The 57,671-nt window shown below is 49.2% G+C and carries 49 protein-coding genes and 3 pseudogenes (2 of these 52 cut by a window edge); 32 read left to right on the top strand and 20 right to left on the bottom strand.

The genetic code is table 11. The features are described from left to right. The 5 genes and pseudogenes from JNC77_RS10395 to JNC77_RS10375 all read left to right on the top strand — a co-directional run. Positions 1 to 115, top strand: the end of a protein-coding gene (locus tag JNC77_RS10395; protein WP_374832147.1) for an acyl-CoA dehydrogenase family protein. The gene continues 1,082 nt to the left of window position 1, outside the view; the window shows 115 of its 1,197 coding nt (coding positions 1,083–1,197); its start codon lies beyond the left edge, outside the window; it ends in the stop codon at positions 113 to 115. Between the two features lie 16 nt (positions 116 to 131). Continuing rightward, positions 132 to 575 carry a thioesterase family protein gene (locus JNC77_RS10390; protein ID WP_374832145.1) on the top strand — a complete coding sequence of 148 codons (444 nt, stop codon included), beginning with the start codon at positions 132 to 134 and terminating at the stop codon, positions 573 to 575. 29 nt (positions 576 to 604) lie between these two features. Further along, complete coding sequence (locus JNC77_RS10385) at positions 605 to 1,519, top strand: DMT family transporter (RefSeq protein ID WP_374832143.1); 915 nt, start codon at positions 605 to 607, stop codon at positions 1,517 to 1,519. A gap of 303 nt (positions 1,520 to 1,822) precedes the next feature. Next, positions 1,823 to 2,023, top strand: coding sequence for a hypothetical protein (locus tag JNC77_RS10380; RefSeq protein ID WP_374832141.1), 201 nt, complete (start codon positions 1,823 to 1,825; stop codon positions 2,021 to 2,023). A 108-nt stretch (positions 2,024 to 2,131) separates the two neighbouring features. Beyond that, a pseudogene (locus tag JNC77_RS10375) lies at positions 2,132 to 2,818 on the top strand (IS6 family transposase). Between the two features lie 82 nt (positions 2,819 to 2,900). Here JNC77_RS10375 and JNC77_RS10370 read toward each other — a convergent pair. Continuing rightward, positions 2,901 to 3,721: pseudogene (locus JNC77_RS10370) on the bottom strand (ABC transporter ATP-binding protein); the annotation flags it as partial. A 171-nt stretch (positions 3,722 to 3,892) separates the two neighbouring features. On the opposite strand from JNC77_RS10370, the gene JNC77_RS10365 reads away from it, so the two are divergent. The 3 genes from JNC77_RS10365 to JNC77_RS10355 are packed head-to-tail and all read left to right on the top strand — an operon-like array spanning position 3,893 to position 6,451. Beyond that, on the top strand, positions 3,893 to 4,426 hold the full coding sequence (locus JNC77_RS10365) for a putative pterin-binding protein (RefSeq protein ID WP_374832139.1): 534 nt from the start codon (positions 3,893 to 3,895) through the stop codon (positions 4,424 to 4,426). Beyond that, on the top strand, positions 4,423 to 5,805 hold the full coding sequence (locus JNC77_RS10360) for a sensor histidine kinase (protein ID WP_374832137.1): 1,383 nt from the start codon (positions 4,423 to 4,425) through the stop codon (positions 5,803 to 5,805). The genes JNC77_RS10365 and JNC77_RS10360 overlap by 4 nt, the downstream gene beginning before the upstream one ends. A 1-nt stretch (position 5,806) precedes the next feature. Next, positions 5,807 to 6,451: a response regulator transcription factor gene (locus tag JNC77_RS10355; protein ID WP_374832179.1), complete on the top strand. Its 645-nt coding sequence runs from the start codon at positions 5,807 to 5,809 to the stop codon at positions 6,449 to 6,451. A gap of 663 nt (positions 6,452 to 7,114) precedes the next feature. On the opposite strand, the gene JNC77_RS10350 is transcribed toward JNC77_RS10355, so the two are convergent. Both JNC77_RS10350 and JNC77_RS10345 read right to left on the bottom strand, forming a co-directional pair. Then, entirely contained in the window at positions 7,115 to 7,858 is a 744-nt protein-coding gene (locus JNC77_RS10350) for an ABC transporter ATP-binding protein (protein ID WP_374832135.1), read from the bottom strand. A 10-nt stretch (positions 7,859 to 7,868) separates the two neighbouring features. Then, complete coding sequence (locus JNC77_RS10345) at positions 7,869 to 8,669, bottom strand: ABC transporter permease (RefSeq protein WP_374832133.1); 801 nt, start codon at positions 8,667 to 8,669, stop codon at positions 7,869 to 7,871. A gap of 357 nt (positions 8,670 to 9,026) precedes the next feature. Between JNC77_RS10345 and JNC77_RS10340 the strand changes: the two genes are divergently transcribed. The 7 genes and pseudogenes from JNC77_RS10340 (at position 9,027) to JNC77_RS10310 (ending at position 14,926) form a co-directional block, all read left to right on the top strand. Beyond that, complete coding sequence (locus JNC77_RS10340) at positions 9,027 to 9,953, top strand: DMT family transporter (RefSeq protein ID WP_374832131.1); 927 nt, start codon at positions 9,027 to 9,029, stop codon at positions 9,951 to 9,953. 231 nt (positions 9,954 to 10,184) lie between these two features. Beyond that, positions 10,185 to 10,556 carry a ribosome silencing factor gene (gene rsfS, locus JNC77_RS10335; RefSeq protein ID WP_374832177.1) on the top strand — a complete coding sequence of 124 codons (372 nt, stop codon included), beginning with the start codon at positions 10,185 to 10,187 and terminating at the stop codon, positions 10,554 to 10,556. A 53-nt stretch (positions 10,557 to 10,609) separates the two neighbouring features. After that, positions 10,610 to 11,092: a 23S rRNA (pseudouridine(1915)-N(3))-methyltransferase RlmH gene (rlmH, locus tag JNC77_RS10330; protein ID WP_374832129.1), complete on the top strand. Its 483-nt coding sequence runs from the start codon at positions 10,610 to 10,612 to the stop codon at positions 11,090 to 11,092. A gap of 177 nt (positions 11,093 to 11,269) precedes the next feature. Beyond that, positions 11,270 to 12,599: pseudogene (locus tag JNC77_RS10325) on the top strand (murein hydrolase activator EnvC family protein). Further along, on the top strand, positions 12,589 to 13,923 hold the full coding sequence (locus tag JNC77_RS10320) for a S41 family peptidase (protein WP_374832127.1): 1,335 nt from the start codon (positions 12,589 to 12,591) through the stop codon (positions 13,921 to 13,923). Before JNC77_RS10325 ends, JNC77_RS10320 begins: the two are co-directional and overlap by 11 nt. A gap of 124 nt (positions 13,924 to 14,047) precedes the next feature. Beyond that, on the top strand, positions 14,048 to 14,572 hold the full coding sequence (locus JNC77_RS10315) for an RNA pyrophosphohydrolase (protein WP_374832125.1): 525 nt from the start codon (positions 14,048 to 14,050) through the stop codon (positions 14,570 to 14,572). 99 nt (positions 14,573 to 14,671) lie between these two features. Then, a complete protein-coding gene (locus JNC77_RS10310; RefSeq protein WP_374832123.1) occupies positions 14,672 to 14,926 on the top strand; it encodes a GlsB/YeaQ/YmgE family stress response membrane protein in 255 nt (84 codons plus the stop codon). Here JNC77_RS10310 and pbpC read toward each other — a convergent pair whose 3' ends face one another. Both pbpC and JNC77_RS10300 read right to left on the bottom strand, forming a co-directional pair. Next, positions 14,927 to 17,014 (bottom strand): penicillin-binding protein 1C, encoded by a 2,088-nt coding sequence (gene pbpC / locus JNC77_RS10305; RefSeq protein WP_374832121.1) that lies wholly within the window; start codon positions 17,012 to 17,014, stop codon positions 14,927 to 14,929. A gap of 1 nt (position 17,015) precedes the next feature. Continuing rightward, positions 17,016 to 22,490: an alpha-2-macroglobulin family protein gene (locus tag JNC77_RS10300; protein WP_374832119.1), complete on the bottom strand. Its 5,475-nt coding sequence runs from the start codon at positions 22,488 to 22,490 to the stop codon at positions 17,016 to 17,018. A 236-nt stretch (positions 22,491 to 22,726) separates the two neighbouring features. On the opposite strand from JNC77_RS10300, the gene JNC77_RS10295 reads away from it, so the two are divergent. After that, complete coding sequence (locus tag JNC77_RS10295; RefSeq protein ID WP_374832117.1) at positions 22,727 to 23,380, top strand: YoaK family protein; 654 nt, start codon at positions 22,727 to 22,729, stop codon at positions 23,378 to 23,380. Here the strand turns inward: JNC77_RS10295 and JNC77_RS10290 are convergent. Continuing rightward, complete coding sequence (locus tag JNC77_RS10290) at positions 23,377 to 24,258, bottom strand: LysR family transcriptional regulator (protein ID WP_374832115.1); 882 nt, start codon at positions 24,256 to 24,258, stop codon at positions 23,377 to 23,379. The genes JNC77_RS10295 and JNC77_RS10290 overlap by 4 nt on opposite strands. Before the next feature lie 148 nt (positions 24,259 to 24,406). On the opposite strand from JNC77_RS10290, the gene JNC77_RS10285 reads away from it, so the two are divergent. The 4 genes from JNC77_RS10285 to JNC77_RS10270 all read left to right on the top strand — a co-directional run bounded on the left by JNC77_RS10285 (position 24,407) and on the right by JNC77_RS10270 (position 28,063). After that, positions 24,407 to 25,903 (top strand): CoA-acylating methylmalonate-semialdehyde dehydrogenase, encoded by a 1,497-nt coding sequence (locus JNC77_RS10285; protein ID WP_374832113.1) that lies wholly within the window; start codon positions 24,407 to 24,409, stop codon positions 25,901 to 25,903. 187 nt (positions 25,904 to 26,090) lie between these two features. Then, on the top strand, positions 26,091 to 26,390 hold the full coding sequence (locus JNC77_RS10280; RefSeq protein ID WP_374832111.1) for a hypothetical protein: 300 nt from the start codon (positions 26,091 to 26,093) through the stop codon (positions 26,388 to 26,390). A 13-nt stretch (positions 26,391 to 26,403) separates the two neighbouring features. Further along, entirely contained in the window at positions 26,404 to 27,288 is an 885-nt protein-coding gene (gene pdxY / locus JNC77_RS10275) for a pyridoxal kinase PdxY (protein ID WP_374832109.1), read from the top strand. 85 nt (positions 27,289 to 27,373) lie between these two features. Continuing rightward, positions 27,374 to 28,063, top strand: a complete 690-nt coding sequence (locus JNC77_RS10270; RefSeq protein ID WP_374832107.1) for a carbonic anhydrase — start codon at positions 27,374 to 27,376, stop codon at positions 28,061 to 28,063. Positions 28,064 to 28,136: 73 nt separating this feature from the next. Here JNC77_RS10270 and JNC77_RS10265 read toward each other — a convergent pair whose 3' ends face one another. Further along, positions 28,137 to 28,964 carry a lytic murein transglycosylase gene (locus JNC77_RS10265; RefSeq protein ID WP_374832105.1) on the bottom strand — a complete coding sequence of 276 codons (828 nt, stop codon included), beginning with the start codon at positions 28,962 to 28,964 and terminating at the stop codon, positions 28,137 to 28,139. 492 nt (positions 28,965 to 29,456) lie between these two features. On the opposite strand from JNC77_RS10265, the gene ffh reads away from it, so the two are divergent. The 7 genes from ffh (at position 29,457) to JNC77_RS10230 (ending at position 35,643) form a co-directional block, all read left to right on the top strand. Further along, complete coding sequence (ffh, locus tag JNC77_RS10260) at positions 29,457 to 31,028, top strand: signal recognition particle protein (protein WP_374832103.1); 1,572 nt, start codon at positions 29,457 to 29,459, stop codon at positions 31,026 to 31,028. A gap of 2 nt (positions 31,029 to 31,030) precedes the next feature. Continuing rightward, positions 31,031 to 31,357, top strand: a complete 327-nt coding sequence (locus tag JNC77_RS10255) for a chorismate mutase (RefSeq protein WP_374832101.1) — start codon at positions 31,031 to 31,033, stop codon at positions 31,355 to 31,357. Positions 31,358 to 31,418: 61 nt separating this feature from the next. Beyond that, entirely contained in the window at positions 31,419 to 31,823 is a 405-nt protein-coding gene (gene rpsP / locus JNC77_RS10250; RefSeq protein WP_374832099.1) for a 30S ribosomal protein S16, read from the top strand. A 211-nt stretch (positions 31,824 to 32,034) separates the two neighbouring features. Next, positions 32,035 to 32,655: a LemA family protein gene (locus JNC77_RS10245; RefSeq protein ID WP_374832097.1), complete on the top strand. Its 621-nt coding sequence runs from the start codon at positions 32,035 to 32,037 to the stop codon at positions 32,653 to 32,655. A gap of 17 nt (positions 32,656 to 32,672) precedes the next feature. Next, entirely contained in the window at positions 32,673 to 33,545 is an 873-nt protein-coding gene (locus tag JNC77_RS10240) for a TPM domain-containing protein (RefSeq protein WP_374832095.1), read from the top strand. A gap of 13 nt (positions 33,546 to 33,558) precedes the next feature. Then, positions 33,559 to 34,206, top strand: a complete 648-nt coding sequence (locus tag JNC77_RS10235; RefSeq protein ID WP_374832093.1) for a TPM domain-containing protein — start codon at positions 33,559 to 33,561, stop codon at positions 34,204 to 34,206. Positions 34,207 to 34,326: 120 nt separating this feature from the next. Then, positions 34,327 to 35,643: an MFS transporter gene (locus JNC77_RS10230; RefSeq protein WP_374832175.1), complete on the top strand. Its 1,317-nt coding sequence runs from the start codon at positions 34,327 to 34,329 to the stop codon at positions 35,641 to 35,643. 66 nt (positions 35,644 to 35,709) lie between these two features. Here JNC77_RS10230 and purH read toward each other — a convergent pair whose 3' ends face one another. From purH to htpX, 4 genes are all read right to left on the bottom strand, one after another. Further along, positions 35,710 to 37,326, bottom strand: a complete 1,617-nt coding sequence (gene purH, locus JNC77_RS10225) for a bifunctional phosphoribosylaminoimidazolecarboxamide formyltransferase/IMP cyclohydrolase (protein WP_374832091.1) — start codon at positions 37,324 to 37,326, stop codon at positions 35,710 to 35,712. 140 nt (positions 37,327 to 37,466) lie between these two features. Beyond that, complete coding sequence (locus JNC77_RS10220) at positions 37,467 to 39,182, bottom strand: heparinase II/III family protein (protein WP_374832089.1); 1,716 nt, start codon at positions 39,180 to 39,182, stop codon at positions 37,467 to 37,469. 187 nt (positions 39,183 to 39,369) lie between these two features. Next, positions 39,370 to 40,704 (bottom strand): RsmB/NOP family class I SAM-dependent RNA methyltransferase, encoded by a 1,335-nt coding sequence (locus JNC77_RS10215; protein ID WP_374832173.1) that lies wholly within the window; start codon positions 40,702 to 40,704, stop codon positions 39,370 to 39,372. A gap of 56 nt (positions 40,705 to 40,760) precedes the next feature. Then, complete coding sequence (gene htpX / locus JNC77_RS10210) at positions 40,761 to 41,717, bottom strand: zinc metalloprotease HtpX (protein WP_374832087.1); 957 nt, start codon at positions 41,715 to 41,717, stop codon at positions 40,761 to 40,763. A gap of 247 nt (positions 41,718 to 41,964) precedes the next feature. Here htpX and JNC77_RS10205 point away from each other — a divergent pair, with 247 nt between their 5' ends. Together JNC77_RS10205 and JNC77_RS10200 are read left to right on the top strand one after the other, a co-directional pair. Next, the gene (locus tag JNC77_RS10205) at positions 41,965 to 42,186 is read left to right on the top strand and encodes a DUF1674 domain-containing protein (RefSeq protein WP_374832085.1); all 222 of its coding nucleotides are present in this window, start codon (positions 41,965 to 41,967) and stop codon (positions 42,184 to 42,186) included. A 23-nt stretch (positions 42,187 to 42,209) separates the two neighbouring features. Next, positions 42,210 to 42,584, top strand: a complete 375-nt coding sequence (locus JNC77_RS10200; RefSeq protein WP_374832083.1) for an ASCH domain-containing protein — start codon at positions 42,210 to 42,212, stop codon at positions 42,582 to 42,584. A 29-nt stretch (positions 42,585 to 42,613) separates the two neighbouring features. On the opposite strand, the gene acs is transcribed toward JNC77_RS10200, so the two are convergent. After that, positions 42,614 to 44,569: an acetate--CoA ligase gene (acs, locus tag JNC77_RS10195; protein WP_374832081.1), complete on the bottom strand. Its 1,956-nt coding sequence runs from the start codon at positions 44,567 to 44,569 to the stop codon at positions 42,614 to 42,616. Between the two features lie 211 nt (positions 44,570 to 44,780). After that, positions 44,781 to 45,473 (bottom strand): YggS family pyridoxal phosphate-dependent enzyme, encoded by a 693-nt coding sequence (locus JNC77_RS10190; protein WP_374832079.1) that lies wholly within the window; start codon positions 45,471 to 45,473, stop codon positions 44,781 to 44,783. 152 nt (positions 45,474 to 45,625) lie between these two features. Here JNC77_RS10190 and leuS point away from each other — a divergent pair, with 152 nt between their 5' ends. Next, positions 45,626 to 48,253: a leucine--tRNA ligase gene (leuS, locus tag JNC77_RS10185; RefSeq protein WP_374832078.1), complete on the top strand. Its 2,628-nt coding sequence runs from the start codon at positions 45,626 to 45,628 to the stop codon at positions 48,251 to 48,253. Then, positions 48,240 to 48,815 (top strand): LPS assembly lipoprotein LptE, encoded by a 576-nt coding sequence (gene lptE / locus JNC77_RS10180; RefSeq protein ID WP_374832076.1) that lies wholly within the window; start codon positions 48,240 to 48,242, stop codon positions 48,813 to 48,815. The genes leuS and lptE overlap by 14 nt, the downstream gene beginning before the upstream one ends. A 70-nt stretch (positions 48,816 to 48,885) precedes the next feature. On the opposite strand, the gene JNC77_RS10175 is transcribed toward lptE, so the two are convergent. The 3 genes from JNC77_RS10175 to JNC77_RS10165 form a co-directional block, all read right to left on the bottom strand. Beyond that, positions 48,886 to 49,941 (bottom strand): P1 family peptidase, encoded by a 1,056-nt coding sequence (locus JNC77_RS10175; protein WP_374832171.1) that lies wholly within the window; start codon positions 49,939 to 49,941, stop codon positions 48,886 to 48,888. 462 nt (positions 49,942 to 50,403) lie between these two features. Next, positions 50,404 to 52,227, bottom strand: a complete 1,824-nt coding sequence (locus JNC77_RS10170) for an ABC transporter ATP-binding protein (protein ID WP_374832074.1) — start codon at positions 52,225 to 52,227, stop codon at positions 50,404 to 50,406. A gap of 57 nt (positions 52,228 to 52,284) precedes the next feature. Beyond that, positions 52,285 to 53,484 (bottom strand): aminotransferase class V-fold PLP-dependent enzyme, encoded by a 1,200-nt coding sequence (locus JNC77_RS10165; protein WP_374832072.1) that lies wholly within the window; start codon positions 53,482 to 53,484, stop codon positions 52,285 to 52,287. Positions 53,485 to 53,652: 168 nt separating this feature from the next. Here JNC77_RS10165 and JNC77_RS10160 point away from each other — a divergent pair, with 168 nt between their 5' ends. Then, positions 53,653 to 54,489 carry an IclR family transcriptional regulator gene (locus JNC77_RS10160; RefSeq protein ID WP_374832070.1) on the top strand — a complete coding sequence of 279 codons (837 nt, stop codon included), beginning with the start codon at positions 53,653 to 53,655 and terminating at the stop codon, positions 54,487 to 54,489. A gap of 12 nt (positions 54,490 to 54,501) precedes the next feature. Here the strand turns inward: JNC77_RS10160 and JNC77_RS10155 are convergent, their stop codons facing one another. The 4 genes from JNC77_RS10155 to JNC77_RS10140 all read right to left on the bottom strand — a co-directional run. After that, positions 54,502 to 55,002 (bottom strand): RidA family protein, encoded by a 501-nt coding sequence (locus JNC77_RS10155; protein ID WP_374832068.1) that lies wholly within the window; start codon positions 55,000 to 55,002, stop codon positions 54,502 to 54,504. A 101-nt stretch (positions 55,003 to 55,103) separates the two neighbouring features. Further along, on the bottom strand, positions 55,104 to 56,315 hold the full coding sequence (locus tag JNC77_RS10150) for an amidohydrolase/deacetylase family metallohydrolase (protein WP_374832066.1): 1,212 nt from the start codon (positions 56,313 to 56,315) through the stop codon (positions 55,104 to 55,106). A gap of 4 nt (positions 56,316 to 56,319) precedes the next feature. Beyond that, positions 56,320 to 57,195, bottom strand: coding sequence for an ABC transporter permease (locus JNC77_RS10145; RefSeq protein WP_374832064.1), 876 nt, complete (start codon positions 57,193 to 57,195; stop codon positions 56,320 to 56,322). After that, positions 57,195 to 57,671 carry the 3' portion of an ABC transporter permease gene (locus tag JNC77_RS10140; protein ID WP_374832062.1) on the bottom strand. 465 nt of this gene lie beyond the right edge of the window, so the window shows 477 of its 942 coding nt (coding positions 466–942); the start codon falls outside the window, past its right edge; the stop codon is at positions 57,195 to 57,197. Before JNC77_RS10140 ends, JNC77_RS10145 begins: the two co-directional genes overlap by 1 nt.

The following is a 57,671-nucleotide window of genomic DNA, read 5'->3' as shown; positions in this document are numbered from 1 at the left end:
GACCCTTGACGCTATGATGACCCGTCCGCCTTCGGGAACCGGTGACGTTCAAAAAATGCGCATTATGGACGATTTTTTCAATATGTCTGGAAGAGACCCAAAGACCTCAGCTTAAACTTGCAAGGAATGATATGATGCACTCCACCCTTAAAGTTGGTGATACCTTCTCCTTCGAGTACACGGTTGCCGCAAATAAGACAGTACCCCATCTTTACCCTGAATCCGCAGAATATCAAATAATGCCAGAGGTATTTGCCACTGGATTCATGGTTGGCCTTCTTGAATGGTGCTGTATTGAAGCATTACGACCACATCTTGAGCCTGGCGAGGGTAGCCTTGGCACATATATATGCACAACCCACTGCGCTCCCACTCCACCCGGGATGCGCGTAATCGTTAACGCCGTATGCGATGAGATTCGTAATAACAACAACGTGTTATGGAAAGTCATGGCACATGACGAGCATGAGCTGATAGCTCAAGGGACACACGGGCGGCATGTCATTGACATTGAACGCTTTGCTACACGGGTCGAACTAAAAAAAGCCGCTATGATGGCTAAGTCTACGGCATGAAATCGCGTCGTTTCGCTTGGGGTGCCGTCATGGCGGGGCTAGCATTTGCTACTATTTGGAGCCTATCATTCGTTTTTACCAAGTCAGCACTCACTAGTATCGCGCCGCTCTGGTTGGCCGCATTCCGCCTACAAATAGCAGGCGGGATTCTTTTGTTGCTCCAAGGTGTTCCCATCATACGCTTCCTGTATGGCAATATATCCTTTTCTAATCTCTTACGAGTTATCGCCAGTGGGGTTCTTTCGCAGGCTGTATATCTCAGTGCAAGCTACTGGGCACTTGTACATCTGCCGAGCTCAATTATTAATATTGTGGTATCCTCGCTTCCGCTCGTGACACTACCGCTTTCTTATCTGTTATTGAACGAGCGGATCGGAACAAGTGGCATTATAGCATTCATGCTTAGTATCGTTGGAGTGATGATCTCACTCGACTTCGGTTTTCTAGCCGGCGGAGCAGGCCGACATTATGATGCTTTGGCGATAGTGCTCCTACTAGCTTCGGTCTTGGCTCTGGCGACCGGAAACGTACTGGTCAAGCCGGTGATCACACACTTTACTTTTATCCCATTCTACGCACTACAATTCATCGCAGGCAGTGTCGCTGCAACCATTGCGGCTTTGGTATTCGAACCGACAGCAGCCCCTTCTTTAGATGTTATTATTGGAATTACACCGCAACTCGCTTTCCTTGCTATCATTGGTTCCATATTGGGGATGTTTCTCTGGTTTCGAGTGCTTAGTGCTATGTCGGCTAACGCGGCGAGCTCTTTCTTTTTACTCACTCCTGTAACGGGTATATTATTCGGTGCCCTCGCTTTCGGAGAATCTATCACGATATCCAAGATTGCTGGTATTCTGGTGATCTCTTTTGCAATCATTTTGCGACTTAAGGGGATACTGTTTTTTGTAAGATCAGCTCACTTAGTAAATCGAAGTGATTAGATGGACCATAACGGGTCAACCAACAAAGGTACCCAAGCCGTCACAAGTATTCACTGAAGGCAAACGTGATATTTTTGGTTCCGTTGCAAAGGTTTGAATTCCTTATGTAGGTTTTCTGTTCTGTTGCTACTCAGACCCCGTATTTTAGTGCCGCGACAACAAGCGGATACTAATAAATTGGCAGTGAAACAGGGCATTTCTCCCCGTAGAATATCAACAACGACGTTAAATATTCCACGCGGACAATGAGTGAGACTGGTCATTATAAAAGCAGCGAGTGAAAAGGTCAGACGGAAACGTTTCATGGGAAACCGCGGCGTAATCCCTTGGAAATATGTGCATCTTTTTACAGAGGGCCAACGTGCCGCGCTTACCAGCATTTTCTATGCAAGGCGCAAAGGTCTTGTGTGCACGTATCAACAACTTGGTGAGGCGGCCGGTGTGAGCGAAACAACCGTGCGCCTTGCAATTCGGAAAGCGAGAGAATTCGGCATGGTGTGGTAAGGTAAAACTGCCGGTTTGAACGGGCTCCGTTGCAAAGATTTGAGGTATTCTGGTTTTCAAATTATTAGTCTATTGTTTTTGGATCGAAACATTGTGGATTTCAGGTTTATGACGATCAGCTTCAAAGGCAGCCAATACCCCAAATCTGTTATTCTGCACGCTGTGTTTTTCTATGTGCGCTATGCGGTTTCATATTGAGATCTACAAGAGATCCTATTGGAGCGTGGCATTGATGTTAATCACACTACCCTCAATCGGTGGGTTGTTAAATATTCATCTCTTATCGCAGCGCGAGCGCGCCAACGTAAAGCGTCGACCAGCCAGTTCTGGCGTGTTGATGAGACCTATGTGAGAGTGAAAGGACGGTGGCTTTATCAATATCGCGCCATTGATAAATTTGGCAAAACCCTTGATTTCATGCTGTCTGAGCGACGTGACGCGGCTGCCGCCACCGCTTTCTTTAAAAGAACCATTGAAACCAACGGTATTCCGGACAAGGTTGTGATTGATAAGAGCGGCGCTAATTACGCCGGATTGCGGAATATGAATATTCTGTTTTGGCTTGTCGGGTTTTACCCTTTCATTGATATCCTGCAGGTCAAATATCTCAATAACATCATTGAGCAGGATCATCGTTTCATCAAAAAAATCATCAATCCGATGCGGGACTTTCAATCCTTTGCCACGGCATCAGCAACAATGGATGGAATTGAAACAGCGCATATGATCCATAAGGGACAGTTTGGAATGGGAGCAAAATCGCCATTCGAGCAGTTTGCGGAACTCGCAGGATAACTGTGTCAAAGCAATAAATAAAGCTGCCAGTCGCGGCGGATATCGTGATCAATATCTTTCAGACGTTCTTGAAAATCCGGTTTCATGATGGCAGCCTGTTTCTGTTTTTTAGAGTGTGTCCGGTCGCGGCATCGAAAACATGAATGCGGGGCACATCGACTGCAATTTGTGTAATGCCTTTTAAATCGGGATCGCCATAAAGCGTATCTGCTTTGGCAATAAACGCTTGGCCGTTTATTTTCCCATGTAATAAAGCCTCGGCCCCTAATGGTTCGACGAGGTCTATTTGACAGTCAAGTATTTCGCGCTTAGCGCCCGGCTCGACACACATAATTTCCGGACGCAAACCCAGTTTAACCGGCTGGCCTTCATGGGCATTGCTTGTAAAAACATCCGGAATGCTAATGCATAGATCTGTTAGCCCGGTAATGCGGACTTTGGTTTGCCCATTCCGGTTTTCAATGATGCCGTCAAGAAGGTTCATTGGAGGTGAACCAATAAAACTGGCAACAAAGGTATTTGCAGGCTCCAAAAATACATCCATCGGTGCGTCGACCTGTTCGATACGCCCTTCATTCATAATAACAATGCGATCAGCAAGCGTCATCGCTTCGACCTGATCATGGGTCACATATATGCTGGTGGACTGCATACGTTGATGCAGATGTTTTATTTCTGTCCGCATATGGGTGCGTAATTTGGCATCCAGATTGGAAAGTGGTTCATCAAAGAGGAAGATTTTGGGCGGCGTACAATCGCTCGTCCCATGGCCACACGTTGGCGCTGGCCACCAGATAAATCGGCTGGTTTACGAGCCAGATATTCGCTTAAGCCTAAAATATGGGCAGCTTCCGCTACCGCCTTGTCAATGACAGCGCGTTTTCCGCCACGCACCCGTAAGCCAAGGCAATTTTATCAACGACGTTTGCTTTAATATTGACGGCAGCAATAACGATGGAAAGCAAAGCATACACAGATAAGTTCGGCATTCCGCACTTGTTTTTGGCTTTTCTCTATGAATAAAATCTCTATGTTGATACGGTTTTTACTTAATTTTTAAGGGGAGACTGGACCATGAGAAAGAACTGCCGTTTTATATGTTCTGCTTTTTTAAGCTTGAGCATTCTCGGTGGTGGTTTGAATATCAGCCAGATCTTGGTGATGAATTTCACAGTATCTGCTCGGGCAGCCAACCTATCAACGCTGATCGTTAAAACGGCGTCCGGTTCTGAATATCAATTGGTTGCAGGGCAAACGAAACTGTCTCGTGAGACGATTAAAACCCACACAGCATGGACAGAAGGTTTACAGGAGTTTTCAGGGGTACCTTTGAAATCATTGCTTCAAACTATAGGTATTAAGGAAGAAAAAGCCGGCCAAATAGTGATTAAAGCACGGGCACTAAATGATTATGAAGTCGAAATCCCCGGTCAGGATGCTTATGATTTTAATGTCCTTGTGGCAGATAAAATGAATGGCGAACCCATGCCTGTTACGCAATTTGGTCCATTCTGGATCGTGTATCCGCGTGATGAGAAACCTGAACTGCAGGATTCTCGGTTTGATCATCGATGGGCATGGCAACTCTCTGAATTGCTGGTTGAATGAAAATTACCCGTGTTTATTTTGTGGCAGGTATCGCCATGCTGGGGTTTTGCCTCATGCTGGCTTACGCTTTTTATCAGCTATTGAAGGTTGAACGTTCGCTTGAAAGTTTTGTCGGCGAAAATATGCTCTGGGCCGTTAATCAAGCAGACCGCGAGAGTCGGCGTTTTAGTGATGCACTTTTGTTGGACGGCGATAATGAAGAGCTGATTGAGCTGCGTTTCGAAATATTGAAAAGCCGCATCAATCTTTTAAGCATCGGCCCCCAACTTGAATATTTTCAAAATATTGGTGCGGCAAAGCAGCTTGAAAATATCATCGCAACAATGAAGCAGATTGAAGAGCGCTATGAGATTGAAGAACATCTCGAGCAGGCAGAAATTTTATCAATTTACCGGGATATACTGCCGGTGTTCAATGATTTTGGTCGTATCGCCAATCTTTCCATGATTCATGAACGCGATGCCGGAGGGGATGCGCGTGATCGCCAGCTGAACATCATTTATCTGACCATGGTAGCTGTACTTGGTCTGATGACCGCCGGTGCTGTTTTATCCTATTTGCTCATTATGAATATAAAATCAGCCAATCGTGCGAATACTGAATTAAGACATTATCAGGAAGAGTTGGAAGCAATCGTTGATCAGCGTACTCAAGCATTAAAAGTGGCGCTGAAGAATGAAAAAAAAGCCAATGAAATTTATAAAGGGTTTTTAACTACTGTTTCGCACCAATTTAAAACGCCGGTTGCCATTATCGATTTGATTGCACAACGTTTTATAAGGCACCCGGAAGATATTACCAGTGAAGCAGTAACAGAAGCCGTTGGCAGAATTCGTGAAGCTGTAAGCCGTTTGACACGCATTATTGAAAGCACAATCAGCGGTGATGTCATTAATGGTAAAGGGGTGAAATTAAAAGCAGAACAGTTTGATTTATTGGAAATAATAGGCCAATCGATTGCTTATCATCAAGATATTTATCCTTTGCGTTCGGTTCATTTTGATCACCACATTACCGAAGTACCTTATTATGGTGATAAAACTCTACTGGAGCAGATTGTAGTGAACTTGCTTGCTAATGCTGACATGTATTCTCCGGATAACACCGCTATAGATGTTACAGCCTTGCTCTCGGATAATGTATTTATATGCAGAGTTAAGGATTATGGTGTCGGTATTCCTGCTCATGAAGCGGAGATGATTTTCGATCGTTTCTATCGCGCTACGAATGTCGCTCACCTTTCAGGCAGTGGGGTGGGCCTAAGTTTTTCACGTCAAATCGCTCAAATGCACGGCGGTGACTTAAAATTGGTGGCGACAGGCAGCGGGATTACAGAGTTTGAACTAAGATTGCCTGTCTCCGGAGTAGAATGTGATTAATATGATAACTGACGAATCCACTCGCGCTTTGGTGCTCTGCGTAGAAGATGAAAAATATATTCGTGAGGAATTGGTGCGAGAACTCATGCGTTCCGGACATGATGTTATTGAAGCTGATAATGGGGTGGCAGCATTAGAGTTACTAAAGAAGCATCCCCTTAACGTCCCTGATCTTATTGTTTCTGATATTCTTATGCCGCATATGGACGGATTGGAGTTGCTGAAGAAAGTTCGTACATCTTCGGAGCCATTGAGTGCTATTCCGTTTTTGTTTCTCTCGGCCCTCTCAGATCGCGACCGTATTTTGGAAGCATATCGTGCAGGCGTTGACGAATATCTGGTCAAACCGATTGATTTGCGTGTTTTTATTTCACAGGTTGAAGCTAAGCTGCGCTTGATAAAACGTATTGAAAATAAACGTCAATCAGCCTCCTTGGGTATGAATTCTAAAAAATTATCGCCACGTGAACTGGATGTTCTTGTGCAATTAATAGATGGCAAGAAAAATGCCGATATTGCGATAGCTTTGCAGCTTTCAGAGCATACGATAAATGATTATATCAAGAATATTTTTAAAAAACTAAAGGTTCATTCAAGGGCTGAGGCTGTGAAAGAAGCAATGAAAAATAACATAGTAAATCTATAAAAAGTCTATGTTTTAAAATGGATAGAGGCCTGTTAATTTCTTAAGCGTATTGATTGTTTGGCAGGTTTTATATTTGCGTTATTTTGATGATTTCCTTGTTTACGTGAATTGTTACCCTGGGAAATTTCAATGAACATCTGCAATTTTAAGTGATTGTGCCGATCATGCGGCTCGCATGATCTGATTGACGGTCAAGGCACAACAGCTGGCGAACAGCAAGCTTATTTCACCGATACCAAAGGTTCTATCGGAGCAATTGCTTTGCCGAACAATTAATTTTTCAAGGAAACTTTCATTTGAAAGCTTTCATAGAAATCTTTTATTGAACTGCACTTTTATTATGGTGCAGCACAATTATGCATTAGAGCGTGTCGCACTTAATCGTATCCACTGTGCTCGCTCTAACGTTTTGTTTTTACGCATGTCTTTATCCCAAAACCGGTGCCCACTTTTGGGAGACATGCTCTAGCGAATCTTGCTTCCAAGACTGCTGAAATAATGCATCAGCAGGTTTTACAGGCAATGCCGTTTGTTGACCGGCGGGCATTTGGCGCAACGTGCAATTAAATCTGCATTATGGTTTGTTTGAAGTCGCAGATGTATCTATCAGTGCGTGGATATGATCTGGATGTCGTTGGTCATTATGCACGATCTGATATTTATTTAGCTGCCAAAATAAAGCGGCAGAATGTCTTCCGGCCCGCCATCCATTTTCAATCGGCCGTGTTCAAGCCAGAATACACGGTTGCAACTGCGCTCGACCAATTTACGTGAATGGGTTGCCAGCACTAAAATATTGGTAGCCTGCACCAACTCATTCAGTCTGTGTTCTGCTTTTTTTTGAAAAGCTTCATCGCCGACAGACAACCACTCATCCATCAGCAAAATTTCCGGCCGCATAATGGTTGAAACCGCAAAAGCCAGTCGCAAATGCATACCGGTGGAATAGGTGCGAAGCGGCATGTCTATAAAGTCACCAAGTTCGGTAAAGGTAATGATTTCATCTATTTGGCGGTTCATCTTTTGTTTGTCTATTCCAAGCAAAGCACCGCGAATATAGATATTTTGCCGTCCCGTTGCCTCCGGATCAATGCCAAGGGAAATATCGATCAAAGAACCGGTCTGTCCTTGCAAAACAGCAGATCCTGCCGTCGGATAATAAACACCGCTAAGAAGACGCAGCATCGTGCTTTTGCCTGCACCATTATGCCCAAGGAGCGCCACTCGATCTCCGTCTTTCAGCTCGAAGCTGATATTGTCCAGCACACGAACACTGACGCGGCCTTGCACATCCTGTGAAATTTTCCCGCCTGTCGCTGCTTGTATCAGACGATTTTTCAATGAACGGCTGCCCGCATTAAAAATCGGAATATCAATCGATACGTCTTTGACTGAAATATGAGCCATGAAATTGCCCTTATAACCAATAAGCGATGCGGTAGCGGAATTTGCCATAAAAAACGATCGCTACAGACCAACCGGCCATTGCCATGACTATGGCGGTTATCCAGTTTAAAGAATTTGGCAATTGCCCCAGCAATGGTGCGCGAACGATTTCCAGAAGGTGATAGACAGGGTTAGGCGTTAATAGATATTTAGCGATATGGTCTGGCAAACGCTGCGGCATCCACATGACCGGTGAGATATAAAACAAGACCTGTAAGATGCTGGCGACAATCTGGATCAGGTCTCGGTAACGGGTGCAGACCACTGCCAATATCAACATCACCCAAGCCAGATTGATACAAACCAAAATAAAGCCTGGAATTGCCAATAGTGCATTCCAATGCCAGGAAGCGCCGACAATCAGAAATACGAAAGGCGCGATGATAATATTATGCGCAAAAATGATCATATTGCGCCAAAGTGAGCGGATAATATGCGTAAAAAGTGGTATGGGCAGTTGCTTGACGATGCCGTCGGCCATAATAAAACTTGTGCAAGCTTCAGAAAGGCTGGTCAGCATAAAGCTCCATAAAATGATCCCGATAGTGAGAAACGGTAGAAATTCTTTTAACGGCGTTTGAAAAAGCTGGCTGAAAACAATGCCGATTGCGCCAATCATAATCGCCATACTGAGTGTGAGCCAGAAAGGGCCAAGCGCTGAGCGCATATATCTTTGTTTTACATCATGCCAGCCGAGAAGTGCAGCCAAATCAATTTTTTTCAATGCATGTGTAATATCATTCAGTGCAATTTTACGGGCGTTACCTGCCACGAAAACCTCCATGCAAAAAAATAAATCACCAAGTAGTAACATCTTGAGAAAGATGCACAAACCGGCGTCACATCAATATGTTCGACGCTATTATAGAAGGCGATTGTGTCAGTGAGTTTTCAGTTGGGGTCATTAAAATATTAAAATGATAAATTATAAAAAATCACCTCTTACTTACTTGAAAAATAGTAATAAAATTTGAACATAATAAAATTATCAGTATAAATTTCTGAGTGATATTAACACCGGATATGCAGAGAAATCTATTCCTTTTTATTGGCTTTGCCATATCCGCTTTTTTAGCATAAATAAATTCAATGCCAACATGACAGGCATTTGGTTTTTAGGCATATTATTATGGTTTACGGAATTATTCTCGCGTTTGCATCTTACGCAGCTTACGCTATCAGTGATGCGTGTGTTAAATTTATTGACGGCTCATTATCGCCTTATCAGATCGCTTCTTTGGGCGCGGTTTTTGGTCTGTGCGGTGTGCCTTTCATGAAGAATGCCAATGATCAATGGCTGGACATGTTCCGCACATCCAGCCGTCCGATCTGGTTGTTGCGCATTGTCAGTTCCGCAATGGGGACGATTGGTAGTGTGGTAGCTTTTACCCATCTTTCCATGGCTGAAGCTTTTGCGCTGATATTCTTGTTGCCCGCCTTTGTGACTGTTCTTTCAGTGATCTTTTTGGGTGAAAAAGTGGGCTGGCGGCGCTGGTCGGCAGTGATTATCGGCTTCGTTGGTGTGTTGATTATTCTGCGACCTGGCTTTCGTGAGTTGTCTGTTGGACATCTGGGTGCGATGGTGGCCGGTATGGGCGGTGCGATTGGAATTATTATCTATCGTGTGATGGGTGCGCGCGAGAAGCGTATATCACTTTATACCAGTGGCCTGATCGGGCCGATTGTCATTGCAGGCTTTTTGGCGGTGCCGAATTATCAAACGCCTGATTCAATAGAATGGGTCTATCTTGCCGGTTATGGTTTGTTGGCGGCTCTTGGCAATGTATTGCTGATGTTGGCGGCTTTCCGTGCGCCTGCCAGTGCTATCGCATCGCCGCAATATAGCCAGATGATCTGGGCACTGTTATTTGGCTATTTTGTGTTCCATGATCGTGTGGATATGCCGATGGTATTGGGTACAGTTCTGATTATCATTTCCGGCTTTTTCACATTCGTTCGCGAACGCCAGCGCGGTGTTTCCGAACCACCGGCTGTGGTGCCGGCCGAAGGTGCGCCGGCACTGAATACGGATTTGGCAGAAAGTTCGAAAGGCTGACTTCAAGTCATATACGATGTATATTCTGCAGAAAACGGCCATTGAAACTCAACCTATTTTCCGTGCGCTGGCTTGGAAAATATGTTATATGTCACGAAACTGATATGAGATTCTGCCACATTTTAGCAGTATGGTGCGTTTAAGCCATATTTGCGTTGTTCTTAAAGGAAAGGCAAAACACTGAGAACAGCTATTGACAAGAAAGTGAAAACCTCACTTTCAACAGCCGGAATGGACGATGCCAAGCACGTCTTAGAGGCTTTCGAACTGGCGCTCTCTACGCTGGAAGATTCAAAGGCTGAGGCCATCATCCCAATTGATATGCGTGGAAAATCTGCACTGGGCGATTATATGATTATTGCTTCAGGGCGTTCGCATCGTCATGTAGCGGCAGCGGCAGATCATTTGCTGCGTGCGCTTCGTGAAGCGGGCTATCGTGATATCAAGGTTGAAGGTCTTGAAGGTGGTGATTGGGTGCTGATTGATACGGGTGATATTATTATCCATATTTTCCGCCCTGAAATCCGTGAATTTTATAATCTGGAAAAAATCTGGGTTGATGCAGACAGACAAGATCTGCGCAAAACAGAAACCGTCCATTAATTGAATTTTGCCCTTCCGATGACGGAGGGGCAAATCATTTTGCGAATAAATCCATGCGTATTACAGTTTTTGCCGTCGGACGAATGAAAGCCGGACCGGAGCGTGAGTTGGCTGACCGTTATTTCGACAGGTTTTCCAAAGCAGGCAATGCGTTGGGATTTGATTTTCAAGGGGTCAGCGAAATCACTGAAAGCCGCGCGCAGACGGTGGATTTACGCAAAAACGAAGAAGCCGCCCGTCTTTTTGAAGCGCTGGATGCAGGTGCAGGACTTATTTTGTTGGATGAACGCGGCAAAGCATTAAGATCGGAAGAATTTGCCGGTCGGATGGGTCGTTTGCGCGATGAAGGCAAGCGGCAATTGATTGTGGCGATTGGCGGGCCTGATGGGCATGATCCGCGTTTGCGCCAAAGAGCAGATTTGGTTTTGGCACTTGGCTCATTAACATGGCCGCATCAGATTGCACGCATTTTGGTTGCCGAACAGCTTTATCGGGCTGCTACCATTCTTTCCGGACATCCTTATCACCGCTCTTAAATTCCATAGTAATTCATTAACAAGATATGGGTTAAGCTTATCCAAAGCATGCCTCCTCGAAGTGAGAACCGGTTTTGGGATAAAGACATGCGTAAAAAACAAATGTGATCACTAAAGTTTAGGGTAAGGCCGGATAGAACAGACTAAATGTCATTATGTCATCACCTTAAAAGAGCAATGCTGATGGGTGCGCAGCCAAAGGTCTGGCGCGGCCTTTCTGGTGCTGTGGTTTTGACAATGATGGCGGGCTTTGCATCCCATCCGGTTTTGGCGCAAACACCGATGCAGCTTGAACGGGAAAAAGCTGATGCGGAACTGCGAGCTCTTACGGAAGAAGTGCTTGTCACACAGGAAAAACTGAATCAGATGGAAGCGGAAGTAGGAGCCCTCAAAAAGGATCAGGCCAGTTTAAGTGCCGCTCTCATTCAATCTGCTAAAACCGATAAAAAACTTGAACAAGATATTGCTGATGCCGGTGAGCGTCTGATTTCATTGCTGGAGCAGGAAGACGGCATACGCGTTTCATTGCAATCAAGACGAGGTGCATTGGCGGAAGTGCTGGCTGCTCTTCAACGGATGGGTTTGAATCCACCACCGGCAATTTTGGTGCGTCCCGACGATGCTTTGGCATCTGTGCGCAGTGCCGTTTTGCTTGGTGCTGTGGTGCCCGAAATGCGCCAGCAAACTGAAGAGCTGATGGATGATTTGAAGGAAATGGAGCGCTTGACCGCTTCCATTACGGCTGAGCAGCAGCGCCTTGTAAGTGCACGCAAAGAGCAGGCAGAAGAACACAAGCGGCAGGAATTGCTGCTGGAAGAAAAGAAAAAACTGCAAGAAAAATCAACGGATGAAATGCTGGCGATGCGCAAACATTCTGAAAGCTTGGCTGCTAAAGCTACCAGCTTGCAGGAACTGATTGCCGGCCTTGATAAGCAGATGGACGGGGTACGCACGGCAGCTGAAGCTGCCAAACGCGCGGAAGCTGAACGGTTGGCAGCAGGACAAGAACGTGCCGAGCAAGGTGCACCGGATACCAGCCATTTGATTGCTGATGGTAGTTTTGAAAAGCTGCAAGGTCAGCTTGATTTTCCTGCTGTCGGTAAAATTATTAGAAAATTTGGCGCAAATGATGGTCTTGGCGGCACAATGCTGGGAGAAATTTTACAAACTCCTCCTTCTGCCACGATTACGTCACCTTCGGATGGCGTTGTATTATATGCAGGAGCTTTCCGTTCTTACGGACAACTCTTGATACTCGATGCTGGTGGCGGATACCATGTTGTCATGGCGGGTATGGGGCGAATCAATGTGTCACAAGGACAGTTCATGCTAGCGGGAGAACCTGTGGGCACTATGGGAGAAAAGCTTTTGGCAAGCGTTGCATCAGTGAATGTTGATGACAGCGCCCCTTTACTTTACATCGAATTTAGAAAAGATGGAAAACCCGTCGACCCGGCTCCGTGGTGGGCCGAGCGGCTTTCGGGAAGGACATGAAAATGATACGTAAACTATCGCTGCTTTTTGCCGGGGCCTTAATGGGCGCATCTGCAATAGTGATGGTTCAGGGTACCCCTGCCTCCATTGCCAATGCAGCCTCCGGCGCGTCGAGCGATACCTATAAAAAGCTTGCCGTGTTCGGCGATATTTTTGAGCGTGTGCGCGGACAATATGTGACACCGCCCGATGAGCAAAAACTGGTGGAAAGCGCCATTAACGGCATGCTGACATCGCTGGATCCGCATTCTTCCTATCTCAATCCGGAAGCTGCACAAGATATGCGTGTGCAGACCAAGGGCGAATTTGGCGGCCTTGGTATTGAAGTGACGATGGATGGTGATCTGGTTAAGGTGATCGCGCCGATTGATGATACGCCTGCTTCTAAAGCCGGTGTGTTGGCGGGTGATTTGATCAGCCAGATCGATGGTGCGGAAGTGCGTGGTCTCAGCCTCAATGATGCTGTTGATAAAATGCGAGGCCCGATCAATACTTCGATTGAACTGACACTTATCCGTCAGGGCGTTGATAAGCCGATAAAGCTGAAAATTACCCGCGATGTGGTGAAGGTTAAAGCTGTACGCTACCGCGTTGAAGGTGATGTCGGTTATCTGCGCGTCATTTCCTTTACCGAGAAGACCTTTGACGATTTGAAAAACGCAATCAAAGACATCCAGTCGCAAATTCCTGAAGATAAGCTGAAAGGCTATGTCCTTGATTTGCGACTCAATCCGGGTGGTTTGCTTGATCAGGCGGTGGCTGTTTCGGATGCTTTCCTGGACAAGGGCGAAATCGTTTCAACCCGTGGCCGCGATCCTCAGGACGTAACCCGCTTTGACGCGCGTAGCGGCGATCTGGTTGATGGTAAGCCGGTCATTGTGATGATCAATGGTGGTTCAGCCTCTGCTTCGGAAATTGTTGCCGGTGCCTTGCAGGACCATCGCCGTGCAACCGTTCTTGGTACGCAGAGCTTTGGTAAAGGTTCGGTACAGACCATTATTCCGCTTGGTGAAAATGGTTCATTGCGTCTGACGACAGCGCTTTATTACACTCCTTCGGGCAAATCCATTCAGGGTAAGGGCATTACGCCAGACATTAAAGTGGAACAGCCATTGCCGCCGGAATTCCGTGGTGAGGATGTGGTACGCAGTGAATCCGGCCTTAAAGGACATATTAAAGGTGCCATAGAGGATGATGAGGGTTCAGGTTCACCGGCCTATGTACCGGCAGAACCAAAAGACGACGTTCAGCTGGCGGAAGCTTTGAAGCTTTTGCGCGGTGAAGAAAAGAATGCGGCTTTCCCGCCGGATCCTAAAAAAGCAGCGCTTGCAGAGTAATTTCGGCAAGGAAACAATCTTATGATGGAAAAAGCGGGTGTAAAAAATGCATCCGCTTTTTTGTTATGTTTTGTTGATAAAAATAGCCTATAGAATAGCGCTAAATGAAGACGGAGTGCACCGGATGGCTGACAAACAGAAACTGATTGATTCTGAAACCTTACCGTACCGCCCATGCGTGGGTTTGATGGTTTTGAACCGTGAAGGATTGGTTTGGTCTGGTCGCCGTATTATTGTACCGGAAGGTGAAATGGATGGCGCAACTCAGCTTTGGCAAATGCCGCAAGGCGGGATTGATAAAGGTGAAGAGCCAATAAACGCCGCATTGCGTGAACTTTATGAAGAAACCGGTATGCGCTCGGTGTCATTATTGGCAGAAGCGCCGGAATGGATTAATTACGACCTGCCGGTGCATCTGATCGGTAAAGCTTTGAAGGGCAAATATCGCGGTCAAACGCAAAAATGGTTTGCTTACCGTTTTGAAGGTGATGAAAGCGAAATTGCGATTAACCCGCCACCGGGCGATGAAGTCGCGGAATTTGATGCTTGGGAATGGAAGCCGATGGATGATCTGCCGCAATTGATTGTACCATTTAAGCGCAAATTATATCAGGAAGTTGTGCGCAATTTCCGCCATTTGGCACCCTAAATAAAAGGGCGGCGCAATTATCACGCGAAGTGACTTGTAAATTTAAGCGTCTTGAGCTGAAATCACTTCGTCACGTAATTTTCTTATGAAGGAAACATAATGGACGGACAAAGCCTTATTGTATTTCTGATTGTTGGTTTGGTTGCTGGTTGGTTGGCGGGTATGATTGTGCGCGGCGGTGGCTTCGGCATGATCGGCAATATTGTGATTGGTGTCATTGGCGCATTTTTTGCCGGTTGGTTATTACCGCGGCTTGGTTTCAGTGTCGGCGGCGGATTTATTGCCTCAGTCATTAATGCTTTTATCGGTGCCGCTATACTGCTTGTGGTGCTGCGGGTTATCAAGCGAGCGTGATTACTCGACAAATATTTTCACACTGGCTGCGCGGCCTGCTGCATCAATAACAGTCAGTGTGGAATAACCGACACCATCGGGCTGCCATGTAATGGTGCGACGACGCTCCGGTTCGCCTAAAGGTTGGCCATTGGCAAGCCAGCGAAAAGGCGCGCGCCCGCCTTGCATTTTTAAAACCAAGGGCGTGGCTTGCTCACCATTTGGATTAAGTTCCACATGCACACCATTGGGTGGAAAGGTGATTTGTGGTGCCGGTTCGGCGTTTGCTTTCAGCATGATGAGACCATCATTGACATTGGAAAAGCGCCCCAATGTAACCGGTAGTTCATTGCTTTTTAAGTGGAGCGCCCCATAAGGCGCGCGTGGGAAAGGCACAGCCGCCAAGCCGGATTTGACAAATCCTTCAAATAAAACAGGGGCGGCAGAGAGATAGCCGGTTAGTCCTGCAATAGGGCCGCCATCAGCGCGCCCGACCCAGACACCCATGACATAACGGCCATCATATCCAATGACCCAAGCATCGCGATACCCATAAGAGGTGCCGGTTTTATAAGCCAAAATGCGGCGTGCAGCACCTTCTGGCGGCAGAATGCCGTAGAGAATATCGGCAATTTGCCATGTGGCGGTTTCGCTTAAAATGGTTGTGCCAGTGATTGCCGGTTCGGCTTTTTCAGTGCCGTCGCGCAACGTGGCAGTTTTGCCGCCATTGGCAAGGCCGGTGTAAAGCTGCACCAAATCACGCAAATTGATGCCCGCACCACCTAAGCCGATGGCAAGGCCGGGGGCTTCATTTTTAGGCAATTGCAAAGTGACGCCCGCTTGGCGAAAACGGGTGGTGAGTTGTAAAGGCCCGACTGCATCCAACAGGCTGATAGTCGGCACATTCAAGGACATCTGCAATGCTTGGCGTATGCTGACATCACCTTGGTAACTCATATCGAAATTGCGCGGGCTATATCCGGCAAAATCGGTTGGCCGATCCTGAATGATGGTTTCCTGTGCGACCAAACCTTGCTCAAATGCCAGTCCGTAAATGAATGGTTTGAGCGTTGAACCGGGGGAGCGCACAGCGCGGCTCATATCAATCCAGCCTTGAATGCGACTGTCGAAATAATTGGCGGAACCAACGGAGGCTAAAATATTACCATTGCGGCTATCGGCCAAAATAATGGCGACAGAGGTTTTATTGCCGATTTTGGCGGCTGCCGCTTTGGCGACATCTTCCAGTCCTTGCTGTGCTTGTTTGATGAGGTTCAGTTGATGACGCGGATTGCTCGGATCTTTTCTGATTGCCTCCTCAGATAAATGCGCGGCCAAAGCGGGCAGGGCGAAACGGGTAGAAGACACCATTTCGCGCTGACTGCGGTTAGCTTCCTGTGCCGAAATAATCTCGGCATTTTCCATTCTGGCCAATACACGATCACGTGCATTTTGTGCGTTTTGTTGGTAGCGGTCTGGACGGCGGCGCTCAGGCAATTGTGGCAGAGCAACAAGCAACGCCGCCTGTGCGGTGGTTAATCGTCTTGGCTCTTTGCCAAAATAAGCTAATGATGCCGCGCGAACCCCTTCCAGATTACCGCCATAAGGGGCAAGCGTCAGATAGCGTTCCAGAATTTGTGGCTTCGTGAGGCGGCGTTCAATCTGAACGGCGCGGGCAATTTGTAAAAACTTGGAACTTAGGCTGCGGTTTTCGCGTGGTTCGATCAGGCGCGCCAATTGCATCGACAAAGTGGAGCCACCCGACACAATGCGGCCATTGGTGGCTAACTGCTTGGCTGCACGCAAAAGCGCCCAGAAATCAATGCCTGCATGATCGTAAAAACGCTTATCTTCATAGGCGATAAGCATTTTAACGAGCAGCGGATCAACATCTTCAATTTTGGTATTCAGCCGCCAATAACCATCAGGTGTTGTGAAAGCACGCAATAACTGATCATCGCGATCAACCACTTCTGTTGATACGGTGAGGCGTTCCGGCAGCGGTGGCGGATAAGCCTGATCCAGCAGGTTCAGGCTTATTGTGCCAAGAATGGCGATGCCGCAGACAAGCAGGGTACCGCCAAAGAGTAGTTTAGTGCGCCGCAACATTTTAAGGTGTTACGACTTCCATCATGCCGGTTGATGTGCGCGCCGAAAATTGCGGACGATACATATCTTCAACTGTTGCGGCAGGATGGGTATAGATACCAGGAGTGACTGCACGCACCACATAGGCAAGGGTGATTTGCTTTTTAGCGCCTGAATCGCGGTCGAAAGCTGCAACGAAACGGTCATTACGGAATTCGAGATGAGCGGCTTCGGTGCGATCCAGCCATGAGAAATTGACCAGATCTGCACTTGAGACAAGGCGTGGATTGTCGATTTCGAAACCGGCAGGCAACAGATCGGTGACCAGCACGCGAGATGCCCAGCTTTGCAGGTCATCAACCTGCAACACCGCGACAAAGCGCTGGTTTTGTTCAACACTGGTAATGTTGGTTTCTTCGCCATCCAAGGTGTAATATGTGCGCTGGATGTTGAAGCCGTCACCACCTGCCGGAAGTGATTGTGCCGGTGGGGCAACAGCTGTAATCACCGCTTGCACCGGATCGGAGCTTTGATTGTTGATGTTGACCGGTGATTGTTCCAGAGCAACACCGCTATAGCGTTGCGAGAACTGACCATCATAAATTGTGCCGTCCACATCCAGTTTGATGCTGGAATTGTTTTCCTGCAAACCGCGCGCAGCAAGCAGCATCCATGCCTGATCCTGTGTGCTTAAATACTGGCTTTGCTGGCGCATCTGCCCCACAAGCTTGACTAATTCCGGCACGATTTTAGGCATTGGCGTGGTTTCCGCAGCAAGGGCCAGAACCGCTGCACCATCGCGCAGACGTGAGCCATAATCGACACGGTTGTAATTATGGTTTGGTGTCAGCTTGCTAAAGTTAAGTGCGGCCTCAAAGGTGCTTTCCGAACGTGGCTGATCGCCATAAAGGGCAAGTGCTGCTGCCAATTGTGCCACCGCCATCGGGCTTTCAAACGCTTCCAATTGCGTATCGGCATAATAACGCAGATCACCGACAGAGGCTTTTTTGTTACGTGCCAACACATAGAGTGCATAGGCAATTTCATTGCCATGTTCTTGAATATTGGTGTTGTAACTCAATGTGTTTTGCAAATTGTTCAAAGCCGAGATCAAGGCTCTTTCCGGCACGATATAATCTTTTTCACGCGCACGGGTCAAAAAGTCGGTGACATAAGCATCAAGCCACGGATCATTGGAACCCGGTCCCCAAAGACCAAATGAACCGGATGACGACTGGAAGTTCAGCACGCGGTAAATAGCATCCTGGACACGGGTTTTGACCGCATCCTGATCTTCACTGCTGACGGCATCTTTTGTGTTTGCAGCCATCTCCTGCAAATAAAGCAATGGCAGTGCGCGGCTGGTGGTTTGCTCGGTACAGCCATAAGGATAGCGATCAAGCGCCATCAGCATTGAGGTGACATCAAAAGCTGCATTGCGCGAAACATCAACACTGACATGCGCGCCATCAAGCAGATTTTGCGACAACAGTTCTGCATCGAGTTTCAGCCCCTGACCGGCGGATAAATCCACCACATAACGGCTGGTGATCGGCAGATCGACAGGACGCACATTGAGGTTTAAAACCTGCTCGACCATGATGCCGCTATCATTGGCAATGCGGATGGTGACGAGACCGTCGCCGCTTGCTTGCGCTTCCAGCGGAACGGCCACCGAGATACGCTTTCCACCCTGAAGCGTTACGATTTGATGCGCTGCATCATCGCTGATATTGAGATTGTCGCTTGTTTCCAAGTTCAACTGATAATCACCATCCGGTGCATCAGTATTGGCAATATCGAAACGGATGGTAGACATATCGCCCGGTGCCATGAAGCGTGGGGTGCCAGCTGTAATCACCAGCGGATCGCGGATGATGACATCTTTTTCGGCATGGCCGAGCGCGGATTTTGTCCATGCCACAGCCATAATTCTGGCAGTGCCGTTAAATTGCGGCAGCTCAAAATCAATGATTGCCTTACCCTCACTGTCCAATTCGACAATACCGGAGAAAAGTGCAAGCAGCTTTTCGGTCGGAGGGCTGCCTTGTGCACCCATATTGCCGCCGTCACCACCGGTACGCAGTTTTCCGGTGACGCCTAGTGAACCATCAATGAGACGTCCATAAATGTCGCGCATTTCCAGCCCCAGCTGACGTTGGCCAAAGAACCAGCCTTCGGGATTAGGGGCTTTATAGCGGGTAAGGTTCAAAATGCCGACATCAACGGCCGCGACCATGACATAGGCTTGCTGACCGCCAGCATTGGCAACATTAACCGGCAGGGAAAGAGTTGATCGTGGTTCGGTTTTCTCAGGCGTTGCCAGTTCGACACTCAGGCTTCTTTGTTCAGGATCGACTTTCAGCCATTTAAGGCCGATGGCGCGCGCCGGCATTCGGGACTCGGTCGCTGAACCAGCGCGATAAAGTGTGGCGGTTACATAAGTGCCTGCACCAAAATTTTCATCAACCGGAATATCAACGACCAGTCCTTTTTCCGGCACGCTGACATTGATGATTTTGATCAATTTTTCGGTGCCGATGGTAATCAGCATTTCACCGGCAAAGCGTGGAGAAACATTGAGTTTCGCCGTGTCGCCAATGGCATATTGCTCTTTATCAAGCGCAATTTCCAAGCCATCAGGTGTCTCTGTCGAAGTGGACGAAACATACCAACCAGCGTCAAACTCATAGGATGTCACAGCATTGGATGCATCAGCACTTTCAATCTCAAGGCGGTAGCGACCCCAATCAACCGGCAGGGAAAGGGTTGCATCGTCGTTTTCATCAATATTGATCTCGCCATTAGCAATGGATTTGGTGAAAGTTACAGGCTCATAATTCCATGAGCTACCGCTGCGATACCATTGATAATTCCGCTCGATTTTCATGAGCGACCATTGTGCATTTTCAAGCGAAATGCGCTCGCCATTTGCATTGCTGGCCAGCAGGCTGAATTTGGCGGTGCCGCCTTGTGGCACTTCATCGCCGCTAAAATCAGGGCGGATACCAATCATAGTGCCTTGCGGCTTGATGGTCAGATCAACGGAACGCTCAACCGCACGGCCACCACTTTCGCGCATACGCACATTGATATGTGCTGTCAGAAGGCGGGTGGTTGATGGCAGATCATTGATCACTACCGGAATTGTGGCCTTGCCACTTTCATCGGCATTGCTTAAATCATTAAGTGCGGTGCGGGTGGTTTCGCCTTCCTGCTCATCGGCAAGGCCGAAATAATAGGATTTGAAACGATCCCATTTGCGGCTGGTGGCGACAGTTACGTCACCTTCAAGCGCAAGACCGGCCGCCGGTGCGCCATATAAAAAGCGACCATCGACGTTAAGTTCAGCCGTTTCGCCTGCCATGATTTCCGATTTATCGGCGGTTAAATCAAACTCAATCCGATCAGGGACAAAATCTTCGACCAAGAACATTTGTGATGAAACCGCACTTTGTTTCGGATCGGTATAGACAGACACCGTCCATGTTCCGAGCATCGCATTCGGCATCAAGGTCAGGTCAACCGCATAGCCACCGGCAAAATTGCTGTCGACAACAAGACGGCGATCTTCAGCACCATCAGGACGACGGAAGATAAAAGTCAGCGGCAGTTTCTCAACCGCATCTGCTTTATCATCACGCGCGAGCGCTGCCACATGAACAGTTTCTCCGGCGCGGTAAATGCCGCGCTCTGTCCAGCTCATCACGTCAAGGCTTTCAGGCGTTGGCCGACCTGTAACACCACGATCGGAGAGGTCAAAGCCTGGACGGGTCATATCTAAAAAGACGAAATCAGTGTCTGATTGGCTCGCCATTAAAACGGCTGGTGCCATGCCGTCAGTGCCACGGCTCAAACCCGGATTGAAGGTGGCTTTACCTTGCGCGTCGGTAACAGCTTCACCGAGAATTTCATTGTTACGGGCAAGCAGCGTGAGTTTGACATCGGCCACAGGCTTGGCGGAACCCAAGGAGCGGGCAAAAACATGCAAGCCATCCTGACCAGTATAAGTTGCCAAACCTATATCGGAAACAACAAACCACTGGGTTGCAACCGTGTCATAGGTATCGCCATTTTTATCAGCCGGTTCGGCGGTCATGATGTAAACGCCGGGTTTACGCTCCGGCAGTGCTTCATCGATTGGGAAGCTGGTGGTGGCTTCTTTATTCAGCTGATTATCAGCAACTTCAATTTCGCCTTGCCAGACAGGCTCGCCCATTTGATCGACAACGGAACCGACATCATAGCCATCCAATTGGCGCAGGAATTGATAGCCGGATAAAAGCTGCGCCAGTGAGCGGTCACCCACACGGTAAAGCTTGATTTTGGCGGTGCTCATATTGACGCTGACCAGTGGAATACCGCGGCGTGCAGTGGATGGCAGGACAAAACTGTCACCGGTGAAGCGCACCGATGCCGCGCGATCCTGCACATAGACGTTCAAAACAACAGTGGAGCTTAATGTTTCGCCCACACTAGATGGCAGGCCAGCTCGGAAAGAAAGCTGATAATTCTGGCCGTGGCTCAAACCCTCAACGCAAATCTGGCGTTCTTTCGCTTCGACGGCCTTCGGCGCTTGATTGTCCACTTTAATGAATGACGAATAATCGACGCCGTTTTTGACGAGATCTTCAGAAAACTGGGCGCAGATACGCGGTGATGCACTGTCATTATCAACACTGTGATCGACAATGCGGAAGCCTTTGCGGGCGCGCAAATCTTCATAAAGGGCACGCACAGAAGCGGAGTTGGCCAAGTTCAGGCTGGCATCATAGGCTTGCAATGCCGGACGGTCATAATCGCGACGCTCCAAGGCGGTTGCAAGCGAGGCCAGCGCATCGGCACGGTTGTTGGTGCTGCGCGAGGTCAAATAAGCATTAAGAGCAGACGAACTTGCATCACGGCGATATTTTGCACGCTCTTCACTATTGTCTGTTTCGGTATTAAGAATAGCCTGTGCGAGTGCGTTCCAGACGCGGCTGTCATCGGAACTAATTCCTGCCGCATGCTTAAGCGCTTCGGTTGCATTGCGCGGATCACCGTTTTTCAATGCGTCTTGGGCAATTTTGAGCCAGTCGGAAAGCCCCGTGTCGCCATGGTCTGCTTGTTCCAGATAGGTTTTCAGGCGGCGGGTTTCTTCAAAAATATTGTCACCCACATAAGTTAAATGAGGCGGTGCGCCGATATCGGGCGCACTATCGGGATTAACAACTTTACCGGCAATAGCTCCTGCTGCAGCATTGAGCTGATTATAGTCGCTTTTCAGGAAACACCACTGCGCTTTTTGATTATAGGTAAAAGCGCGGCAATTATTGTCGCCGAGGCAAGTGGATTTGCATTGGTCCAGCGAGAGGTTTTTCTCGGTACGCAGATCAAAGCCGAAATAGTCACCATTCTCAATGGTTTGGATTTGCCGTGTTTCAGCCGCTAAAACCGGCTGCATCATAAAAAATGATGCGATCAGGGCAAATGATAAGCGCTTGAGGCTGAACGACATGCAAGGTTCCTTGAATTTATAATCAAGCTTTGATGGCAATAAACTGTGGTCAAAGCGCAAGCCTATATAAGCTCATTTTTATATTACCTGAAAGATATGAGCACAATATAAAACAAAAGATGCATTATGATTATGATCCACAAAAATATACACCATTGATTTTAACGATAGAATTTGCAGCCTATGTTGAGAAATGGCATGTAAGAAGCCTGAAAGTGTAAGGGGTGGTGTAAAACTTGTCTTTTAACAGCAGAACAATTGCTGGGCTTTTGTTGACAGCTTCGGCTGGTTTTGTGGATGTAATTGCCTTTTTGCAGCTGGGTGGTTTTTTCGCCTCCTTCATGAGCGGTAATACGACTCAGTTAGGGATTGGCCTGATGGGGCATCCCAACTCAACCGGTCAGGTGATGGTCTGGTTTCCGGCAGCGCTTATCATTTTGTTTTTCACCGGCGCATTTTTAGGCACGCTGATGATGAGCGTTTTTGTCCATAATGGGAACATTTTTGTGCTCATGGGGGTGCTGATCCTTATCGGCGTGGTGATTGCATTGAAACAGGCCGATATGGTTTATTTGCAGCCGACTTTATTGCTTGCAGCCGCTATGGGTATGCAAAACGCGTCATTACAACAGCGCGGTACGGCAAAGCTGGGCGCTACTTATGTAACCGGAACTTTATTCAGTTGTGCTGCCGATCTGGCCCGCGCCATCACCGGAGAAGTGCCGAAAGGACGCTGGCTTGAGCATTTTTATGTTTGGCTCGCGCTGATGCTCGGAGCAATCAGCGGTGGCTTTGCCGATTTCTGGTTGGGACTGATGGCGCTCAGCATTCCGTTTTTGATTATCTCGGCAGTGCTGATTTTCCGATTGTTGAAACTCTTCAAAGATTAAAGGAAAAGCCGTTTTTCATGCTCTACCAGCTGCGATATCAGCGCTGAAATGGCGGTAACACGACGCAATGTCCTTGCTGATTCATGATAGGCCAGCCAATAAGAGCGCTTGATAAAACGCTCCGGCAAGATCGGAATCAAATAAGGATGCTCACGCGCGATGAAGGCATGTAAAATACCAATACCGGCACCGGCTTTCACCGCTTCCATCTGGCCAAGTGCACTGGAAACTTCAAAATCCGGCCGCCAATCGCGGCTGATTTCAGGTGCATAGGCAAGGGATGGATTGATCACTAAATCTTCCACATAGCCGATCAAGCGATGGTTTGATAATTGGTCGACCGTTTGCGGAATGCCGTGCTCGTCCAAATAATCTTTATGGGCATAAAGACCGAGTGTATAATCAACGAGCTTTCTGGCAACCAGCCGTCCTTGATCGGGGCGCTCCACCGTAATGGCAATATCGGCTTCACGACGCGAGAGCGAGAAAGAGCGTGGGACTGGTACCAGCTGCACGGTCAGATCAGGATATTGTGCGGTAAGTTTGGCAAGCCGTGGCGCCAAAAAAGTGACGCCGAAACCATCGGGCGCACCGATGCGCACTGTTCCGGCAACCGCAATATCGGCATTGCCGACATGAGCACGTGCGGCCAGCATTTCCGCTTCCATCCGTTCCGCCGCCAGCAAAAACTCTTCGCCTGCCTGTGTCAGGCTGGAACCGTTGGTGCGTCTGGAAAGCAATGTGGTTGACAAAGCTGATTCTAAAGCGGTGAGGCGGCGTGCCACCGTTGTGTGGTTAATACCAAGTCTGCGCGCTGCGCCCAAAATTTGGCCGGAGCGGGCGACAGCTAAAAATATGCGAATATCATCCCAATTCATGAAATGACTATTACTATAGTTTTTGCACAACGGATACTCTTTTTGAGCAGTTGCAATTGTTATTTTGCAGAGCAATTATGTTTTCAGGCGGTTTATCGAATTCATGATGATCGGTAGCCGGACTTGAGATTTTTCAGGGAGGTCTTCGATGTTGAAATACGGCCATTTTATCAACGGTAAGAACGTTGAAGGTAAAAGCGGACGCACCACTGAGGTGTTCCAGCCGCTTGACGGCACTGTGCGCGGCACAGTTGCTCTGGCAACCAAAGACGAAGTACGTGCAGCTGTAGAAAATGCAAAAGCGGCACAACCGGCATGGGCAGCTACCAACCCGCAGCGCCGTGCCCGCGTGTTGCGCAAGTTTCTTGAGCTGGTTGAAGCTGAATATGACAGCCTTGCAGAATTGCTTGCCCGTGAACACGGCAAAACCATTCCTGATGCCAAGGGCGACATCCAGCGCGGTCTTGAAGTGATCGAATTTTGCCTTGGTGCACCGCATCTGATGAAAGGTGAGTTCTCTGATTCAGCCGGTACAGGTATTGATACATATTCAATGCGTCAGGCTTTGGGTGTTGTTGCAGGTATCACTCCGTTCAATTTCCCTGCAATGATTCCGCTCTGGAAAGCCGGCCCTGCTATTGCTTGCGGTAACGCATTTATCCTGAAGCCTTCGGAACGTGATCCGGGCGTACCGATGCGTTTGGCAGAACTGTTCATGGAAGCTGGTCTTCCGGCTGGTATCTTCAATGTCGTCAATGGCGACAAAGAATCCGTTGATGCGCTGCTCGATGATCCGGATGTAAAAGCAATCGGCTTTGTTGGTTCCACACCAATTGCCCATTACATTTACTCCCGTGGTTGTGCTAACGGCAAGCGCGTCCAGTGCTTCGGCGGCGCGAAAAACCACATGCTGATTATGCCTGATGCAGATATGGATCAGACTGTTGATGCTTTGATTGGTGCCGGTTACGGTTCCGCTGGTGAGCGTTGCATGGCGATCTCGGTTGCTGTTCCTGTTGGTGAAGACACTGCAGAACGCCTGATGGAAAAATTGATCCCGCGCGTTGAAGCTCTGCGTGTCGGCCCGTCAACTGATGGTGGCGCTGATTATGGTCCATTGGTAACACAAGCAGCTGTTGATCGCGTCCGCGGTTATGTGGATGCAGGCGTTAAAGAAGGTGCCAAGCTCGTTGTTGACGGCCGTAACTTCAAGATGCAGGGCTATGAAAACGGCTTCTATCTCGGCGGTTGCTTGTTCGATCATGTCACGCCGGATATGTCTATTTACAAGGAAGAAATTTTCGGTCCTGTATTGGCAGTTGTTCGTGCAAAAACTTATGAAGAAGCGCTCGCTCTGCCCAATGAACATGAATATGGTAATGGTGTTGCAATCTTCACCCGTGACGGTGATGCGGCACGTGACTTTGCTTCGCGTGTTCAGGTTGGCATGGTTGGTGTTAACGTACCAATTCCTGTTCCAATCGCTTATTACACTTTCGGCGGCTGGAAAGGTTCAGGCTTCGGCGATTTGAACCAACACGGTACCGATGCATTCCGTTTCTATACCAAGACCAAAACCGTGACTTCACGTTGGCCGTCAGGTGTTAAAGATGGTGCGGAATTTGTTATCCCAACTATGAACTAATTTATCTGTTTTGCATGTCCTTGACCTTTACGGTTGTGATATGCGTCACATAATAAAGAAACCCCGTCAGTTATGGCGGGGTTTCTTTCTTAAGCGTGTTTTTTCACTTGCAGGATTTGAGCTTAGCGCTAACACTGCTGCACTATTGATCTGATCTGGTCGCTAAAAAAATCTACCGGATGGTGTTATGCAGCAAAAAGCAGATGGCTCAGATGAAAAAGAAAATGCTTTTTCATCAAAAAGATATGATGATACACGCAAGGCTGAATCGGAAGACATACTGGCTCGCATAAAATTAGAAACCGGCTCTGGTGCGACAGGTGTCATCGCGCGAAGCTTTAACCGCGGTCGGGAGCACTTGAAAGCAAGTGATCTTGATGCGCAAGATCGGGTTGAAGTCTGGGCAACGCGCTTCGGGCGGATATTGGGTCTGATAATTATGCTGGCCATGATGGTGTGGCTGGTTCTTTATTTATTGCAAGTCTAAACCGGATAGCAAAATGCCAAATACAACTGCCGCTGATAATACCGCCGTTATTGTAATCTCAAGTCATGTGGTGCGTGGCTCAGTCGGCAATCGTGCCGCGGTTTTTGCATTGGAAACGCTGGCGCATCCGGTCTGGGCTGTGCCTACGGTCATTTTGCCGTGGCACACAGGTCACGGGCCAGCGGGACGCATTGTGCCGGAAGTGCATCAGTTCAAGCAGCTGATGGAAGATATGGAACGCGCGCCATGGCTTGGCGAAGTGGGGGCGGTACTGACCGGTTATCTGGGCAATGCAGAACAGGCGAAAGCGGCTGCGCAATTGATCATGGCACTTAAAAAGCGCAATCCCAAAGCCCTTTATTTATGTGATCCGGTGATTGGTGATCGTGAAGGGCTTTATGTGCCGGAGGCAACGGCTGCAGCGATCCGCGATGAATTACTGCCTTTGGCCGATATCGCAACGCCAAACCGGTTTGAATTGGCATGGCTGAGTGGTGTGCAGCTGGAAAACAATGAAAAACTGATGGAAGCAGCGCTGGATTTAGGCCCTGCGCGTATGTTGGTGACATCTTCTTTCGGTATGTTGAATGGCTCGACAGGTAATCTTCTGGTGACGGATGGTCATGCTTATTTAGCAGAGCACCGTCATGTAGAAGGCCCGACAAATGGCATGGGGGATTTGACGGCAGCACTTTTCCTTGCCCGTATTCTCGACGGCATGTCAGATGAGAAAGCGCTGCAATCCACAACGGCTTCTGTGTTTGAAATTATGGTGCGCGCTGCAAAACGTGGCGCAGATGAACTGATGCTGGAAGCCGATGCGGCCAGTCTTTCAACACCGATGGCAATGGTGCAGATGCGCCGTCTCATGCATCCGGGTAAAAACTTGCGCGCATAGGATTATGTTTTTACTTCCTTCAAAAAAATAACGCAGCTTGTGTTATTTTATTGATCTTAAATATCGATAGGGATATTTGAGAGGCATGGCAGATCTTCCAGACACACTCCTCAGTGGCTATCGTAATTTCATGAACAATCATTTTGCTCATGAAACAGCCCGTTATCGTGAGCTTGCTGACATTGGTCAGACACCTCAGACATTAGTGATTGCGTGTTGCGACTCGCGCGCGGCACCTGAAATTATTTTTGATACCGCTCCGGGTGAAATTTTCGTTTTGCGCAATGTCGCAAACCTGATGCCGCCTTATACACCGGATGGCGAATATCATGCAGCCTCTGCGGCGCTTGAATTTGCGGTTCAAAGCCTCAAGGTTAAACATATTGTTGTGCTTGGGCATGGCCGCTGCGGTGGTATTAAAGCGGCATTGTCGCCGGATCACGCACCATTGTCGCCGGGTGATTTTATCGGCAAATGGATGAGCATTCTCGCACCTGCCGCGGAAAGTGTTATCGCCAATACGCTGATGACAGACAGCGAACGCCACACGGCATTGGAGCGTATTTCGATCCGCTATTCGATCCAGAATTTGCGTACTTTCCCGTGCGTCGACATTTTGGAGAAGAAGGGGCGTATCAGCCTGCATGGCGCATGGTTTGATATTTCAACCGGTGAATTGTGGGTAATGGATAAAGAAACCGGTGATTTCAAACGTCCTGATATCGATGATCCATTTGTGATACCGGCGCCTGCTGCCGAAAAATCAGCCTCTTAAGATCGAATAAATCTATAAAAAAGCCCGCCGGATTATCTTTCCGGCGGGCTTTTTAATGTTTGTATTTTGACGATTATTTACCGTCGATTGCTTTGCCCATAATGGCGATAGACTGCTGGTAAACTGTAGCCGCATTCCAGCCCTGAATGGCTGCGTAGTTTGGTTCACCCTGCTGATAACCGGCACCGCGTTTCCAGCCGTGACCGACGAGGAAGTTTGCAGTGGAAGCCAGAGCATCGGCTTTAGAGTTGATCATATCGATATGACCGCTGCCGTCACCGTCCACGCCGTATTTCAAAACATTGGCAGGCAGGAACTGGGTCTGGCCGATTTCACCATGCATTGCGCCGATTGCGTTTGGATTGAGATCCTGACGATCGATCAATGTAAGCGCTGCATAAAGCTGTTCAGTGAAGAAAGCCGAACGGCGGCAATCATAGGCGAGTGTTGCAACGGCTGAAAGTGTGTGCTGCTTGCCAAGATAGCTGCCGAAACCGGTTTCCATACCCCAGATCGCCAGAAGCGGACCGGCCGGAACGCCGTAACGCTTTTCAATATTGGCAAACAGCGCAGCATTAGCCTGCTTATGGGCTTTACCGCGCTTGATAATCGTATCCGAACCACGCTTTTGCATGAATTCTTTCAAAGATAGCTTGAAGCTTTTCTGATTGCGGTCTGCGTTGATGGTTGCGGTTGCATATTTGGTGTTGGCCAATGCATTGATGCCGGCCTTGCCGATACCGCGTGCCGGGGCTTCAGCAATGGTTTGCTTTAACCATGTATTATAGCCGGCAGCATTATTGCCGCATTGGGCAGCATTGGCGGCACCGGTTCCAATGATGCCGGCAAGCAGCAGGCCAGCCGCAGCTATTGAGAATTTACCTGTGGCAGACAGTGCCATTAGAATCTCCTGAATAATGATTCGAGTTAATTTTGAAATTGATACCACATGAACAAATGTCATAATCAATACTAGATCAATTTATGCTAATACTTTCTTTGTCATGGGTTGTCGGGGGCGAATATGTGTGAGAAATCACCAGTTATGGCTTGATCATGGCATTTTTGGGCGGTCTTAATGGTAAATGCGGTGTCAGAAGTTATAATTTGGCACAACTGTTGCATAATTGTTGAGAGCGGCTTTTTAAGGAATTCTTGACTCAAAGGCTTTTTTACGATTTAAGAAAACTGTTCTGCAAACCTGATTATTTTGTTTGAGCCGCCGACCGGGACCCGCATTGGTATAAAACGATCCCGGAGGTACACATCCGACAGCGCGATGCGCCCTCGGGTGTCGTTTCGTTTTGGCTGTTTTTTCATTTGTCTTTCGGGCGCATAACAACCATTCTGCGGGTGTTTTTCATAATGCTTGCCGGAACTGTAAGGAAAAAGAATGTTTGAATCACTTCAGGAGCGCTTAGGCTCTATTCTCAATGGACTGACCGGACGTGGCGCTCTTTCTGAAAGCGACGTAGCGGCAGCCCTGCGTGAAGTGCGACGCGCGCTGATTGAAGCGGATGTGTCGCTGGAAGTTGTTCGTTCTTTTACCGATAAAGTTCGCGAAAAAGCTGTCGGCGCAGAAATTCTTAAAAGCATCAAACCGGGTCAGATGGTCGTCAAGATCGTTCATGACGAACTGGTTGAAATGCTCGGCACCGAAGGTGTTTCGATTGATCTGAATGCACCGGCTCCGGTTGTCATTATGATGGTCGGTTTGCAAGGCTCGGGTAAAACCACCACGACCGGTAAACTTGCCAAACGCTTAAGCGAACGTCAGCGCAAAAAAGTACTGATGGCATCGCTTGACACCCGCCGTCCTGCTGCACAAGAACAGCTGCGCCAGCTGGGTGAACAGGTCAGCGTTGATACATTGCCGATTATTGCCGGTCAGTCGCCGGTTGATATTGCTGCGCGCGCTGTACAAGCTGCAAAGCTTGGAGGCCATGATGTGGTGATCCTCGATACTGCGGGTCGTACCCATATTGACGAGCCGCTGATGGTGGAAATGGACGAAATTCGTGCCGTTTCCAACCCGCATGAAATTCTTCTTGTTGCCGATAGCCTCACTGGTCAGGACGCCGTTAATCTGGCGCGTAACTTTGATGAGCGCGTTGGTATTACCGGTATAGTTCTCACCCGTATGGACGGTGACGGCCGTGGTGGTGCGGCTCTCTCGATGCGCGCTATTACCGGCAAGCCGATCAAAGCGATTGCCACCGGCGAAAAGATGGATGCTCTGGAAGAGTTCCATCCAAAGCGTATCGCCGACCGTATCCTTGGCATGGGCGACATTGTCAGCCTTGTTGAAAAAGCTGCTGAAACCATTGATGCTGAAAAAGCATCGGCAATGGCCAAGAAAATGCAGTCCGGTAAGTTTGATCTCAACGATCTTGCTGATCAGCTTGGCCAGATGAAAAAGCTTGGCGGCATGGGCGGTATCATGGGTATGATGCCGGGCATGGGCAAAGCAAAAGATCAGATGGCTGCCGCCGGTCTGGATGACAAGCTTTTTGACCGTCAATTGGCAATCATCAGCTCAATGACTAAATCAGAGCGTGCAAATCCCGATTTGCTAAAGCATAGCCGCAAACAACGTATTGCCAAAGGTTCGGGCACCAATGCTGCCGACATCAACAAGCTTTTGAAAATGCATCGTCAGATGGCTGATATGATGAAAGCCATGGGCAAGGGCGGCAGAGGCGGCATGATGAAACAGATGATGGGCGGCCTTGCCGGCAAGATGGGGCTTGGTGGCCTTGGTGGCGGTATGGGTGGCCTTGGTGGCGGTTTGCCTGATCTGTCGAAAATGGATCCGAAGCAGCTCGAAGCCTTGCAAAAACAAGCTGAGGCTGCAGGGCTGACCAAAGGTGGATTGCCGGGCTTAGGCGGTGGTTTGCCTGGTCTCGGCGGCCCTAAATTACCTGGTCTTGGTGGCGGCCTTCCGGGCTTGCCAAAGAAGAAGTGAGTATGATGAGCGAAGCAAATTCAACGCCTGCTGAGTTACTCGCGCTGCGTAGCTCGATTGATAATATTGATGCAGCTCTTATTCATATGCTGGCCGAGCGTTTTCGCTGCACCAAAGCGGTCGGCATTTTGAAAGCTGAGCAAGGCTTGGCCGCTGCCGACCCAGAACGTGAAAAACGTCAGGTGGCGCGTCTTCGTGCTCTTGCACAAGATTCAAATCTTGATCCGGATTTTGCTGAAAAATTTCTCAACTTCATCGTGAAAGAAGTTATTCGGCATCATGAACATACCGCCGCTAAACACGGTGAAAACGAAACTGCTGCTAGCTAGCTGCATAACATTGTTCTGCCCTGACGGTCAGATCTCTTAATTTACTCTAAGGAAAAAAACTATGGCCCTTAAAATTCGTCTGGCACGTGCCGGTTCTAAAAAGCGTCCTTACTACCACATCGTTGTTGCGGATGCCCGCAGCCCGCGCGACGGTCGTTTCTTGGAAATCATCGGTTCATGGAATCCGATGCTTGCCAAAGACGCAGAACGCGTAAAAGTTGACGGCGAACGCGCCGCTCATTGGCTCGGTCACGGTGCACAGGCAACCGACCGCGTATTGCGCTTCCTCGATCAGGCTGGTGTTTCCAAGCGCGAAACCCGCAGCAACCCAACCAAGGGTGTGCCAGGTAAAAAAGCTCAGGAACGTTTGGCAATGGCTAAGCAGGCAGAAGAAGAAGCTGCTGCAAAGGCTGCTGAAGCCGCTGCTGCTGCCGCTGCACCAGCTGAAGAAGCTGCAAGCGAATAATCATCCTGAAAAGATTGGTTTTTATGCAGTGAGTGCATTGAAACCTGATCTTTCTTGCAAGTTTATATTAAGAATATGAAAGCGGCGGATTTTCTGCCGCTTTTCTTTTATGCTTTTCAGGTTAAACTCAATGACATATAGCTTGAGTGAACCGAGCAGATTGATTTTATAATGAGTTGATAAGACAAGCGCTTTATATCAGGAGATATATATGTCCACTGCGATGACTGCGTCCCGTTCCCGATTTTCCCGTTTGGCTTTATTTCTTGGTCTTGCGATCTTGATGCCTTTATTATCCGCCTGCGGATTTAACACCATACCAACCAATGAAGAGAAGGCCAAAGCTGCGTGGAGCGAGGTGCTTAACCAGTATCAGCGCCGCACTGACCTGATCCCGAATCTGGTGGAAACAGTCAAGGGGTATGCCGCCCATGAGCAGGAAACACTGACTGCAGTTGTTGAAGCGCGCTCAAAAGCAACTTCGGTGCAATTAACGCCTGAAATGCTCAACAATCCAGAATTGTTTAAACAATTTCAGGATAATCAAGCCAATCTGAGCAGTGCATTGTCACGCTTGATGGTAGTGGTGGAAAAATATCCTGATCTGAAAGCCAACCAGAACTTCTTGGCGCTGCAATCACAGCTTGAAGGTACTGAAAACCGTATAGCGGTTGCACGTCGCGATTATATTGAAGCGGTTCGCGTTTATAATACTGGCTTAAAAACCATGCCCACCATGCTGTGGAAGATGTTCTGGTTCCGCGATAGCGAGCCAATGCCGACTTTCAGCATTGACGCAGCCAGCCAGCAGGCGCCTAAGGTCAATTTCTGATCTTTGGTGCTTTGAAGATGGGCAAGGGTATCATTCTCAAACAACAATCCCGTAAATTGCAGAATTTACGGGATGTGTTGGTAGTTTTTGTCTTTGCAATTTTCTGCCTCTATTCGGGAGCAGGAGTTGCACAGGATAAGCCAGCGGCCGAACTCACCCTTACCGGGCGGGTTGTTGATGCGGCCAATGTGATTGACCCGCAAACGCGCGCCCAGCTTGTTGCAAAACTTGCCGATTTTGAAAAAATATCATCCGATCAGGTGGTGGTGGTTACAGTGCCGAGCCTGAAGGGCTCGGATATCGAAACCTATTCCAATCAGTTGTTTCGGGCTTGGGCGCTTGGGCAGAAACAAGAAAATAACGGCCTCTTGCTGGTTGTAGCACCCAATGACCGCAAAGTTCGTCTTGAAGTGGGTTATGGGCTTGAAGGTGTTGTGACCGATGCACTTTCAAGTGTCATTATTCAAAGCATTATCTTGCCGGCTTTTCGTGACGGTGATTATTCGGCGGGCATTTCCAAAGGTGTTGACGGCATTATAGCCGTGCTTTCCGGCGATGGAGCAGAGTTGCAAGCACGTGCCAAACGCAATGCCAATAGTGCTTCGAGCGATGTCGACTGGATTGAAGTCATCTTCCTGATTTTCTGGATCAGTATCTTTTTTGGCGGCTTCGGCATGGCTGTTATGGTACCGATTTTTGGGCAAAAAATCGCACCTGGTCGTTATGTATGGTTGGGCATGACCTTCGACATGCGCTCACAAGGCGGATCGGGTGGCGGTTCAGGTCGCGGCGGTGGTTTTGGTGGTGGTTTCGGCGGTGGCAGTAGCGGTGGTGGTTTCTCCGGCGGTGGCGGGTCATCCGGCGGCGGCGGCGCCTCGGGCAGTTGGTAATGGATCAGTTTTCATGAGGAATCAAACACATCAGCATGTTGACGAAGTTGGCCATAAGCTGATTAGCACGGCAATTGCCGAAGCGGAAAAAGGCACGAATGGCGAAATTTATGCCGTGCTGGCACGCCGCAGTGACGATTATTTCTTCGCTGCCGGTTTTGTGTTTACCTGCGGAATTTTATTAAGTGCTGTGGTGATGGCTTTTCTGGCGCATTATTATTGGTTTGATATCGCTTTGCCGCGTTTTGGTCTGGCAATTTTGGGCGCATTTGTCTGTGCGATGTTGTTGTTGTGGGTTTTGCCTAATTTACGGGTTTTGTTGGTGCCGCGACGCATTCTTTATAAGCGCGCACATCTCAATGCGGTGCAGCAGTTTTTAGCGCGTAATGTGCATCTGACTTCGCAACGTACCGGCATTTTGCTGTTTGTTTCATTGGCTGAACATTACGCTGAAGTGGTTGCGGATGCTGGTATCCATGCGAAAGTGGAACAAGAAGAGTGGAATGCTATTGTTGCTATGTTGATGAACCATGCTAAAAAAGGTGCACTGACTGATGGTTTTGTTGAGGCCATTACACTTTCGGGACAATTATTGAAAAAACACTTTCCGGATGATGGAAACAGTATAAACGAGCTGGAAGACAAACTGGTCGAACTATAAGACTTGATTTGGCAAGATTGACCGGCTCAGCCGAAAACAGGTTAGGAATATTTTTTGGTTGAGTTGGAACGGGGTGCGCCACGCGTTTTAGCAACACCCAAACGCGGCATTTGGGGCTGGATGCTGTTTGACTGGGCAGCACAACCATTTTTCACCGTTGTGACCACTTTTATTTTCGGGCCTTATTTTATTGCGCGTATGGCGGAAGATCCGGCGCAAGGACAAGCCGCATGGGGCTATGGTGTGGCCATCGCCGGATTTGTGATTGCTATACTGTCTCCGGTTTTGGGTGCGGTTGCCGATAAAACAGGAGCACGTAAGCCTTGGATCGGCTTTTTCGCAGCCATTAAAATCATCTGCCTGGCAATGCTATGGTTCGCGGCACCCGGCTCGTCGCTTGTGGTGGTGTTGATCTTTTTTGCACTGGCGTCAGTCGCGGCAGAATTTTCGATTGTTTTTAATGACTCGATGATGCCGCGCTTGGTTGCGCGCGAAGATATTGGCCGTATTTCCAATATTGCTTGGGGACTTGGTTATTTAGGCGGCATGATTATGCTGATTTTTGTGGTGACATGTCTGGCGGCATCGCCCGAAACCGGCACCACGCTGATCGGTATCAAGCCTTTATGGGGACTTGATCCGGTGACGGGCGAAGATGCGCGTATCACAGGACCTTTAAGTGCCGTATGGTATTTTATCTTCATTCTGCCGATGTTTTTATTCACGCCCGATTCTCCTAAAGCGTCGCGCTTGATGCCTGCCATCCGGTCGGGCTTGAGCGAGCTGAAAGCAACATTAAATGAAGTGCGCCAGCGCTCCGGCATCGTGCGGTTTTTAATCGCACGGATGATTTATCAGGATGGTGTTAATGCCTTGCTGGCGCTGGGGGGCGGTTTTGCTGCCGCCATGTTCGGCTGGACAATCACGGAAGTCGGGATTTTTGGCATTATTCTCAATATAGTGGCGATTTTCGGCTGTCTGATTGCCAGCCGTTGTGACGCCGTTTTTGGCTCCAAGCCGATTGTGATTGCCTCTCTCATCTTGTTGCTGATTGCAACGGTGGGGATTATTTCAACCGGAACCGACTATACTTTATTCGGGCTTTTGACATTTGGCCTTGATGGAGAAGGGCTGTTTGCCACCGGTGCTGAGCGAGCCTATCTGGTTTATGGTTTGCTGATCGGATTTGCTTTTGGCCCGGTGCAGGCTTCATCGCGCTCATGGTTTGCATGTAGCGTCAAACCGGAAGAAGCAGGGCGTTATTTTGGCATTTACGCATTGGCTGGTCGTGCGACCAGCTTTGTGGCGCCGTTTTTAGTGGCGACAGTGACAATGGCGCTTGGTTCGCCGCGTCTCGGTATGGCTGTGCTGCTGGCATTTTTTATTGGCGGGTTATTGCTGATTGCAAGAACGCCTTATCCGGCAGCAAAAGTCTAAAATTGAAATACAAAAAACACCGCCGAAATCATCCGGCGGTGTATTTGTTTAAACAATCGGTAATGCTTAGTGACGGAAGTGGCGCATGCCGGTCATCACCATAGCAATGCCATGTTCATCAGCAGCAGCGATCACTTCATCATCACGCATGGAGCCGCCCGGCTGGATAACTGCCGTGGCACCAGCTTCAATAGCAGACAGCAAACCGTCAGCGAACGGGAAGAACGCATCGGATGCAACAACTGAACCCTTTGTGAGTGGCGCATCCAGATTAGCGGTTTCTGCCGCATCTTCTGCTTTTCGCGCTGCAATACGGGCAGAATCCACGCGGCTCATCTGGCCTGCACCAACACCGACAGTTGCACCGTCTTTAACATAGACGATTGCGTTGGATTTAACGTGCTTGGCAACGCGGAACGCGAATTTGAGGTCGTTCATTTCAGCGTCAGTAGGTGTGCGTTTGGTGACAACTTTCAGATCGAGGTCATCAATATTGCCATTGTCGCGTGACTGGATCAGCAAGCCGCCAGCAACGGTTTTGGCTGAAATGCCTTGGCTACGTGGATCGGGCAAACCACCAGTGGTAAGCAGGCGCAAGTTTTTCTTGGCTGCAACGATTGCTTGTGCTTCCTCAGTTGCATCAGGCGCAATGATCACTTCGGTGAAGATTTTGACGATTTCTTCGGCAGCCTCTGCATCCAGGGTTTTGTTGAGAGCTACAATACCGCCAAAGGCTGAAACCGGATCGCAAGCCAAAGCTTTAAGGTAAGCATCTTTAATGCTGTTACCTTCAGCCACGCCGCATGGATTGGCGTGCTTGATGATTGCTACTGCACTGGTTCGGGCAGGGTCAAATTCGGCAACCAGCTCAAAAGCTGCATCAGTATCATTGATATTGTTGTAAGAAAGCTGCTTGCCCTGAAGCTGGGTGGCTGTTGCAACACCGGCGCGGTTTTCACCGGTGAGATAAAAGCCAGCTTTCTGATGCGGGTTTTCACCATAACGCATGACCGAATGCAAAGTGCCTGCAAGCGAGCGCCATTTTGGTGCTTCTTGGCTAAGGCTTTCAGCAAACCAGCCGGAAATGGCTGCATCATAAGCGGCAGTGCGTGAAAACGCCTTTGCAGCCATCTGTTGGCGGAAGGCGTATGGCAATGAACCACTGTTTTGTTTCAGCTCTGCAACAACCAGCGCATAATCTTGCGGGTCAACAACAGTTGTCACATAAGCATGGTTTTTGGCCGATGCACGGATCATTGCAGGGCCACCAATGTCGATATTCTCAACCGTTGTATCGTAGTCGCCGCCTTGGTAGCGCACTTCTTCAAACGGGTAGAGATTGATGACAGCCAGATCAATGCCGTGAATATTATGTTCTTCCATGGCACTGACATGTTCCGGATCATTGCGGACAGCAAGCAGAGCACCATGCACCGATGGGTGCAATGTCTTGACACGACCATCCATGATTTCCGGAAAACCGGTAATTTCGGACACATCGCGCACCGGAATACCAGCAGCGGCTATTGCTTTTGCCGTGCCACCGGTGGACAGCAGTTCAACACCCTGATCATGCAGAGCTTGAGCAAATTCGATAAGACCGGTTTTATCCGATACAGACAACAGCGCGCGCCGCACCTGACACAGATCAGGGGCGGGGATATGTTTGGAACTAACAGCCATGGAAATTCTCTTCGTTGATGAAACGTGAGGGGATGGCTGCGGGTTAGCACAAGGGGCGGATGAATCCTATCTTAAAAGCCGGTCTTTGTAACTTTTAATGTCAAAATCCTTCATTTGAAGACTTTTTGAGCTCTTTTGTCTCAAACATAATTGCCAAGGGCGATGCGTGTCAGCTGCCAATTGACCTGTTCCAGCTCGGAACCGGAAAAATGCAGCACAATTTGTTTGCTGCGCACAGGCCCGCGGAAACCGGCAAAGAAGATTGAGTCTTCCAGTTGCGGCGCTATTTCAAAGCAGGAAAAAGCCCATGTGTCATCGCGCTCGGCAGAAAGCACCAGCAAACCGTCTTCGTTAAATTCCACATGAACGGATGGGTGAACGTGGAAGCGCACGGCAATTATATCGCGGGTTTTGCCGCCCATCGGCTTGCCGTCTTCACGATAAAAGCGGTCTGAGCCTTGAATGATACTGCCGCTATGGGAAAGACAAACACGGCGCTCATGATGAATGCCGAAAAGACGTGCATAGCCGTCATGACTTGCCAGAAAACCTTGCGTGCCGATATCTTCGATATGCTCACGATGCACTTTGATGGGGCCTGCAATGATCGGCGTGCCCAGCATTTTGGACAGGCCTGAAGTGAGGCTGAAACGGCAGGATGATGTATCGTTGATGGTGGCTGTTGTGTGCGCCGCTGTTGAACGCCCGAGTGGGCGGAACTCGGCAGGGCCGTAACGGTCGATACCCGAATTGACGATATAGCGCTGGCGACCGGATGACATTTCAAATGATAGACAGCCGGCATGGGCATCGCGCGATGCAGTCACCGGTGGCGGCAGGCCAGTATCGGCAATAATCGTAGTCGACCCCATCGATAAGCGTTCATAGCCGGAATAAGGCGCATGGGTGAGCGGCGCGCCTGCGGTTTCATCATGACGCAAAACAGAGATAATGCGCTCTGGCAGCGTTGGCCCCACACCGTTAAAAAGTGCCAGACTTCCGTCTTGATGGCGGAAAAAACGCAAAGCCGGCAGCATGCGCTCGACTGCTTCAATCAGTGCTTTAGGCGGTGTTTCGGTGCCATTGGCATAGGTTTGTCGCAATGGCAAAAGATCGGCCAGTAATTCCAGTACGGTGACGGGATTGCGCGAAATATGGCCGCCATCGGGTAAAATCTGGCGGTTCAGCTCATATTCCAGATTGCGCTTGGCAGCGCGCACTGTTGATGGCGACATCGGCAATGCAAGAGAGGCAAATGCAAGCGCAATGCGGGCACGAAGTTTTTCTTCACCATCATCCATCACCGCAGCAACAGTGCGCAAATAACGCACTTGCATGGCAAGCGAGCGCATAAATTTACGATATGCCGGCAGTTCTGCCCCTTCCAAAATCAAATTGGAATGCTGAAGCCAAGCAATTATGCGCTGTGCGGTGACTTCCGGCTCCCATGCCATGCCATTGATGCGTTTGCTATGCAGCTTGATCCAGTCGTCAACGAGTGCACGTGTGTTGGCTTTGGCAAGGTCTGTTTCGGCACTGCGCATATGACGCAGCCAGCCAAAACCGTGCAATGCTGCTTCCCAAGCATGGGTTGGCGGTTCAACGGCGAAAGGTGAAAAACCACCGGTTTCCACCATGCGTCCGGCGAGTGCAAAACGCCCGTGGTAAAATTCTTGTGCAAGTTGCGGGTCAGCGACGCGCAAATCAGGCGGCGCAATAAGAATGCGTTCTGGAGTGAACCCGGTAAAGCGCCAGCGATATAGCGGCCCCATGCGCAAACGACGACTGAAGCGCCGCCATGTTTGTGCGGCAGCCAGTCCCCATAAATGCGGGGTTTCGCTGAGGGCGACAGTCACGCGGCCGGTCTCCTTGCCTGAATTTACGGAATTATATGTCATTGGTCAGCAAAAGGCCAAATCACAGGCCTTCTCTTCTAAGTGTATAATGCTACAAGAATGGTGAATCGAGTGTTAACCATAACAGTAATCTACTGTATAGGTTAAAACTCACAATTCATTGGGGTATCAGTTATTTAAAACCGGACTATGACATTTTTTTACGAAAACGGGCGGCAAAAAATCCGTCCATCCCTGCAAGTTGCGGATCTTCATGCGGCATATCTGCAGGAGTCGAGCGTAAAAAACCTTCAACGGTGATGAGGTTTTCGATCCCTTCACAATCTTGTGCCGTAATCGGATAGGCTTCCAATGTCGGATTTTTGAGCGCTGCCCTTGCCACGTCTTCGCCCTCAAGCGGATCCAGCGAGCAATTGGAAAAAACAATAATTCCACCCGGCTTGACGAAGTCGACTGAACGCGCCAGCAGATTGGCCTGCACGGTTGCAAGCTTTGCCAGATCGTCGGGTGTTTTTGTCCAAGGCACATCCGGATGGCGGCGCACAGTGCCGGTGGATGAGCAAGGCGCATCCAGAAGGACAGCGTCAAAAAGCTCTTCCGGTTCATAGTCCATAAGGTTAGTTTGGTGTGTTTTAACCGGCAGTTTCAGACGGTCAAAATTACCTTGCAGGCGTTTCAAGCGATTGGCGGAGAGATCAAGAGCGGTCACATCGGCACCGGCAAGCGCGAGTTGGGCGGTTTTCCCACCTGGAGCCGCGCAAAGATCGGCCACTTTTTTGCCCTTCAAGTCACCCATCAGGCGGGCGGGCAGGCTTGCAGCCATATCCTGCACCCACCATTCGCCTTCTTCAAAACCTTGCAAATCGGTGAGCGAGCCTTCAAACGAGCCCAAACGCACAGAACCATTTGGCAAAACAGTGCCATTTAGCACCTCAGCCCAATGTTTCGGGTCGCCTTTGACAGTGAGGTCAATGGGCGGCTCATAGGTTTGCATTTGCAAAATCTTGGCAGATTTTTCCTCGCCATAAGCGGCAATCAACATATCATTGAACCATGCAGGCACATTGTTGGCGGCTTGGTCGGTTTTGGCAGCATGTGCCAGCACCTTTTCTTTTGAGCGCACAATACGACGTAAAATTGCGTTCACAAGACCGGCATATTTGCGGTTGCGCGGATCACTGTCGGCAGCCGTGACAGCCAGATCGACGGCCGAGTGATCCGGCACCGAAAGATAAAGGATTTGGGCGGTTGCCACATGCAAAAGATGTTTCAGAGAATGGGCATTTTCCGGCAGCGGACGATCAAGCAAACGGCTGATTGTCTGTTCAATCGTGCCGCGATTGCGCAAAGATGTGCCAAGGATCGCGCGCACAAGAGAGCGGTCACGTGGCTCGAGCGCCAGATATTGCGCATTGCCGGTATTATTATCGGTCAAACCGTCAAGGGAGCTGTTTTTTTCAATGACTGCGCCAAGCAGGCGCTGCGCACAAAGGCGTGCTGCCAGACCCGGACGGTCGAACATGTCATTATGCTGTTTGAAAATCCGTTTTTTTCCGGCATTGTTATTTTTTGTTTGGTTCACGACCACGGTCCTTTAAAGCCGGTTGAGCCCTGATCATCATTATTTTCTGCAGCGCTGCCCCAAGGGCCACGTACTGCTGATGATGAAGGGGTTGAATAAGACATGCCCATCTCTGCCGCCATTTGCTGCAAAGCTGCAATGCGATTATCAGTATCCGGATGGGTTGAAAACAAATTATCTGCACCGCGTCCTGAAAGCGGGTTGATAATAAACATATGTGCCGTTGCCGGATTATGCTCGGCTTCTTCATTAACCGTCGTTTTGGCACTACGGGCAATTTTATTCAAAGCCGAGGCAAGCCAAAGCGGATTGCCGCAAATTTCAGCGCCTCTGCGGTCGGCAGCATATTCGCGGGTTCGGCTTACTGCCATTTGCACGATCATGGCTGCAAAAGGGGCGACAATCATCGCAATGATCGTGCCGATAATGCTTAAAATATTATTGCCGTTTTCACGGTTGCCGCTGAAGAAAAGTGCAAAATTGCCGAGCATTGAAATTGCACCGGCCAAGGTGGCGGTGATCGTCATTGTCAATGTATCACGGTTTTGTACATGGGCCAGTTCATGTGCCATCACACCGGCAATTTCTTCCGGTGTCAAACGCTGTAACAGGCCGGTTGTTGCGGCAACAGCTGCGTTTTCCGGATTGCGTCCGGTGGCAAAAGCATTGGCCTGATCCTCATTGATGATATAGATTTTAGGTGTCGGCAAACCGGCATTGGCAGCAAGACCGCGGACAATACGGAAATATTCAGGCGCTGTACGCTCGTCGGCTTCTTGCGCATTATACATACGCAACACCATTTTGTCTGAATTCCAATAGCCGATCGCATTCATGGCAATAGCAATCAGCAGTGCAATCAGCATGCCGCCGCTGCCGCCCAACAGATAACCGACACTCATAAACATGACTGTCATCAAGGCAATCAGCATGGCTGTTCTTGTCATGTTCATTGGCTATCTCCTGAAACGATGTGCAAATTATCATATTAGAGCATTCTCAGTTTAAATTGAATCACTGAAAATGCTCTTGTCCTTTGTTTTACGCGCATCTTTTTCTGAAAACCGCTTCACACTTTTCAGGATGCGCTGAAAATGCTTTGCACAGTAATTGATCTTGCCTATATCATGGGGATCAGAACGCCAAGCTTCAATAATTAGCTTTCGAACTTATTGTCGATAATAGTGTGGGATAGTGGTTATGACCAAGAATGATGTGGCAGATCAGGTACAGGATATGGCTGCGGAGGCGCGTGACTTTAACGATTTGCCTCCGGCTGCACAACGTGCGCTAAAAGAAGCAGAAGAGCGCCGGAAAATTGATGAACAGACAGCCCCCCCACGAGAAATTGGCGGGCGCGGCGGCAAAGACCCTGCACGTTTTGGTGATTGGGAAATCAAAGGCCGCAGCATTGATTTTTAATCACTAATGGCCTGTGAGATTTTATGAAAATAAAGGCCATTTCTATTGTCGCACCCAGTGGAAGTATGATTGTGCGCGGCGAGAAAACACTTGAAGTCAGGCGTTGGCGACCCGACTTGAGTGAGAATGAGGATTTGTTGGTTGTTGAGAACCAGCATTATTTATCACCGACAAAAGAGACGGATCCAGATGGATATGCTATCGCTTTAATCCAAATTGCTGGAATACGTAACTTCAGACACGATGATATGAAAGCAACCTGTTCATCCTATTATGAGGATGGCTGGCTTGCTTGGGAAATTAATAATATTCGTCCTTTGATGCGGCCGTTCAGAGCGATAGCTAAACGTAAAATATATTTGTTGGAAGTGGACGAAGAAAACCTGCAAATAAAATGAAGGCCGGATAAATCCGGCCTTTTTGATTATTATTTTTTGTTCTGGCGCTGGTCAATCAGATCATCCACCACCGCCGGATCGGCAAGAGTGGAAGTGTCGCCCAAGGTGCCGAAATCATCTTCGGCAATTTTACGCAAAATACGGCGCATGATTTTGCCGGAGCGTGTCTTTGGCAAGCCCGGTGCAAACTGGATTTTATCAGGTGTTGCAATTGGCCCGATCTCGGAGCGCACATGTGCAATCAGCTCTTTGCGCAATTCGTCCTGATCTTTGGTTTCAGCGTCTGACATCAGTGTGACATAGCAATAGATGCCCTGTCCTTTGATGGCATGCGGATAGCCGACAACCGCGGCTTCCGACACATCATGATGCGAAACCAGTGCCGATTCAATTTCAGCCGTTCCCATACGGTGACCTGAAATATTCAGAACGTCATCAACGCGGCCTGTGATCCAGTAATAGTCGTCTTCGTCGCGGCGCACACCGTCCCCGGAGAAATATTTGCCCGGATAGGTGGAGAAATACGCCTCTTTAAAGCGGGCATGGTCGCCATAAAGCGTCCTTGCCTGTGATGGCCATGAATCAATGATGCAGAGATTGCCGTCGGTCACACCCTCCAGCACTTGGCCTTCATTGTCGACAATCTGTGGCTTGATGCCGAAGAATGGACGGGTGGCCGAGCCCGGTTTTAATGCCGTTGCACCCGGCAGCGGGCTAATCAAAATGCCGCCTGTTTCAGTCTGCCACCATGTATCGACAATCGGGCAGCGCTGATCGCCAACCACATTATAATACCATTCCCATGCTTCCGGATTGATCGGTTCACCAACCGAGCCAAGCAGGCGCAGTGAGGAGCGGGAGGAATGGGTTACAAATTCATCACCCGCACCCATCAGTGCGCGAATGGCGGTTGGAGCGGTATAGAAAATATTGACGTGATGTTTGTCCACCACTTCCCAGAAACGTCCATAATCAGGGAAATTCGGTACGCCTTCAAACATCAATGTGGTAGCACCATTGGCCAGCGGGCCATAGACCAGATAGGAATGACCGGTAACCCAGCCGACATCCGCCGTACACCAGTAAACATCACCATCCTTATAATCGAAGACATATTGATGAGTTATTGATGCATAGACAAGATAACCGCCGGTGGTATGCAAAACACCTTTTGGTTTGCCGGTTGAGCCGGAGGTGTAAAGAATGAAAAGCGGGTCTTCCGCATTCATTGGTTCCGGTTCGCAAACAGGAGAAGCTTTGGCAATTTCCTGATGATACCAGATATCGCGTCCCGGCCCCCAGCTGATTTTACCGCCGGTGCGGCGTACAACCAGCACCTTGTTGACCATCACATATTGCTTTGCTGCAATGTCGATGGCTTTATCGGTGTTTTCTTTCAGGGCAATTGGTTTGCCGCCGCGCAAGCCTTCATCCGAGGTGATGACAAAAGTTGATTGACAATCAACTATACGTCCCGCAAGTGCTTCCGGTGAAAAGCCGGCGAATACGATGGAATGCACTGCGCCGATACGGGCACAGGCGAGCATCGCATAAGCGGCCTCAGGGATCATTGGCAGGTAAATGGTGACACGATCACCTTTTTGAACGCCATTGTCTTTCAGCACATTGGCTAAACGACAAACATTATCATGCAATTCGCGATAGGTGATTTTCTTGTCGATATAAGGATTATCACCTTCCCAAATGATTGCAACCTGATCGCCGCGCTTTTCCAAATGACGGTCGATACAGTTGTAAGCAATGTTGGTTACACCATCTTCAAACCATTTGATTGAAATATCACCTTCAAAGGAGGTGTTTTTCACTTTTGTGTAAGGCTTGAACCAGTCAATGCGCTTACCGTGTTTGCCCCAAAACGCCTCCGGATCAGTGATACTTTCCTGATACCACGCTTGATAGGTCGCTTCATCCATTTGTGTATTGGCTTTTGCTCCCGGCAAGACAGGATACAGCTTATCTGACATGAGTTCCTCCGTGAATGACCGGCCAATCTCCCTAAGCCGGAATGCATGGCGATTCCTTTAAAACATCACCACTGCTTTTTCTATTTATAAACGGCAAAGGTCTTACGTAAAGTTAGACAAAGGGCTTTAGTGCATGCAAAATGCCGCAGAGAACTTTACAATAGGCACAGATTGCACGAAAACCGGTTTATTGTAGTCGTTTAAAACTGGCCTATTGGCTGGCGTTTTGTGGGCGATCACCAAAAATTGCAGAACCCACGCGCACCGATGTTGCGCCAAAGGCGATTGCCGTTTCGTAGTCGGATGACATGCCCATCGACAGTTTTTCAACGCCTGCTTCGCGCGCCAACTTTTGCAACAAAGCAAAATGCGGACCCGGATTTTCATCGATCGGCGGAATGCACATCAAGCCCTCAATCTGCAAATCGTGCTCGCTTTGGCAATGTTTGATGAAAGCCACTGTTTCCAGAGGTGAAATGCCGGCTTTTTGCGGCTCTAAACCAGTGTTGACCTGTACGTAGAGTTTAGGGCTACGGCCTTGTTTTTTAATCTCTTGTGCAATGGCGGAGGCGATTTTTTCGCGATCAATGGTCTGGATGACATCAAAAAGAGCAACAGCCTCTGCCGCTTTGTTTGATTGCAGCGGGCCTATCAAATGCAGTTCTATACCTTGATATTCTTCACGCAAATTTGGCCATTTGCCTTGTGCTTCCTGAACGCGGTTTTCGCCAAAAATACACTGGCCGTTTTCAAGGGCAGGGCGGATGCTGTCGTCATCAAAAAATTTGGAAACGGCAATCAATGAAACTGAATTGGCTTCACGTTTTGCTTCGCGTGTGGCTAAATCAAGCGCATGACGAACAGAATTGAGTGCTTGCGTGATTTGGGAGGCGTGTGAGGACATTTTGCACCTTTCAGGTCATAAAACCGGATTTTTTCAATAGAAATGCGTGTTAATCGCGCCAAAAACTTGACGCATATCTCAATACGTGATGAAGCTCCGGCAACTAAGTTTGAGACTCTTTATTCATCCCCTTTGTACGAGTAAATACGGCCATGGCAACCGAACGTTATAATCCCCGCACCGCTGAAGCCCATTGGCAGAAGGTTTGGGACGAGGCAAAAACCTTCGAAACGGATAATGATGATCCGCGCGAAAAATATTACGTGCTGGAAATGTTTCCATATCCGTCGGGTCGTATTCATATGGGACATGTGCGCAACTATGCTATGGGTGACGTGGTCGCACGTTACAAACGCGCGCGTGGCTTTAATGTGCTGCACCCAATGGGCTGGGATGCTTTTGGGATGCCGGCAGAAAATGCCGCGATGCAGAATAAAGTGCACCCAAAAGAATGGACTTATCAGAACATCGCCACGATGAAGCGTCAGCTGAAATCGATGGGCTTGTCGCTGGATTGGTCACGCGAATTTGCGACCTGTGATGTGGATTATTACCATCGCCAGCAGATGCTGTTTTTGGATATGTTTGAAAAAGGTCTGGTGACCCGTAAAACCTCAAAGGTCAACTGGGATCCGGTCGATAATACAGTGCTTGCCAATGAGCAGGTGGTGGATGGTCGTGGCTGGCGTTCGGGCGCTCTGGTTGAGCAGCGCGAACTGACCCAGTGGTTTTTTAAAATCACCGATTATAATGAAGAACTGTTGGCCGCACTCGACAGTCTTGACCAGTGGCCTGAAAAAGTTCGCCTGATGCAGAAAAACTGGATTGGAAAATCCGAAGGTCTGCAACTGCGCTTTGAACTGGATGCAAAGAGCGGTGAAACAGGTGATATTGAGGTTTATACAACCCGTCCCGACACTTTGTTTGGTGCGTCTTTTATCGCGATCGCAGCAGATCATCCGCTGGCGAAAAAACTGGCTCCCACTAATGCTGCGCTGACTGATTTCATTGCCGAATGCCATCATCACGGCACATCAGTCGCGACACTCGAAACCATTGAAAAGCAGGGCTTTGATACTGGTCTTCGCGTTAAGCATCCGTTTGATGACAATTGGACCTTGCCGGTCTATGTCGCCAATTTCGTGTTGATGGACTATGGAACAGGCGCTGTTTTCGGCTGTCCTGCCCATGATCAGCGCGACTTGGATTTTGCCAACAAATATTCCTTGCCGGTGCGCCCTGTAGTGCTGCCAAAGGGCGCAGATGCAGCAACATTCAGCGTTGGAAAAGATGCTTATTCTGATGATGGCATCATGTTCAATTCGCAGTTTCTGGATGGTTTGACACCGCAGGAAGCTTTCCAGAAAGTTGCAGAAAAACTGGAAACAAAGCAGCTTGATGGCCAGCCGCAAGGCAAGCGTAAGGTGCAGTTCCGTCTGCGCGATTGGGGCATTTCTCGTCAGCGTTATTGGGGCTGCCCGATCCCGATGATCCATTGCGAAACATGTGGTGTGCAGCCGGTTAAACGTGTAGATCTGCCGGTGAAACTGCCTGATGATGTGACATTTGATCGTCCGGGCAATCCGCTTGATCGTCATGAGAGCTGGCGTCATGTGAAATGCCCGAGCTGTGGTGGTGATGCCCGCCGTGAAACCGATACGATGGATACATTCGTTGATTCATCATGGTATTTTGCACGCTTTACTGCACCATTTGAAAATGAACCAACCAATCTGAAAGCCGTTGATGGCTGGCTGCCGGTTGATCAGTATATTGGCGGTATTGAGCATGCGATTTTGCATCTGCTTTATTCGCGCTTCTTTACCCGTGCAATGAAAGCAACCGGCCACCTGAATGTGGAAGAGCCGTTCAAGGGCTTGTTTACGCAGGGTATGGTCGTGCATGAAACCTATAAATGCGATGGTCAGTGGGTTTCGCCAGCTGAGATTCGTATCGAAGATCATGATGGTGCGCGCACTGCCGTGATGCTGGATACAGGCGCAAAAGTTGATATCGGCTCGATTGAAAAAATGTCGAAGTCGAAGAAAAACGTTGTCGATCCGGATGATATTATTTCGTCTTATGGTGCCGATACCGCGCGCTGGTTCATGCTTTCTGACAGCCCGCCGGAACGTGACGTGATCTGGACCGAAGCGGGTGCCGAAGGGGCGCATCGTTTTGTACAGCGCGTTTGGCGTGTGGTAAGCGAAGCAGCTGATGCATTGAAAGATGTAGCGCCAAAGCCGGCAATGGAAGGTGATGCCGCGCAGGTTTCCAAGGCAGCGCATAAAGTGTTGCAGGCTGTTGGCGAAGATTTGGAAAAGCTGGCATTTAACCGTGCCGTTGCTCGTCTTTATGAGCTGGTCAATGCTCTGTCGGGCGGTTTACAGCAGGTGAAAAATGGCGAAGCGGATGATGCATCGAAAGGTGCAGTACGTGAAGCTTTGGAATTCTTGCTGGTGATGATTGCCCCGATGATGCCTCACTTGGCGGAAGAATGCGCCAAAACACTGGGCGGCACTATCAATGGTCAAGCGACATTGGTCTCAGACGCTGCATGGCCTCAGTTCAATCCGGCATTGATTGTTGAAAATGATGTGGTTTTACCTGTTCAAATCAACGGTAAACGAAAAGGGGATTTGACAATCGCACGCGATGCAGATCAATCTGCTATTCAGCAAGCGGTGCTCGAACTCGATTTCGTGAAACATGCCCTTCAGGGCAACGCACCTAAAAAGATCATTGTAGTGCCACAAAGGATCGTCAATGTCGTTGCCTGACTGCATTAAGAAAGTCACTTCACCGGTTCGCAGTCTCATTGCCATTGCGGCAATGGCTGTGGCTGTCGCTGGATGTACTGTACAGCCGCTTTATTCCGGTGGCGGTAGTGGTGAGATTGGTGCGGGTGTGACGCCGGATATGCGTTCCAAACTGGCATCGGTGTCAATCGAGCCAGCCAATGACATTTTCCAGCAAACCGTTCGCAACCGATTGATTTTCTTACTGGGTGGCGGGGCAGGCGAGCCACAATATCCGGTTTACAAACTGCGCATGGGTTTGACCACAGCTACTGTTTCGGCGGTAACTGTGGATGTGGGTGAAAAAACTGACCGTACCGGTCGTCCGTCAGCAGGTTCGGTTCGTGCAACATCCAATTATGTGTTGCTGGATAATCAAGGTAAACCTGTGGCCAGCGGCAAACGCACGGTCTTGGCGTCCTTTGATCGTCCACGTCAGGAATTTGCAAATCTGCGTGCTGAACGGGATGCGCAAAAACGTGCAGCTGACGAATTAGCCGAGCAGGTCTTCCTGTCATTGGCACAGGATTTGTCCAAACTGTAGATTTGTAAGCTTGTCACAAAAAAAAGCACCGCCTTGAAATTTCAGGGCGGTGCTTTTTGCAATTTGCTGATTAGTTGGCAACATTTGCAGTATAATCACGCCATGCTGGCAGATTATATTCGGTTAAGCTTTCGGCAGCCATAATGGCGCGGGCGACCGCTTGTGCCATGACAAAAGCTGCAATCGTGCCGATTGATGTGACATTGCCTTCAACGCCTTCCAGCTTGCCGGTGGAAAGCGCAAAAATTGTATCGCCATCCGACATTGTGTGGATCGGGTTGATGCTGCGGGCAAAACCGTCATGTGCCATCTCTGCGACTTTTTTCAACTGTGCCTTGTTGAATGGTACGTTGGTAGCAATCGCCCCAATGGTCGTGTTGGCACCAATTGCTTTGACAACATTGCGGCCATTCATGATCGCACCGACTGTGTCACGGAAGCCGTTGCCATCTTCATTGCGTGCGCCAGCGATGATCTGGTTGGTGCGCGGATCATAAACGTCACCCACCGCATTGACCGCGACAATCGCACCAACAACCACGTCAGTGCCCGGCACTTTATAGCTGGCAGTTCCAAGGCCGCCTTTCATCGAGAAGTCAGGGCCGAACATCTTACCAACCGTTGCACCGGCGCCCGCACCGATATTACCTTCAGCACTCTCAGACGTAGTAGCAGCAAGACATGCCTGATAGCCCGCTTCTGCATCAGGGCGAATTGAGAAGTCACCCACGCCTAAATCCATCAAAATGGCAGCAGGAACAATCGGCACCACGCCATTGCCGATTTTAAAGCCGATTTTGTTTTCTTCCAAATAACGCATCACGCCGCTGGCGGCATCAAGGCCATAGGCACTACCGCCAGAGAGCATGACCGCATGAACCTTATCAACCATGTTGATTGGGTCGAGCAGATCGGTTTCGCGGGTTCCGGGGGCAGAACCGCGTACATCAACACCAGCAGTGGCACCTTCCTCACAAAGAAGGACACTGCAGCCGGTCGGACGGGTGGATAATGTATGGTGTCCAAGCTTGATACCCGGTACGTCAATAATCGAGCCGCCCAAAAGTGGTGTCAATTCCATTGCAGTTTCCTTCGTTTGGGCAGCATGTGACATGCCCGCAGACATAACCGTGCCCACACCTGCAGCGCCAAGGCCGATAAGCGACTTGGTGAAATTTCTCCGATCCAATGATTTTCCTCCGGTTTGATCATCATCATCTTATTTGTGTGATGTGATGTTAGCTAATGTCGCAAAGTTTATAAACGTGTAGAAATGTTTTTATCTTTGGATACATTTATACTGCAAGTTCAGCATAGATTTGCGGTGAGGAATGAACGAACCATCGTTTCAGGATTGCAGGATCAACTAAGATGCTTCGTCCATAAAGGGTTTCTTGCATTTCGCAATATGAAACTGGTAGCGGATGTAAAAAACAGCGCATGCAAGATGACCCTTTTGGGAAAATGTGCACCTTTGAAATTGTCCTTCATCCGCTTCCTCCTCACTCAATTCCAACCTGAGTTCAGGTGATAACATCACCATATTTGAAAAATTGCGACAGAGCCTGATATTATAAGTGCTGCATCTTTATTGCAGTTGCACGAAATGATGCTCCGACAATTGTTGATAATGGCGAGGAGCAGGTTGATAATCAGGCGCACGCACCGGACTTTTTAGTTCATCCACTTGCATCATACGGCGTAAATGACGGCGTTCCGGATCAGGAATAGGTACCGCCGAAAGCAGCTTTTTCGTGTATGGGTGTTGCGGATTTTCAAAGATTTCTGCGCGTTTGCCGATCTCGACAATTTCGCCTAAATACATCACCGCCACACGGTGACTGACACGCTCGACAACTGCCATGTCATGGCTGATGAAGAGATAAGCCAGTTGTAAGTTCGCCTGCAATTCAAGCATCAAATTGATGACTTGGGCTTTGATGGAAACATCAAGTGCCGAGACAGACTCGTCGGCGACGATCACTTTAGGATCCATCGCCAGCGCACGTGCTATGCAAATGCGCTGGCGCTGCCCCCCCGAAAACTCATGCGGAAAACGCTTGGCCATATCGGGTGTCAGGCCGACACGTATGAGCAGGTCGGTGACGATTTTTTCTGCTTCCGCTTTAGTGCCCATTTTATGTTCGAGATAAGGCTCGGCAATTGTGGCACCCACCCGCATACGAGGATTGAGGCTTGCAAAGGGGTCTTGAAAAATCATCTGCATTTTATGGCGGATGTGACGCAGTTCCCGTTGATCCATCGTAGAAATATCTCGCCCATCCAGCCGGATCAGCCCTTCATCCGGTTGGATGAGACGCATGACAGCGCGTGCAGTTGTGGACTTTCCACATCCCGATTCACCAACCAAAGATAAGGTTTCGCCAGGTTGTAGCGAGAAGCTCACATCTTCGATGGCATGAACGCGTCCCTGTAATCGTCCCATGAGACCTGCATGAATATCAAAGCGTTTGCTTAAGTTTTTAACCTCCAAAACCGGCTCCGCCAGATGGTCGACCGTGTCGGCAGAAACCACCGGTTTACCCGGTAAACCGGTGTTCGGATCAAGATCAGGAAAGCGCAATGGCCGGTCATAGGGTTTCATGGAGCCGAGCATGGGCACTGCTGACAAGAGCGCTCTGGTGTATGGATGTTTTGAATGGTTGAAAATATCGGCGGTGTTACCGCTTTCCACCGCTTCACCACGAAACATCACGACGGTGCGGTCGGCAATTTCGGCGACTACACCCATATCATGGGTGATGAAAAGCACCGAGGTGCCTTCTTCTTCCTGCAAGATTTTGATCAGGTCAAGAATTTGGCCTTGAATGGTCACATCCAATGCGGTGGTAGGCTCATCCGCAATCAGCAGTTTGGGACGGCTGGCCAGTGCCATCGCAATCATCACGCGCTGGCGCATGCCGCCGGAGAAGCGATGCGGATATTCATCAAAACGACTGGCGGCAGACGGAATACGCACCCGTTCAAGTAAGCGGATGGTTTCGGCTTTTGCGGCTTCTTTGCTCATCGCTTTATGACATAAAAGAGCTTCCGATATCTGATCGCCAATGGTGAAAAGCGGATTGAGTGAAGTCATTGGCTCTTGAAAAATCATCGCAATATCATTGCCGCGCACTTGGCGCATTTGTGCTTCCGGCAATTGCAGCAAATCCTTGCCATTGAGAAGTACACGCCCTTCAATACGGCTGGTATCGCGCGGCAATAATTGCATCACCGACAAGGACGTGACGCTCTTGCCGGAGCCGGATTCACCTACAACGGCAACAGTCTCGCCCGGGTTAACGGTAAAGGAGATATCGCGGACAACGGATTTCCATTGCCCTTCACTCAAAAAGCTGGTGGTCAGGTTTTCCACTGACAAAACCGGAGAGACAGCCTTTATTGATGTCATGATATATCTCCTTAAGTTTCAAAACGAATGCTATGATTGAACAGGCGGGCGCGGCGATCAATCCGGCCAGCGGCGCAAGCTATCGAAGCGTTTTTTGGTGCGATCTGCCAACGGTGTGGCAATTATCTCGTTTGAGTTTCTTGCTTTTGTCAGCTCTTCACGCAAGCGTTTGGCGACAATTTTCGCTTGCCCGTCATGCAGATTGCACGGGTCGAGATAGAAATATTGATGCTCGACCTCATGATCACGGGCGATAATCGGTGGTGTGCCGCGCGCCAGTGCATCCACCAAATCCCATGCTGTGATATGGGTTTCTTGCGGGTTGATATTGACGCGTAAGCGATCAAGCGGGTTATGCGTCGGGTCAGCTTCAATCACCGCAGTGACACCGGCAAAATCTTGAAGTGCTGTCTGCCACAGATCAAGAAAAACTTTTTCACGCGCACACACAGCTAGATGATCACGTTTTTCCCATGCTTCAAGTGCAGCCATTACACCATAAACGCTTTCTTTGCCGACTTTCATCCCGCGTCCGATGCCGCAATTTTGCAAATAAGCGTGGCGCACCAATTGCTTGCTGCCCGCGACGATACCCGATGTCGGGCCGCCTAAAAATTTATGGCCTGAATAAAGCACGATATCAGCACCAGCTTCGAGAAAGCCTTTGAGATCATATTCAGACGCGGCGTCGACAATCACCGGAATATTGCGGGCGTGGCAAATCTGCGCAAAGCGTTTCAGTTCCAATAATCCGTAATTGACCACGTGATGCGAGACAACATAAATGGCAGCTGCAGTGTTTTCGTTGATCGCACCTTCCAGATGAAAATCATAACATGTGGTTGCTTGACCGATCAGTATCGGCTTGCCACCAGCAATGCGGATGGCTTGATCAACAGGGGCGCCATAGCTCACCACATGCCCCATTTGGACAATGATTTCTTTCTTGGCAGTTTTGGTTTCAGGCAAGAGTTCTATCGCTGAAAGATCATCACCTGTGATAGTACCTGCAACTGCCATACTGATACCGGCTGAGCATGAAGCGGTGACAAAGCCTGCTTCTGCTCCGGTCAGGCGGGCAATCACTTTGCCTGCCTTGCGTTGCAGGTCATTCATTTCGACAAATTGCGGCAAAATCTCTGCCATGGCAATGGCCACTTCAGGCACAGCAATGGAAGCGCCGAGGCCGGTCATTGTGCCAGAGACATTGATAATATTGCGCAAACCTAAGGTTTGATGCAGATTTGTTTCAGCCATGAGAGCCTCCGGTCATCAATGCGGGAAACAGAAATTTTGAGGTTTCATTATTCCTTAGCACTGGAATTGATTTCATAATTGTGAAATGTTGTTGAGGTGCCTTTATCATCCAAGATAAAAAGCAACCGACAAGCCTGAATGTGTGCGAACGAGTTACGGAGCCATCAAATGAACAGTAAGACTTTAGCCATTGTGACCAAACCGGCTCCGGATAATAAAACTGAACTCGACAAAAAAGAGCCATCACGCCGCTCCCGTGTCAGCGGCATTGACCGCGTATTGCAGGTGCTGGATTTTCTCTATGAACATGGCAGCCCAAGCGGTGCTTATATGATCGCCAAAGCCATTGGCGCGCCTTTGTCTACCGTCTATGTCATTGTTGATGATATGGTGGAAAAGAAGCTGTTGTCGCGAAATAGCGAGGGGCTGTTGTGGCTTGGTGACAGGCTTTACCATTATGGTTTGGCCTATGCCCGCTCGCTGGATTTCCTGAGTGTTGCCACCAGCGAAATGCACGATCTTTGCCGCGATATCGGCGAAACCATTCAACTTTGCGGGCTGGACGGCGACCATATGCAGGTGCTGGCCATGGCCGACGGGCCCGGACATTTTCAGGTGACCTCGCGGGTGGGTACACGTGTTCCGCTCAACTGGACGGCATCGGGACGTTTGCTCGTCGGGCATATGAATGATACGGAGCGCTTGGAAATTTTCAAGCGTTGCGCCTCTCCTTCGCCAACCGGCAGAGCAGATACTGATCCAAAAATTTTGTCGGAAGGTGCGGTGCGTGCCTTTAGCCAGCGTCTGTCGGTGCAAGCAGGTGAATCCGATTATGCCGTTGCCTGTATTGCGGCCCCTGTTTGCGATGAAAAGGGTGCTTGCGTTGCCACAATTTCGATCGTTCTGCCTGAGCAAAAGCTGATGGATAATACCGAGCTTTATACCGGCAGTGTTCAGCACTCGGCTGAAAAGATTGAAACTGTGATGGGTTGGCGTAAGCATTAGTCGTTTAGCCTTTTAATCGTGCAGTGCCACAATGGCTTCGATCTCGACGGTAATGTTGCCGGGAAGAGAGCCAAAACCAACTGCTGAGCGTGCGTGCTGGCCACTATCACCAAACACGTCAATGAAGAGATCTGAGCAGCCATTGATGACGCTTGGATGGTCTTCGAAATGCGGCTCGGCATTGACCATGCCGAAAAGCTTCACCACGCGTTTGACGCGGCCAAGATCACCCAAAGCATGGTGCATAACCGCGAGCAAGTTAATGCCGGTGAGGCGGGCATGGGTATAAGCTGCATCAATATTTTGATCGATGCCGACTTTGCCGGTGTGGAGTGTACCGTCTGCCTCGCGCGGGCCTTGGCCGGAAAGATAAAGAATATTGCCTTCCAGCACATGGGTGACAAAATTGGCGATAGGCGGCGGTGCATCAGGTAATTGAATGCCTAATGCGGCAAGTCGGTCATAAGGACTTGCGGCATGGTTGTTGGCCACTGGGTTTACTGGATTTGACACATCAGCCCCTGAAATATTTGCGAAGAAAGTTGTCACTTGTCTTCATTGAAACGATTGTTTTGACCGGAGCGATTTATGAAAACCGCGCCTGATGAAAGGTTTTAGCGATAGCTGAAGCCGTGGCTGTGATCGACACATTCGACACTATCCGGCTGATAGCGGCCTGCCTCAAAAATGTTGGTACCAAGTACGGTCATGCGCGGATCGAACAATTTGGTGAGCGCGGCACGAGCGCCAAGGGAATCCACCACTTGCAGATCGGAATCATTGAGGTCAAAAATGGTAAATTCGCTGCGCGCGCCTGCTTCAAGCAAGTTGTCCATTGGGAGACGGATAACTTCGGCAGGGGCATGGGTCACGGCTTCAACCACCTTATCAAACGGCATACCGACGCTTAAGAGCTTCGACATTGTGGTGCTTAAATCCCAAACCGATTGGTTGATGCTGCGTAAATGCACATCGGTGGAAATGGAAAACGGCAACAGACCACGCCCAATCGCAACTTCCGCCACACGGAACGAGAAGGATGCGCCGCCATGGCCGATATCAAGGCGGATGCCTTCACCGGCGCAGCGCTCTGCCAGTTCAAACAGGTCTTCATCTTCAATGATGGAGCTGCCAACCTTGCCGTTGAAACAATGGGTGATGATATCGCCGGGGCCCAAAATTTCCAGCACTTCGTCGTAAAGTGCCGGTGGTTCACCCACGTGCACCATCATCGGAATTTTAAGGATTTTGGCGATTTTCTTACCCAATTTAACCGGCGTGACACCCCATGAGCCGGTAATAACATGGCTGGCGCGCACTTTCAGGCCAACAATATGGTCGCGATTTTCTTCATAGCAGGCAACGATACGGTCAATATCGACAGAGCGGATATCGCTTAATTCGCTGACACGGTTGCATGCAACGAGGCCAATAGAGCCTAAGTTTAAAAATGCTTTAATACGTTCGCGTGATTGCTCGATAATATATTCGCGAAAGCCATGGAAATTGGCTTCACCGGCAGAGCCTGCATCTACAATGGTGGTGACGCCGCGCTGCACGCCGCAAAGATTAGGGCGCACAGAAATATCGGTGCCGCCATGCCAGACATGGGCGTGCAGATCGCCCCAGCCTGGTGAAATAAATGAGCCGTTGCCATCGACGATATTTGTAATATCTGCGCGAGGCAGGTCTTTGCCTACTTTGACAAGCTTGCCATCTTCACCGATCAAAAGATCAATCGCACCTTGATGTGAATGCTGTCCGAAAGCCACTGGTTTGACATCGGTGATAAGCAAAGCGCCGTTTTTTTGAATTTGCGCGCACATATGATTACAGGTCCTTTTTAAGGCGGGGGTCAAGAAGGTCGCGGAAGCCGTCACCAACCATTTGCAGCGAAAGAACAGAAAGGATGATAGCTATACCGGGAAAGAGGGTCATCCAGTCCGCTTGGCCGACATATTGGCGGCCGGATGAAATCATGGTGCCCCATGTCGGAATTTCAGGGCTGACACCAAGGCCGAGGAAAGAAAGGCCGGCTTCGGCAAGCATAGCACTGGCAAAGAGAAATGTGCCTTGTACCAAAATGGGTGATAAAAGATTACGCAACACATGGCGTATCATGATGTTGCGGGTGGACACGCCCATTGAAACGGCGGCTTCTACATAAGGCAGCTCTCGGATCACCAAGGTGGAAGCGCGCACAACACGCGCCAAACGAGGGGCATAAACAATTGAAAGCGCGACAATCACCGTTGCGAGCGATGGCCCCAGTGCTGCCACTAAAGCAATTGCCAGCAAAATATCCGGAAAAGCCATCATCGCGTCAATGAGACGGGCAATTGGTGCGTCGAGCCGTGGAAAAAAACCTGCAAGCAGTCCCATTGTCACGCCGATCAGGGATGATAAAATCACGACAGCAAAGCCGACCAGAAGCGAGAGCCGTCCGGCATAAATGGTACGCGAAAACACATCGCGTCCAAATTCGTCGGTGCCGAACCAGAACAGTTCTGACGGTGGTTTGAGGCGGTTTACAATCGAAAGCTTGTAAGGATTATAAGGCGAAACCCATGGTGCCAGTAGCGCCATCAAAGTGAAGATCACTAAAATGATGAGGCCAAAGGCAACCGTTTTGCGCTTCAGCAAGCGTTTGATGAACTGCATGCTTTCGCTTGGGGTTTTGACCGAAGATGTTATTGAATTATCCATCAGTAGCGCACCCTCGGATCGACCAGCAGATAGAGCATATCAATGGCAAAATTAATCAGCACATAAAGGGCGGCAATCACCAGCAATGCACCTTGAATGACAGGGTAATCACGACGCAGCACGGCAGATACCACCAGATTGCCGATACCAGGCAAGCTAAACACGGTTTCAGTCACCACAGCGCCGGAAATGAGTACGGCAACGGTGAGGCCAATGACGGTGAGGATCGGAATGAGCGCATTTTTGAGCGCGTGTTTCAAAATGACTTTACGCTCAACCAGCCCTTTAGCACGGGCGGTGCGCACGTAATCATCACCAAGAACATCCAGCATCGAAGCACGGGTAAAGCGTAAAATCAAGGCGGAAGAAACAAGCCCCAACGCACATGCTGGCAGGCTTAAATGCCACATTCTGTCGATGAAACTTGCATCAGGTCCACCATAGCCGGAGACAGGAAACCAGCCGTAACGTACAGC

It is taken from the genome of Paenochrobactrum pullorum (assembly GCF_041929845.1).
GTDB classification, from domain to species: Bacteria; Pseudomonadota; Alphaproteobacteria; order Rhizobiales; family Rhizobiaceae; genus Paenochrobactrum; species Paenochrobactrum pullorum.
Note: the sequence above shows the minus strand (reverse complement) of the source record. Positions and strands in the feature narration are given on the sequence as shown.

Excerpts from the sequence above, each read along its gene's own strand:
- JNC77_RS10230 (WP_374832175.1), top strand. The coding sequence starts at position 34,327 with ATGCTGTTTGACTGGGCAGCACAACCATTTTTCACCGTTGTGACCACT.
- JNC77_RS10255 (WP_374832101.1), top strand. The coding sequence starts at position 31,031 with ATGATGAGCGAAGCAAATTCAACGCCTGCTGAGTTACTCGCGCTGCGT.
- JNC77_RS10300 (WP_374832119.1), bottom strand. The coding sequence starts at position 22,490 with ATGTCGTTCAGCCTCAAGCGCTTATCATTTGCCCTGATCGCATCATTT.
- JNC77_RS10340 (WP_374832131.1), top strand. The coding sequence starts at position 9,027 with ATGGTTTACGGAATTATTCTCGCGTTTGCATCTTACGCAGCTTACGCT.
- JNC77_RS10150 (WP_374832066.1), bottom strand. The coding sequence starts at position 56,315 with ATGTGCGCGCAAATTCAAAAAAACGGCGCTTTGCTTATCACCGATGTC.
- JNC77_RS10240 (WP_374832095.1), top strand. The coding sequence starts at position 32,673 with ATGGGCAAGGGTATCATTCTCAAACAACAATCCCGTAAATTGCAGAAT.
- lptE (WP_374832076.1), top strand. The coding sequence starts at position 48,240 with ATGTCGTTGCCTGACTGCATTAAGAAAGTCACTTCACCGGTTCGCAGT.
- JNC77_RS10280 (WP_374832111.1), top strand. The coding sequence starts at position 26,091 with ATGCAGCAAAAAGCAGATGGCTCAGATGAAAAAGAAAATGCTTTTTCA.
- JNC77_RS10190 (WP_374832079.1), bottom strand. The coding sequence starts at position 45,473 with ATGTCCTCACACGCCTCCCAAATCACGCAAGCACTCAATTCTGTTCGT.
- rpsP (WP_374832099.1), top strand. The coding sequence starts at position 31,419 with ATGGCCCTTAAAATTCGTCTGGCACGTGCCGGTTCTAAAAAGCGTCCT.
- JNC77_RS10315 (WP_374832125.1), top strand. The coding sequence starts at position 14,048 with ATGGCTGACAAACAGAAACTGATTGATTCTGAAACCTTACCGTACCGC.
- JNC77_RS10285 (WP_374832113.1), top strand. The coding sequence starts at position 24,407 with ATGTTGAAATACGGCCATTTTATCAACGGTAAGAACGTTGAAGGTAAA.
- JNC77_RS10290 (WP_374832115.1), bottom strand. The coding sequence starts at position 24,258 with ATGAATTGGGATGATATTCGCATATTTTTAGCTGTCGCCCGCTCCGGC.
- pbpC (WP_374832121.1), bottom strand. The coding sequence starts at position 17,014 with ATGTTGCGGCGCACTAAACTACTCTTTGGCGGTACCCTGCTTGTCTGC.
- JNC77_RS10355 (WP_374832179.1), top strand. The coding sequence starts at position 5,807 with ATGATAACTGACGAATCCACTCGCGCTTTGGTGCTCTGCGTAGAAGAT.
- JNC77_RS10145 (WP_374832064.1), bottom strand. The coding sequence starts at position 57,195 with ATGGATAATTCAATAACATCTTCGGTCAAAACCCCAAGCGAAAGCATG.
- JNC77_RS10245 (WP_374832097.1), top strand. The coding sequence starts at position 32,035 with ATGTCCACTGCGATGACTGCGTCCCGTTCCCGATTTTCCCGTTTGGCT.
- JNC77_RS10390 (WP_374832145.1), top strand. The coding sequence starts at position 132 with ATGATGCACTCCACCCTTAAAGTTGGTGATACCTTCTCCTTCGAGTAC.
- purH (WP_374832091.1), bottom strand. The coding sequence starts at position 37,326 with ATGGCTGTTAGTTCCAAACATATCCCCGCCCCTGATCTGTGTCAGGTG.
- JNC77_RS10380 (WP_374832141.1), top strand. The coding sequence starts at position 1,823 with ATGGGAAACCGCGGCGTAATCCCTTGGAAATATGTGCATCTTTTTACA.
- JNC77_RS10200 (WP_374832083.1), top strand. The coding sequence starts at position 42,210 with ATGAAAATAAAGGCCATTTCTATTGTCGCACCCAGTGGAAGTATGATT.
- JNC77_RS10165 (WP_374832072.1), bottom strand. The coding sequence starts at position 53,484 with ATGGCTGAAACAAATCTGCATCAAACCTTAGGTTTGCGCAATATTATC.
- JNC77_RS10320 (WP_374832127.1), top strand. The coding sequence starts at position 12,589 with ATGATACGTAAACTATCGCTGCTTTTTGCCGGGGCCTTAATGGGCGCA.
- JNC77_RS10215 (WP_374832173.1), bottom strand. The coding sequence starts at position 40,704 with ATGTTCGACCGTCCGGGTCTGGCAGCACGCCTTTGTGCGCAGCGCCTG.
- leuS (WP_374832078.1), top strand. The coding sequence starts at position 45,626 with ATGGCAACCGAACGTTATAATCCCCGCACCGCTGAAGCCCATTGGCAG.
- JNC77_RS10350 (WP_374832135.1), bottom strand. The coding sequence starts at position 7,858 with ATGGCTCATATTTCAGTCAAAGACGTATCGATTGATATTCCGATTTTT.
- JNC77_RS10360 (WP_374832137.1), top strand. The coding sequence starts at position 4,423 with ATGAAAATTACCCGTGTTTATTTTGTGGCAGGTATCGCCATGCTGGGG.
- rsfS (WP_374832177.1), top strand. The coding sequence starts at position 10,185 with ATGGACGATGCCAAGCACGTCTTAGAGGCTTTCGAACTGGCGCTCTCT.
- htpX (WP_374832087.1), bottom strand. The coding sequence starts at position 41,717 with ATGAACATGACAAGAACAGCCATGCTGATTGCCTTGATGACAGTCATG.
- JNC77_RS10265 (WP_374832105.1), bottom strand. The coding sequence starts at position 28,964 with ATGGCACTGTCTGCCACAGGTAAATTCTCAATAGCTGCGGCTGGCCTG.
- acs (WP_374832081.1), bottom strand. The coding sequence starts at position 44,569 with ATGTCAGATAAGCTGTATCCTGTCTTGCCGGGAGCAAAAGCCAATACA.
- JNC77_RS10385 (WP_374832143.1), top strand. The coding sequence starts at position 605 with ATGGCGGGGCTAGCATTTGCTACTATTTGGAGCCTATCATTCGTTTTT.
- JNC77_RS10235 (WP_374832093.1), top strand. The coding sequence starts at position 33,559 with ATGAGGAATCAAACACATCAGCATGTTGACGAAGTTGGCCATAAGCTG.
- JNC77_RS10175 (WP_374832171.1), bottom strand. The coding sequence starts at position 49,941 with ATGTCTGCGGGCATGTCACATGCTGCCCAAACGAAGGAAACTGCAATG.
- JNC77_RS10310 (WP_374832123.1), top strand. The coding sequence starts at position 14,672 with ATGGACGGACAAAGCCTTATTGTATTTCTGATTGTTGGTTTGGTTGCT.
- JNC77_RS10270 (WP_374832107.1), top strand. The coding sequence starts at position 27,374 with ATGGCAGATCTTCCAGACACACTCCTCAGTGGCTATCGTAATTTCATG.
- rlmH (WP_374832129.1), top strand. The coding sequence starts at position 10,610 with ATGCGTATTACAGTTTTTGCCGTCGGACGAATGAAAGCCGGACCGGAG.
- JNC77_RS10205 (WP_374832085.1), top strand. The coding sequence starts at position 41,965 with ATGACCAAGAATGATGTGGCAGATCAGGTACAGGATATGGCTGCGGAG.
- pdxY (WP_374832109.1), top strand. The coding sequence starts at position 26,404 with ATGCCAAATACAACTGCCGCTGATAATACCGCCGTTATTGTAATCTCA.
- JNC77_RS10160 (WP_374832070.1), top strand. The coding sequence starts at position 53,653 with ATGAACAGTAAGACTTTAGCCATTGTGACCAAACCGGCTCCGGATAAT.
- JNC77_RS10365 (WP_374832139.1), top strand. The coding sequence starts at position 3,893 with ATGAGAAAGAACTGCCGTTTTATATGTTCTGCTTTTTTAAGCTTGAGC.
- JNC77_RS10170 (WP_374832074.1), bottom strand. The coding sequence starts at position 52,227 with ATGACATCAATAAAGGCTGTCTCTCCGGTTTTGTCAGTGGAAAACCTG.
- ffh (WP_374832103.1), top strand. The coding sequence starts at position 29,457 with ATGTTTGAATCACTTCAGGAGCGCTTAGGCTCTATTCTCAATGGACTG.